The organism is Actinoalloteichus caeruleus DSM 43889 (assembly GCF_000429185.2).
GTDB lineage: Bacteria > Actinomycetota > Actinomycetes > Mycobacteriales > Pseudonocardiaceae > Actinoalloteichus_B > Actinoalloteichus_B caeruleus.
This window is the reverse complement of record NZ_AUBJ02000001.1, coordinates 229,844-287,514: the sequence shown is the minus strand read 5'-3', so window position 1 is coordinate 287,514 and position 57,671 is coordinate 229,844. Positions and strand designations below refer to the sequence as shown.

Genomic DNA, 57,671 nt, shown 5'->3' with positions numbered 1-57,671 from the left:
GACACCGGGCGCACGGCGGGAGGATCGAGCGGAGGCGGGGCCGCCGCCGTGGCGCTCGGGATGGCTCCGCTGACCGTGGGCACCGACGGCGGTGGCTCGGTCCGCATCCCCGCCAGTTTCTGCGGGGTCTTCGCCCACAAGCCCACCTACGGCTGGGTCCCGCACCACCCCCAGAGCCCGTTCGGGTCGCTGGCGCACGTCGGCCCGATGACCACCAGCGTCGCGGACTCCGCCCTGCTGCTCGACGTGATCGCCCGTCCCGACCCGAGGGACTGGTCGACGGTGCCCCCACCGGCCGCGTCCTTCCTGGGGAACCTCGACTCCGGTGTCTCCGGGCTCCGGATCGCCTTCAGCCCGACCCTCGGGTACGTGCGGGTGGACCCGGAGGTCGCCGCCGTGGTCGCGGAGGCCGCCCGCGTGTTCGAGGAGCTGGGAGCCGAGGTGGAGGAGGTGGACCCGGGTTTCACCGACCCCGTCGCCGAGTTCCACACCCTGTGGTTCGCCGGCGCCGCCAAGTCCGTCGAGCACCTCACCCCGGAGCAGCGCGCCGAACTCGACCCCGGGCTGCGGGAGATCACCGAACTGGGAGCGTCCTTCTCCGCCGGTGACTACCTCACCGCGAACGCGCGCCGCGCGGCCATGGGCGCGCTGATGGGCCGGTTCCACGAACGCTTCGACCTGTTGTTGACGCCCACCATGCCCATTCCGCCGTTCGAGGCGGGTCGGGAGGTCCCGCCCGGTTGGCCGGGTGACCGGTGGACGAGCTGGTGCCAGTTCACCTACCCGTTCAACATGACCCAGCAGCCGGCGGCCAGCATCCCGTGCGGTGTCACCTCCGGCGGGCTGCCGGTGGGTCTCCAGGTGGTGGGCGGCCGGTACACCGATCACCGGGTGCTCGCCGCGTGCCACGCCTTCGAACGGGCGCGCCCCTGGCGGGACCGCCGCCCACCGCTGCTCTGAGCCGCGCCGGGGCCGGCGGGCGGGGTGGCCCGAGCGCCCGCTCCGCCCGGCCCGCGCGGGGCCACCGACGTGGCGGCGTGACGGTGTCCGCGCGGCGCTCCCCTCGGGTCAGAGGAGGCTCATCACGTGCTTGAACCGGGTGTAGTCGTCCAGACCGTGACGGGAGATCCCGGTGCCGTGCCCGGAGTGGCGGAACCCGCTCTGCGGCATCTCGGCCACCACGCTGCCGTGGTTGTTGATCCAGACGCATCCGAAGGAGAGCAGGCCCGACAGGCGCACCGCCCTGGCGTGGTCGCGAGTCCACACGCTCGCCGCCCCGCCGTACCGGACGCCGTTGGCCCACCCCACCGCCTGGTCGACGTCGGTGAACCGCTGGAGGGTGACGACCGGACCGAAGATCTCGTTCTGCACGGTCTCGTCGTCCTGGTCGACGCCGGCGATGACCGTGGGCTCGAAGAAGTACCCCGGCTGGTCGGAACGAACTCCTCCCGTGAGGATCGTCGCGTGCTCGGGGAGGCGGTCGAGCACCCCTTCGACCTGCTCCACCTGGTTCTCGTTGTTCAGCGGCCCGTAGAAGGCGTCCCGGTCGCTGGGCGGACCAACCCGCAGGCCCCGCACCTCGTGGACGAACGCCGCGACCAGCTCGTCGTAGACCTCGTCGGCCACCAGGACGCGGGCGGCCGCCAGGCAGTCCTGCCCCGCGTTGGCGAAGGCCGCCCTCGCCAGCTCGCCCGCGACCAGGGGAACGTCCACATCGCCGAACACCAGGGCTGGTGCCTTCCCACCCAGCCGCAGGTGGACGCGCTTGAGGTCCGCGGCGGCCGAGCCCGCCACCTCCATGCCGGACCGCACGGCGCCGGTCAGCGACACCAGGCGGGGGACCTCGTGCGCCACCATGGCCCGTCCGGTGTCCCGATCCCCGCAGATCACGTTCAGAACCCCGGGCGGCAGTGCCTCGGCGGCGCGCTCGGCCAGCATCACACTGGTCAGCGGGGTCGTCTCCGCGGGTTTGAGGACCACCGCGTTGCCGGCGGCCAGCGCGGGGGCCACGCCCGCCGCGGCCAGGAACATCGGGTGGCTGTGCGGCATCATGTGCGCGCAGACGCCGAGGGGCTCGCTGCGCAGCAGGGAGGAGTGCCCCCGCTGGTACTCGCCGGCGGCGACGCCGTCGAGGACGCGGGACGCTCCGGCGAAGAACCTGATGTGCTCGACGGCGAGGGGGAGTTCTCGTTCGGCGACCTGCCGCGCCGGCTTGCCCGTGTTCGCGCACTCGGCCGCGACGAACTCGTCGGCCGCTCCCTCCACCAGGTCGGCCCAGCGCAGGAGAGCGCGCTGCCGTTCGTGGGGAGTGGTCGCGGCCCACCCGGTGTGGGCGTTCTCGGCACGGCGCATTGCCGTGTCCACGTCGTTCCACCGGCTGATGGGCGCCGACCCGAACTCGGTTCCGCTGCTCGGGTCCACCAGCGTGGTCCGCTCGGTTCCCTCGACACCGGTCGGCTGGCCGGCGACGAAGTTGGCCACACTCGCTGGGAGTTCCACCGCACACCCCTCCGCACGCGGGCCCACACCCGCCTCAGGCACGTGTCGCGTCGTCCGGGCCCGCGCCCCGTCCGTGCGGACGGGCCCTCCTACTCCGTTCCGCCGGCGGCCTTCCGCACCGCCTCCGCGAAGATCGCCAGGTCGTCCCCGGCATGGGCGAGGCGCTCGGCGACCGCGCTGGCGTGCCCGGAGAGGTCTCCACCGTATCCGGTGCTGCGCAGCCAGTGGGTGAGCCCGTCCAGGCCCACGGCGGCACCGGCGACGGCACCGGTCAGGCCTTCGACGATGCGCTCCACGTCCGCCAGGGTGTGCGGGGCGCTCGGGTCGCCGAGCTGGTCTCCCAGCTGGCGGGCGGCCTCCCCCACCTCCTGCGCGATCTCGGCGGGCGGCACCGCGTCGTGGCGGTCGCCTGTGGTGGCTCCCCGCCGTGCTCCAGCACGCGTGGGAACCTCACGAGAAGTGGACTTGTAGCGCCCGACCCTGCCCGTCGTCCGTTCGCTGTGCGTGGAGGAATCCATGGTGCCGACATTAGTCCCTTTCCTGATCGGCTTGTGCACACTCCCACCCACGCAGCGCAGCGAGTCGCTGACCGTAATCAATGGCCGCGAGGGGTCCCCCGGACGCTGAAGCGTCGCCGGGGGACCCTGCCACGCTGCGCAACTGTTTCCCGATTGTTCCGCGATGAGAACGGTGGTCGGTCCACAAGATCGGAGCTTTCCAACCCGAAAGACGGGTCGCCGAGCTAGACACTGACCGACGGATCACCCGCCGGCCGGTCGGCTCAGTCCCGCCGCTCCGGCTCGGTGGTCTTCTCCGACGCGGCCCCGGGAACGGGGGGCTGGGGCGCCGCCTGCCCGAGCGCCCGGCCGGCTGCCCCGGCGGACGGCGTGGCCGAGGGGGAGGGGCTGTCCCCCGGTCCCCGCAGTCCGGCGACGGGGCCGGGGACCTCCTTGCGGGCGACCTCCTCGGCGGCTCGGACCGCCTCGGCGACCTTGGGGTCGGTCGAGGTGTCGAACCAGGCGGCCACGGCCTCGTCCTCCGCCTCGGGGCGGGACTCGGGGACCTCCTCGGTGGGCGGCTCGTAGCGGAAGACCCCGTCCTCGCCCGGCGCGCCGAGCATCCGGGCGAAACCCTCCAACGACTTGTTGAAGTCGCTGGGGATCACCCACACCTTGTTGGCGTCGCCCTGCGCCATCTGCGGGAGGGTCTGCAGGTACTGGTAGGCGAGCAGCTCGGGAGTCGGCTTCCCCGCCTTCACCGCGGCGAACACCTTCTCGATCGCCTTGGCCTGCCCCTGCGCCTGGAGGTACCGGGCGGCGCGCTCACCCTGGGCGCGCAGGATCGCCGACTGCCGCTCGCCCTCGGCGCCGAGGATCGCCGCCTGCTTGGACCCCTCCGCCGCGAGGATCTGGGACTGCTTCTGCCCCTCGGCGGTCTTGATGGCCGACTCCCGCTCACCCTCGGCCGTGAGGATCATGGCGCGCTTCTCCCGGTCGGCGCGCATCTGCTTCTCCATCGAGTCCTGGATGGAGGGCGGCGGGTCGATCGCCTTCAGCTCCACCCGCGCCACCCGGATGCCCCACCTCCCGGTGGCTTCGTCGAGGACACCCCGCAGCTGGCTGTTGATCTGGTCGCGGGACGTCAGCGTCTGCTCCAGGCTCATCCCGCCCACGACGTTGCGCAGCGTCGTGGTCGTCAACTGCTCGACACCGACGATGTAGTTGGAGATCTCGTAGACGGCGGCCCGGGGCTCGGTGACCTGGAAGTAGACGACGGTGTCGATCGACACCGTCAGGTTGTCCTCGGTGATCACGGGTTGCGGCGGGAACGACACGACCTGTTCCCTCAGGTCGATCCGGGCCCGCACCCGGTCGAAGAAGGGTACGAGGAAGTTCAGCCCCGGAGCCGCGACCGTGCGGAACCGGCCCAGCCGCTCGATGACCGCCGCGGTCGCCTGCGGGATCACCAGGACGGCCTTGGCGACGATCGTGATGACCAACAACACCACGACCGCCAGCACGATCACTGACGTCATCAGTGTCCACCTTTCTTGTCAACGAGCGGCGGAGGTCCCCTGGTGGGACCCGGTCAGGAGGGCAGTTCCCACGGTTCCCGCCACACCACGGCGGTCGCTCCCCTGATGTCGAGCACGACGACCTCCTGCCCCTCCTCCAGGACCTGGGTCTCGTCGAAACTGCGGGCGGACCACACCTCCCCGGCGATCCGCACCCGCCCGTCCTGGGAGTCGGTCGTGGCCACCACCGTCGCCTTGCCTCCGATCAGGGCGTCGGTGTGCATCCTGACCTCGTCACCCACCCGCATCCGGCGCTTCAACGCGGGTCTGGCGAGGGTGACCAGCCCCAGCGAGACGACGGTGAAGACCACGACGTCGACCCACAGCGGCAGGCCCAGCCCCGCCGAGGCCGCCGCGGCGAGCGCGGCCAGGCCGAGCATGACGAGGACGAACTCCCCGGACAGCACCTCGGCGATGATGAGCACCGTTCCCGCGATGACCCACAGCAGCGCCGCCATGCCTCCATGGTGGCAGACAGCGCCCGGTTCCGGGTCAGGAAGCGGGGGCCGGTGCACGAGGGGCGACAGGGGTTGCGCCGTCCGGAGGCCTCAGCCGGCGCGCTCGGCGTCCGGTTCGGTGACGAAGTCGATGAGGCGTTCCACGGCGTTGATGAGCGGCGTCTCCAGGTCACGGAAGCTGTCGACCCCGGTCAGCACCCGGCGCCAGCCCGAGGCGGCGTCCGACCAACCGAGTGCGGCGCACACCCCCTCCTTCCACTCGCGCCCCCTGGGCACCTCCGGCCACGCGGTCACCCCCACCGACGTGGGGCGCACGGCCTGCCACACATCCACGTACGGGTGACCCGTCACCAGGACGTGGTCGCTGCCCGGGAGCGAGGAGATCTCGGCGACCAGCCGGGACTCCTTGCTGCCCTCGACGAGGTGGTCCACCAGCACGCCGACCCGGCGGCCGGGCCCCGGGGCGAACTCCACCAGGCGGTCGGCGAGGTGGTCGACGCCGCCGAGGGGCTCCACGACCACCCCCTCCACCCGCAGGTCGTGCCCCCACACCCGTTCCACCAGCTCGGCGTCGTGCGTTCCCTCGACCCAGAGCCGGCTCGCCCTCGCCACCCGGGCCCGCAACCCGTCGACCCTGGTCGAACCGGACGCGGAGCGGGACGCCGCCGGCGCGGGGGCAGCGGCCGGGCGCGGGCGCACCAGGGTCACGGGACGTCCCTCGTGCAGGAAGCCCGCCGCGCGCAGTGGGAACACACGGCGGCGGCCGTGCCGGTCCTCCAGCACCACGCCGCCGCCGTCCACCCTCACGACGGCGCCGCAGAACCCGCTCACCGGGTCCTCCACCACCAGGCCCTCCTCGACGGGCAGCTCCGGTACGGACCGACGTGGCCGATGGGGGTCGAGGCCGGGCAGGCCCGGGTTTCCGAACGGCATGGTCGACAACGGTAACCGGAGGTGGCGCCCCGGGTGTTCCGGGCGGGTCCCGGCGGCGGGAGCGGACTGGTGGTGGCCCTTCGACGTCTGGCCACCCGACCGAGTACTCTCGTGCGCCGTGCCATCCCCGAGTGCGACGATGGTCATCTGGACATCCGCCTGGCTGCGCGGTTCGGCCGCCGCCGATGATGTGCTTGATGCCCTGAACATCTGGGCCGAAGCCCACGAGGTACGAGCGGCTGACGACCAGACCGCCGCGACCCTGGACCTGCCCGGCCCCAACGACGGTCCGACCGGTCTCGCCATGCTGCTCGCCGCTCTGCGGCGCTGTCCCGAGACGAACGCGCGCCTCGTCCTCCCCGTCGCGGGTGACGTGCGCGGTCTCGGCGGTCCTGGCCCGTTCAGCGAGGCCGCGCTGCTCGCGGGGGAAGCCGTCGTGCTTCCGGAGGCGGGCATCGGTCTGGTCCCCCGGCCGGGGCCGGAGGGGCTGATGCGCTGGAGCGTCCACGAACTCCCCGAGATGCCACCGACACCCCTGCACCCCATCGGTGAGGCCGAGCACGGCCTGGCCGCGGCGATGCGGCAGGCGGCGACCGCGCTCACCGAGCTGGGCGTCGCCCGGAAACGCCCCGGCGTGCGCGAGGAGATCGCCGCGGCCCTGGCCAACACGCCCCGTCCTGAGTGGCCGGAGGCGATGCCGCAGCGCGCGCTGCGCGTGCTGGAACGGTCCGCCGAGGTGGCGGCGATCCTGGACGTCGCCAGCAGGGACGCTCCGGGGGGAGCGTTGTCGGCTTCGGCGGCCCGCGCCCGCGACGAGGCGTTGCGTCCCATCTTCAACGCGGTCCGCGCCGCCCGGATGACCGCCGTGGACGACGCGGCACGGGTCCTCGGCGACCGCGCGGCCCGACACTGACGACCGGACCGGGGGTGGTCGACGACCAGGGCCACCCGTACCCGGCGGTGCTGGCAGGCGGAGTCGCGGGACTTCGCCGACGTGCGAGAGGATGACCGCGTGCGACAAGGCGGCGGAGAGAAGGCGAAGCTCGCGGACTGGTCGGATCGAGCGATCGTGGCGATCAGATCCCGGGATCCCGAACAGCTCGACCGCGTCGTGCACGAGGTGCGCGCGGCGGGGAGCCTCGGGGCGCTCCTCCGCCAGTGGACGACGACGATCGTGCGGTTCGCTCCGCACGACGAGGCGGGTGGCATCCAGGTGCCGGCCCCGGCTCAGGACGATCCGAGCCGGGAACTGACCATGCAGGCCGTCGGCCAGCTCTTCCAGGCGACGGTGGCGGGTGACACCGACGCGGCCCACCGGATCTGTGAGGCCGTGGCGGCCTGGCCGGCCGAGGCGCAGTCGGCGATCAGCTCGACCGTGGCACGCATCGTCGACAGCACGATCTCCCCGCTCGCGGTCCCCTCCCACTACCTGGTGCTGCTCGACTGGCTCGCGGTGATCCCCCGGGGGGAGGAGGACCAGGCGGTTCTGGAGGACCTGCTCGTCGTGATCAGCAGGATGTGGCACGGCGACGGGTCGGAGGGCGCCCGGGCCGCGGGGGTCCTGCTGACGGGTCCCGACCGGCTACGACGGGCCATCACCCTGCTCGCGCGGGTCCTCGGTTCCCGGCTGCCCCCCGGCTCCCAGGTCACCGCGCGGGTGATCGAGACGAAGGAGGGCTCGGCGGGCACGATGACGGCCGAGCTGGACACCGCCACGACGAACCCGGAGCTGGTGGAGGACTCGCGCCGACGCGCGCTGCTGCTGGCCGGGCGGGCGATCCGGGACATGGCCAACGGTGAACCCGACCGGGTCCGGTCTGATCTGGACCGGGTCGCGGAGGACACCGAGACGTTGGGCACCATCGCCCTCGTCCTGTGCTACATGTTCCGCAGCCGGATCCTCGGCATGGAGCCCGTCGTCGAGAACTGACGCTCCCCTTCGGTGTCCCCCGAGTGCCCGCACCGGCGTACGGGGGTCCGCCGGTCCTCGCCGTCGCCCCCGTGGGCGGCCGCAACCGGAACACCCGGGGCGCTCAGCCTCCGCTCACCTCGGCCGCACCGCCCGCCGAGGCCCGCCGCGTCCGCCTCAGCGGTGGGCGCCCACCCGTTCGCAGCAGCCCACCGCGCAGGGTGCCCCGTTCACGGTGCACCCGCCGGAGACCAACTCGGACAGCTTGCGTCTCGGCGCGTCGGACACGTGCTCGCGCACCAACTCCACGACGAGTTCGGCGAAGCGGCGGTCAGCTCCCGCCGTCGCGGCGCGGGCGAACCCGATCCCGCGTTCCTCGGCGGCCTCCCTCGCCTCCTCGTCCAGGTCCCACAGGATCTCCAGGTGGTCGCTGACGAACCCGATCGGGGAGACCACCACGGCCGGCACCTCGGCCGGGTCGAGGGTCTCGATGTGGTCGACGACGTCGGGTTCCAGCCACGGGACCTGCGGCGGGCCGGACCTGGACTGCCAGACCACGTCGTACTCGGTGGCTCCGAGTTCGGCCGAGACCAGGCGGGCCGCCTCGGCCACCTGCCGCGAGTAGCGGTGCCCGCCCTCGGAGGCGGGGCCGGCCACGGCGTCGGCGGCCGTGGGCACCGAGTGGGCGGTGTAGATCACCCTGGCCGAGGCGCGTCGTTCCTCGGGGATCTCCTCCAGCGCCGCACGCACCGCGTCGGCGTTGGCGGCGACGAACAGCGGGTGGTCGAAGAACTGGCGTAGCTTGACCAGTTCCGGGGCCCGCTCGCCCACCGCGTTCCTGGCGCGCTCGATGTCCTCGTCGTACTGCCGGCAGGCCGAGTACCCGCCGTAGGCGCTGGTGGCGAAGACGAGGGCCCGTCGAACACCGTCGGCGGCCATCCGCGCGACGGTGTCCTCGACCATCGGTTCCCAGTTGCGGTTGCCGAAGTACACCGGGAGGTCGAGTCCCTGGCGGTCGAGCTCGATCCGAACGCGGTCGATGATGTCGCGGTTCAGCTGGTTCAGCGGCGAGACCCCGCCGAAGTGCAGGTAGTGCTCGGCGACGTCGTCGAGCCGTTCCGGCGGGACCCCGCGTCCTCGCGTCACGTTCTCCAGGAACGGGCGGACATCCTCAGGGCCTTCCGGCCCGCCGAAGGACAGCAGCAGCACGGCGTCGTAGCTCACGTGCCTTTTCTACTCCGCTGCCCGGTTCTCGGCGGCAGGGGGTGGCACCGGCTGTGGCGGCGGCCATAAGCCCCTCGGCGGGCCGTGGCTGGCGGTGCGTCAGACGCCGACCGCGTGGAAGCCGCCGTCAGCCATCACGATGGAACCGGTGGTGCTGGGCAGCCAGTCCGAGAGCATCGCGCACACCGTGCGGGCCACCGGCTCGGGGTCGGTGACGTCCCAGCCGAGGGGGGCGCGGCTCGTCCAGGCGTCGGCCAGGCCCTCGAAACCGGGGATGGACTTCGCGGCCATCGTCTTCAGCGGTCCGGCGGAGACGAGGTTGACCCGGACCCCCCTCCCGCCGAGGTCCCGCGCCAGGTAGCGGTTGGTGGACTCCAACGCCGCCTTGGCGACGCCCATCCAGTCGTAGACGGGCCAGGCCTGCCTGGCGTCGAAGTCCATCCCCACGACGGAGCTCCGCTCGGCGAGCAGCGGCATCAGCGCGGTCGTCAGGGACTTCAGCGAGTAGGCCGAGGTGTGCATGGCCGTGGCGACGTCCTCCCACGGCGCGTCGAGGAAGCCACCTCCCAGGCAGGACGGCGGGGCGTACCCGATGGAGTGGAGCACGCCGTCCAGCCCGTCCACGTGCTGTCCCACCCGCTCGGCGAGGGTGGCGAGGTGCTCCTGGTCCGTGACGTCGAGTTCGACCACGGGCGCCGGCGTGGGCAGTCGACCGGCGATGCGCTCGACGAGGCTGAGCCGGCCGTAACCGGTCAGCACCACCGTCGCGCCCTCCTCCTGCGCCTTCCTCGCGACGTGGAAACCGATCGAGGAGTCGGTGATCACACCCGTGATCAGGAGGCGCTTGCCCTCCAGCAGTCCGGTCACCTGTGTCGTCCTTCCTGGTTGCTGTGCTTGGAGTGGTGGTCGGGGAGGGTCAGTGCCCCATGCCGAGGCCGCCGTCGACGGGGATGACCGCGCCGGTGACGTAGGCGGCGGAGTCCGAGGCGAGCCAGGTCACCGCCGCGGCGACCTCCTCCGAGGTGGCGTACCGGCCCAGCGGGACCTGGCCGAGGATCTCCTCACGCCGCTTCTCCGGGAGCTGGTCGGTCATGTCGGTGGCCACGAATCCCGGCGCGACCACGTTCGCGGTGATGTTCCGGGAACCCAGTTCCCTGGCGATGGAGCGGGCCATCCCGACCAGACCGGCCTTGCTCGCCGCGTAGTTCACCTGGCCGGCGGAACCGGTCAGCCCCACCACCGACGAGATGAAGACCATCCGGCCCCACCGCTTCCTGAGCATGGCGCTCGCCGCGTGCTTGGCCACCCGGTAGCTGCCGGTCAGGTTCGCGTCGAGGACCCGGGCGAACTGGTCCTCACTCATGCGGAGCAGCAGGGTGTCGTCGGTGATCCCGGCGTTGGCGACCAGCACCTCCACCGGACCGTGCTGCTCCTTGATCTCGGCGAAGGCCGCCTCCACCTGGGCGGCATCGGTGACGTCGCACTTCACCCCGAGCAGTCCCTCGGGGACGTCGCTGCCCCGGTGGGTCACGGCGACCCTGTCGCCCTGCGCCGCGAAGGCCTGGGCGATCGCCAGGCCGATGCCGCGGTTTCCTCCGGTGACCAGAACCGACCGTGCCAAGACGTCCTCCTGCGAGCCGATGGAGCGAGACTGGACGCAACGCTATGGGACGCCTCCCGCCGGCCGACATGCGGCGTCCTACAAGGAATGCGCTGATTCCCCGTTCGTCGGCCACTTGTGCGGGGGTGGGGGCCGGCTCGGGTCAGATGCCACGCCTGGTGATCAGCAGGGATGAGGTCCCGGCGAGCACCGCGACGACGGTGCCCAGCACGAACCAGGGCTTGGAGGCGTCGACCTGCTGGAGTTCGTAACCGATCTGCTCACCGAGCGTGTCGTACACGCGGTGGAGCTCCTCGGCGCTGGCCGCCTTGTAGAACTCGCCGCCGGAGATCTCGGCGATCTGCTCCATCATGACGTCGTCGACCGGGACGTCGATCTCCTGCCCCTGGATCTCCACCCGACCGGAGTCGGTGCCGAAGGAGATGGTGGAGATCGGCACCTCGGCCTCGGCAGCCTCCTCGGCCGCGTCCAACTCCAGCTTGCCCACGGTCCGCTTCCCGTCGGTCATCAGCACGATGCGGGCGGGTGGTGGCCCCTCGGCACCGCTCACGATGGCCCCGAAGGACTCGATGGCCGCCAGGGAGGCGGTGATGGCCTCCCCGGTCGCGGTGGCCTCGGCCAGCCGCAGCCCCTGGATCGCCTGGACCACGGTGTCCCGGTTGACGGTGGGCGGCACCAGGACCGTGGCTGACCCGGCGAAGGACACCAGCCCGACGTTGACCCCGGGGGTCATGCCCTCGACGAACTCGGCGGCGGCGTCCTGGGCCGCCTCCAACCGGCTCGGCTCGATGTCGGTGGCCTGCATCGACAGCGACACGTCGATCGCGAGCATCACGGTGGCCCGGTTCCGGGGAACGCGGTCCTCGGTGGTCGGGCCGGCCAGACCGACCGTGAGGAGCACGAGGGCGACGCCGAGCAGGCCCGAGGGGGTGTGGCGCCGCCATCCCGGGGTGGGCGGGGCGACCCTGTCGAGCAGCTCCAGGTTGGCGAAGCGCAGGGCGTCCCGTCGTCGGCGGCGCATCGCCAGCAGGTAGCCAACCGCCAGCGCGGCCACCCCGAGCAGGAGCAGGAACCACCATGGCGTGGCGAAACCACCGAACGCCAGGCTCGGCATCAGCGCGTACCCCCTGACCACTGTCGTTTGCGCGTCACGACGAACCGCACGATGTCGGCGATCCAGTCGGAGTCGGTGCGGAGGGTGAGCTGCGCGCCGCCGGCGCGCCGCAGTTCCCGTCCGACCTCGGCCCGGTGGGCCGAGGCGGCGGCGGCGAAGTCCCGGCGGAGCCTCGGGGTGGTCTCCACCTCACGCTGCCGCCCCGTCTCCGGGTCGGCGAGGACGACCGTTCCCACGTCGGGGAGTTCGAGGTCACGGCGGTCCAGCACCTCGACCGACAGCAGCTGGTGCCGGGCTCCCAGCGCCCGCAGGGGACGGACCCAGTCCAGGGGGCCGAGGAAGTCCGAGATCACCACCACCAGGCCCCGCCTGCGCCTCGGCCTGCGAAGTTGTTCCAGTGCCGCCCCGAGGTCGCCCCGAACACCCTGCTCCGCCCGAGGGGTGTCGGCGATCTCCTTGATCAGGGACCTGAGGTGTGGCAGCCCGCTCCCCGGGGGGAGCCGACGCGTCCGGTCACCGGTGGAGATCACCGCCCCGACCCGGTTGGCCCCGTTCCTGGTGAGGTAGGCCAGGGCGGAGGCGGCGGCCACCGCGAGGTCCCGCTTCTCGCAGTTCACGGTGCCGAAGTCGAGGCTGGCCGAGAGGTCCATCACCAGCCAGGTCTCCAGCTCCCGGTCGGCGGCGGTGTCCCGGATGTGGGGTTCCGTCGTCCGCGCGGTGACCGCCCAGTCCATCAGCCGGACGTCGTCCCCCACCTGGTAGACCCGGGCGTCGCCGGGCTCGCTGCCCGGCCCGGGCAGCAGGCCGAGGTGGTTGCCCTGGAGCAGCCCGTCCAGCCTCCTCCGAACCACGAGTTCGAGTGACCGCAGTGCCGCCTCGGGCCGCCCCGGCCGCGTGGTCGGAGGCGCCCAGGCGGGTCGGGGCTGGTCGGGCGTGGTCCGAACTCCGGTCACGGCAGCGGGTGGGCGGGGTTGTGCACGACGGGTGCCGGCATGCTCGGCTGCTGCGGGCGGGCGGAGACCTGCGGCAGCGGAACGGTCTGGAGCACGCGGGAGACCACGTGGTCCACGGGCACGTTGTCGGCGAGAGCGTCGTAGGAGAGGACCAACCGGTGTCGGAGCACGTCGGGCGCGATGTCCACCACGTCCTGCGGGAGCACGTAGTCCCGGCCCCGCAACAACGCCAGCGCGCGCGCGGCCGCGACCAGTCCCAGGGTGGCTCGGGGGGACGCGCCGTAGGCGATCCAGTCTGCGACGTCGGCGAGACCGTGTTCGGCAGGGGTGCGCGTGGCCACCACCAGGCGCACGACGTAGTCGACCAACGAGTGGTGCACGAAGACCTGGCTCGCGACGTCCTGGAGCCTGCTGAGTTCGCGCGGGTCGACGACCTGCTGGGGTTCCGGGGTCCGGACGCCCATCCGGTAGACGATCTCGCGTTCCTCCTCCGGGCTGGGGTACTCGACCTGCACCTTGAACAGGAAGCGGTCCCGTTGGGCCTCGGGCAGGGGGTAGACCCCCTCGTTCTCGATCGGGTTCTGCGTCGCCAGCACGAGGAAGGGCTGGGGCATGTCGAAGGTCCGACCGCCGAGGGAGACGTGGTGCTCGGCCATCACCTCCAGCAGGGCCGACTGCACCTTCGCCGGGGCGCGGTTGATCTCGTCGGCCAGTACGAAGTTCGCGACGACGGGACCGAGTTCGACGTCGAAGGCTTCCTTCCCCTGCCGGTAGATCCGGGTGCCGAGGATGTCGGCGGGGACGAGGTCGGGGGTGAACTGGAGGCGGGAGTAGGAACCTCCGATGACGCGGGCGACGGTCTCCACTGCCAGCGTCTTGGCGACACCGGGCACACCCTCGAGCAGGATGTGGCCCCTGGCCAGCATCCCGACCAGTATCCGCTCGACCAGTCGATCCTGGCCAACGATCACCCGCTTGATCTCGAACACCATCCGTTCGAGGACCCCGGCGTCCTGTGCCGGAGTGCTGGCCGGGTGACTGTCCACGGTCTGGTAACCGGACGCCTGGCCCCCCTGGTCCGTGCCGGCCTGCCCGCCCTCGGTCACTCTGCCTACCTCCTGCGACAAAACGTCTCGTGGTGCCTCGGTGTCCGGCATCCGCGGGCTGGGGTGACCCCCGCCCCCGCCGAGGCGACCGGACCACCCCGGCGGACCGCCGGACGACGGGCACCACCGTATCGCCGAACCCCCGTGGACCGCTGCGGACTCGACACGTCGGCGAGTGCGGACAGCTAACCCGAACAGGGGTGTGGCCGCGGTCAACTGGTCACGGCGCCCTCGGACGTGGTCCCGGCGCGAGCCGGGGGGCGGGTCCTCGCGCCGGCCACGGCACGGCGCCGCGCCCCGGCCGCCAGCGAGACGCGCCCCTTCGCTCCTCCTCGTCAGCCACCGCCTGGCTCCGCGCACCCGACCCGAGCTGGCGATCCGCTCTCCACGGGCCACTCACGGCGCCCCGTCCGCCCCCACCCGCGATCCCGTGGGGCTCGCTGCCGGGTCCGGGCAGCTCGTACTCGGCGACGGGCACGGTCCGATCCACCCCGCCGCGCGGTCGGTCCTGGCTCCGTGACCAGGCAGCGCCTCGGCACCGGTGAGGATGGCAGGCGGGCTGGCGCATGGGGGTGGATGCCTCGGTCAGGGGCGGCCGCCAGGGGCCCGCCGTGCGTCCGCGACACCGGGGGGCGGGTGGCCGGTGGGCGGCGGTGCGGGCGGAGTGGAGGCTGTCGACCGGACCGGTTCCCGCCAGGACGGACGGCTGGCCGCTCACGCCAGAACGGATGGGTGGCCGCTCAGGCCAGTTCGTCGGCCCGCGCGGCCGCCTCCCTGTCGTCCACGTCGAACGCCTCGGCACCGACCGAGGGCACGTCGACGGCCGGCAGCGCGCCCAGGGTGGACCGCAGGGCGGCATGCGCGGGATCCTCGGGGACCGCCGAGCGCAGGGCGTCCAGCCGCCACAGGCTCACCAGCCACTGCCTGCGTCCCGCGTCATCGACGAGCACGGCGCCGCTGCCGGTGGTCCCCACCAGCGCCACCGCCAACCGGTGCAGGGTGCCCGGGGTGAGGAAGGGGTGGTCCGCGGCGAGGAGGGCCACGAGGGGGATCCCGGGGCGGGAGTCGGCGGGAGGCAGCAGGTGGAGGCCGGCGGCGATCCCGGCGACCGGCCCGCCGCCCGGGGGCCGTTCGCGGGTCCAGCGGACCACCGCGCCGGTGGGACGTTCCGGTCCGACCACGACCGTGTCGGTGCCGGTGGGTACGGCACCCAGGACGCGGTCCAGCAACGTCGCCCCGCCCACCCGCAGCGTGGTCTTGTCGCCTCCCCCGAACCGGCGGGAACCCCCGCCGGCGAGGACCAGTGCGTGCTGGACGGGAGCTGCGCTCGTCACGGTGCCCTCCTGGTTCGGGCCGTCCTCACCCGGTCGGCCGGTGCACTCCGCCGTCGGGTCCGGGCCCTCCGGCACCTCGCCTCCCTGGTGGGGAGGCGTCCCTGGCAGGTGTTCCCGATTGCTCGGGCGGGGCTTGCCGCCTCACGATCCCCCGCCCCTGCTCGGTTGTCGACCGCGAGGTGCCCGGGCGCCACCTCCCGTGGGGCCGGGACCGGGGACGCGGCGAGCGGGTGCACGACGGGCCGGGCACCGGCGCCGGGTCGGAACTCAGCCCCCGCCAGTGTCGGCACCCGGGCCGAACGGCCGATGGCCCGATGGGGCAGCGGTGCGCCGCGGGTGCGGAGGCGCGAGGGAGGAAAGGGGTGGCCGTGGTGCGGGGCGTCAGCCACCGGCCACGTCGGACTCCGGCGACGGCTCCCCGCCACCCGTGCGCTCAGTCGCGCAACCGGACGATGACCGTGACCCGCCCGCGCTCGTCCCGGCACGCCACGGCGTGCCCGGCGCGCGGGGCACCGTCGAGTTCCAGGCTCAGCGGCCCGCCGGTGCCCGTGAAGTTGCGCCACCAGTTCTTGGCGTCCGGCAGCTTGACCGGGATGCGCACGTACTCGCCTCGGCGTCGGTAGGCGACCGGGATCGTGAAGCTGCGGCCCGAACGGCGGCCGGTGTAGGTGACGGTGGTCAGGTAGCGGCGGACCCAATGGCCCCACCGGGGCGACTCGCGCTGGGCGACGGCACAGGTGTTGACCCGGTCGACGACCCGCCTGATCCGAACCCCTCCACGACGCATCCGCGTACCCCGATCCATCTTGTGCGGTCGTCCCCACCCTACCCAGATCGACGCGAACACCGGTCGAGCCCTCTGCCGGTCAGGCGCCCGCGTAGGCCGCCAGGTGTCGGCCGGTCAGCGTGGACCGCGCCGCGACGAGGCTGGCGGGGGTCCCTTCGAACACGACCCGGCCGCCGTCGTGCCCGGCACCCGGCCCGAGGTCGATGATCCAGTCGGCGTGCGCCATCACGGCCTGGTGGTGCTCCACGACGATGACCGACTTCCCGGAGTCGACGAGCCGGTCGAGCAGGCCGAGGAGTCGTTCCACGTCGGCGAGGTGCAGGCCGGCGGTGGGTTCGTCGAGGACGTAGGCACCGCCCTTCTCCGCCATGCGGGTGGCGAGCTTGAGGCGTTGGCGTTCACCACCGGACAGCGTGGTCAGTGGCTGTCCGAGCCGCAGGTACCCCAGGCCCACGTCCACGAGGCGTTCGAGGGTGGTGTGCGCCGCCGGCACCCGCGCTTCGCCGGCACCGAGGAACTCCTCCGCCTCGGAGACCGACATCCCGAGCACCTCGCTGATGTCGCGCCCTCCGAGTCGGTGCTCCAACACCGAGGCCTGGAAGCGCCTGCCCTCGCATTCCTCGCAGGTGGTGGCGACACCGGCCATCATCCCGAGGTCGGTGTAGACGACACCCGCGCCACCGCAGTTCGGGCAGGCCCCTTCGGAGTTGGCGCTGAACAGCCCCGGCCGCACCCCGTTGGCCTTCGCGAAGGCCTTGCGTACCGGGTCGAGCAGGCCGGTGTAGGTCGCCGGGTTGCTCCGGCGGGAGCCCCTGATGGGGGTCTGGTCGATGGACACCGCCTGGACGTCGGCGGGGAGCGACCCGTGCACCAGCGAGCTCTTCCCCGAACCGGCGACGCCGGTGACGACGACCAGCACGCCGAGTGGGATGTCGACGTCGACGTCCCGGAGGTTGTGCCTGGTGGCCCCCCGCACCTCCAACCTCCCGGTGGGCGTGCGCACCACCTCCTTGACGGAGACCCGGTCGTCCAGGTGCCGTCCCGTCGTGGTGCCGCTGGACCGGAGGCCCTCGACCGTGCCCTCGAAGCAGACCGTGCCGCCCGCGCCGCCGGCTCCGGGACCGAGGTCGACCACGTGGTCGGCGATCGCGATGGTCTCCGGCTCGTGCTCCACGACCAGCACCGTGTTGCCCTTGTCCCGGAGTCGCCGCAGCAGGTCGTTCATGCGTTGGATGTCGTGGGGGTGCAGGCCGGTGGTGGGTTCGTCGAAGACGTAGGTGACGTCGGTGAGCGAGGAGCCGAGGTGCCGGATCATCTTGACCCGTTGCGCCTCACCACCCGACAGGGTTCCCGAGGGCCTGTCCAGGGAGAGGTAGCCCAGGCCGATCTCCACGAACGAGTCGAGGGTGCGCCCCATCGCGTCCAGCAGCGGCGCCACGGAGGGTTCGTCGAGGCCGCGGACCCACTCGGCGAGGTCGCTGATCTGGAGCGCGCAGACGTCGGCGATGTTCCTCCCCTGGATCCTGGACGACCGGGCCGCCTCGGCCAGCCTGGTGCCGTCGCAGTCGGGGCAGGTGGCGAAGGTGACCGCCCGGTCCACGAAGGCCCGGATGTGCGGCTGCATGGCCTCCCGGTCCTTCGCGAGGAAGGACTTGCGCACTTTGGGGATGAGTCCCTCGTAGGTCAGGTTGACACCCTCGACCCTGACCTTGGTCGGTTCGTGGTGGAGGAAGGCGTCCATCTCCCCGCGCGTGTACTCCCGGATCGGCTTGTTCGGGTCGAGGAGGCCGGACTCGGCGTAGACGCGGACGGTCCACAGGCTGTCCGACTTCCAGCCCGGGATGGTGAGCGCGCCCTCGGCGAGGGATTTGGAGTCGTCGAAGAGCTGGGTGAGATCGAGGTCCGAGACCGTTCCCCTGCCCTCGCAGCGCGGGCACATGCCCCCGGTGCGGGAGAAGGTCTGCCTGACGGTCCGGCTCGCTCCGCGCTCGACAGTGATCGCGCCGTGGGCGCGGACCGAGGGCACGTTGAAGGAGAAGGCGTTCGGCGAGCCGACGTGGGGTTGGCCGAGCCGGCTGAAGAGGACGCGCAGCATCGCGTGGACGTCGGTGACGGTGCCGACGGTGGAGCGCGGGTCCGACCCGAGCCGTTGCTGGTCGACGATGATGGCCGTCGTCAACCCTTCCAGGACGTCGACCTCGGGTCTCGCGAGGGCCGGTATGAACCCCTGGACGAAGGCGCTGTAGGTCTCGTTGATCAACCGCTGGGACTCCGCCGCGATCGTGCCGAACACGAGCGAGCTCTTGCCCGATCCGGAGACGCCGGTGAACACCGTCAGCCGGCGTTTCGGGATCTCCACGCTGATGTCCCGGAGGTTGTTCTCCCGGGCACCGTGCACGCGCAACACGTCGTGGCTGTCGGCGGCCAGTCCGGCGGACGAGGGGGAACCCGTCCTCGCGGCCCTGCTCATCGTGGTCTCCCTCCCCTGGTGGGGTGCGGTCGTCGGGGTCCGCCGTTCGCGGTCGGGCGCCGCCCGCGCCGGGGACGTCGGAGGACGACGGCCACGTGCCGTTCGCGGTCGGTGCGGTTCGCGGGGAACGGGGAACGGGGACGCCCCGGGCGGAGTCCCCGGCATCCGGTCCGCGCCCCGGGGTCGGAGCGCCCGTGCCGGCGCCCCGCGCACCCGAAACCTGACCGGCGCCCCGGTGCCGGGTGGTCGGGCCTGCTGACAGCGGCCGAGCCCGGAACGGCGACGGCGGCGGTCGGCGCCCGAGGAGGCCCGGTCGTCCCACGTGGCGCGGCGGCCCCGGGCGCTGGGCGGATCAGCGCAGTTCCTGGATGCGGAGCAGGTTGCCCGAGGGATCGCGGACGGCACCATCCCGAATCCCGTACGGCTGTTCCACCGGGTCCTGGACGATGTCGGCGTCCGCCTCGCGCAGCCGGTGGAAGGTGCCGTCCAGGTCCTGGGTGGCCAGGAGGATGCCGGCGTAGGTCCCCTTGGCCATCATCTCGGTGATCGCGCGCCGCTCCGAGTCCGTGACACCGGGGTCGGCGGCCGGGGGTTGGAGGACGATGGACGTGCCGGGCTGGCCGGTGGGGCCGACCGTGATCCACCGCATCCCCCCGTACCCGACGTCGTTCCGGACCTCGAAGCCGAGGACGTCACGGTAGAAGACGAGGGAGGCGTCGGGATCGGTGTGCGGGAGGAAGCTGGCGTGGATGGTGACGTCCATGTCGGCCAGGCTAGATGCGGCTCGGCACCCCCGCTTCTCGGTTCCTGACCGGACCGGTGCCGCTGCTGGTGACGTCCGCGCCCGGGGTCGGGGAAGCGGTGGGCGGTGCCGTGCGGGTGGCTGGCCGGCACTGCTCGCGCCTGACGACGCGGCACCGGGTTGGTGACGCGGCCGGTGGCAGGGTTCCCCACCGGCCTGGGTCCTGGTGCCTCCTGGCCTCGGCGCGGAGGGCTGGGAGGGGGACGTCCGGCCCGAGGATCACCGCTCGTCCCACCGCCGAAGGGCCGGGACCAGTACCGCTCGGTGCCGTTCCTCGCCTCGCCGGAGGGACCGCCCCCGCTCCCCCGTTACCTTTTCCGTAGCTCCTGATCAAGGAGTCGTGGTCGTCAGGCCCGGCATGACTGACGCCCCCGGTCGAACCCATCGTCCGGGGGTGGTGTCACCGGACCTGGTGGCGTCGAAGGACCGCTGGACAGGGACACGGCCACCAGCATGGTAGGTCCCGTCGTCACGTGGGTGCCCGGCGATCGAGGCTCGACCGGCGACCACCCGCGACGAACGAACGGCATGGTGGATGAACAGCGGTTTCGGGGTGTTCCTCGGCCTGGACGTCGGCAAGGGCGAACGCCACGCCGTCGGGCACGGCGGGACACCTCCCCGGGCCGCGCACCCCGGGTTCCCGCCCGTGGTCCGGGGTAGCCGACGGCGCGCGTGGGCCGAGGACGTCAGCGCGGGCGCGCCCGCTCAGACGAGGCGAACGGCGTGTGGCACGACGCCCCCGTAGCGCATCGGGGTGACCCTGACGTGGCCGCCGGAGTAGGGCGCCTCGACGATCAGGCCGTCGCCGAGGTACAGGGCGACGTGGTAGATCCTGCCGCCGGTCGCCCAGAACACGAGGTCACCGCGTCGCTTCTCGGCGAGGGGTACCTGCCGGCCGGCCTCGTACTGGTAGCCGCTGTACTTGGGGATGGCGATCCCGATACCGGCGTAGGCGTAGAGCATGAGCCCCGAACAGTCGAAGCCGACCTTCCGGTAGTCCCCGTGGGTGTCGGCGACCCCGCCGTCGCGGACCCCGAGCGTGGGCCCGTTCGCGTTGCCCCCTCCCCAGGAGTAGGGCACTCCCACCTGGGCCAGCGCGCGGCGCACCACCGTCTCGATCGCGGCGTCGGCGTCGGCGGGTGGAGTGGGAAGGCTCGGCGCGGGGTGGGTTTCGCCAGGGGCGAGGGCGCCCGGGTCGACCTGCTGGGGGTTGACCTGGAGCGCGGCCAGCCGGTCGTCCTCCTCCTGACGCCACCGCTCGTACTGGCGCCGCTGCCGTTCCAGTCCGTCGACCCGGTCGCGAGCCGCGTCCAGTTCCTCCTGGACCTCCTCGCGTTCTCGTTCGATCTCGGCGGCGAGCGACCGTTGTTCGTCCTCGGCCTCACGGGCGGCCCGGTAGGCGGTGTCCGCGGCCCGTTCCGCCTCGAGGGCGGCGTCGGCGCTGGCCCGCGCCTCGCGCAGCGTGTCGCGGGCCGCGGCGTCCTTGTTGGCCTTGTCGGTGCTGACGTGCTGCAGCTCCTCCATCGCGGCCTGGTGGCTCTCGCCGACGGCGTCCAGGTACTGCGCGCGGTCCAGCAGGTCCTTGGGGCTGCTGGCGCCGAGGTAGGCGCCGAGGGAGTTGACGGCCCCGCCGCCCTGGTAGCTCTCGGAGGCGAAGGAGTCCATGGCGGTCCGCAGCGCGGCCAGCCGGTCTCCCACGTCACGCGCGGCCTCGGCGGCCTCGGCGGCCCTGTCCTCCGCCTCCTGGTGGCGCCACCGCGCCCTGTCGAGGTCCACCTGTGCTCGGCTCGCGTCCTCGCGGCGCAGCGCCACCTCGGTGAGCACGGCATCCAGTCGCGCCTCGACCTCGGCCAGCCGGCCGGTGAGGCGCCCGACTCTGGCCGCGTTCGCGTCGACTTCCGCCCGTTGGCCGTCGATGTCGGAGTCCGAGGGGTTGGGCGGCGGTGCGGCCAGGGACGATCCGGCGAGGCCGACCGTGAGCAGCGCGCCCAGGCCACCGACGAGCAGTCCTCGTACCGGTTCACGTGCCCGCACCGTGCTCACCCCCGCCGACCAGCCCGGGCACTCACCACCGTCGTGCGCGTCGCGGTGGGTCGCCCCGGACACCTCGCCATCGCGTGAGCAACTGTGCACCAGGGCATCAGGAGTGGCCATTCGTCGCAGCTGTCCCACCAGTCACGTACATCACGCCGGGCGCAGGAGAACCGCTGCTCATCTCGGGGTGGTTCCGGCTCCGGCCGCCGGAGTCGTTTCGCCCGTCCGGGTGAGCTGCGAGACTGCGTCCGTGCGTGCGAAGGCCGGGAGGACCGCCTCGGTGGTGAGTGGTGCCGGACTGGTCGTGGCGGTGGTGGGCACGTTCCTGCCGTGGTTGAGGTCCGGCTCGACGTACCGGGACAGCCACCAGACCGTGGGAGTGCTGCGCCGGTTCGGCCTGGTGGAGGGCACTCCGGTGGAGTACCTGCTCCCCGGGTGGCCGATGCTGGTCCCCCTTGCGGCGGCGATCCTGCTGCTGCACCTGGCGGGGTGGTCGAGGACGGGTGCGGCGCTCGGCGTGGTTTTCTCGCTCCTCGCGGGAACCGTGGGGGTCATCGCGAGCGTCCAAGGGATCACCAGCGCCGGCCTGATCACGGTCATGGCCCTCGGCCCCGTCACGACCGCACTGGGGGCGGTCGTGGTCCTCATCGGCAGCCTCGGCGCGCTCGTCGTCCACCGGACGACGTTCCATCGGCAACAGGAGAAGTGACGTGACCTACCCACCGGGACCCGGAAACCCGTGGCAGCCTGAGCAGCCCGGCCCGGACCAGCATGCCCCGTACGCCCCTGGGCCGGCTGGGCCGCCCCCGGGAACCCCGCCACACGGTGGCGGCCACCCGCAGCCGCCGCAGGGTTACCAGTACCCGCAGCAGGGTCAGCCCTACCCGGGGCAGTTACCGCCCGGCGGCCCCGGTGGTTTTCCCGGCGGCCCCGGTCAGCCACCGCCGGCGAAGAACCGGCGCACCGGCCTGCTCGTCGGTTCGCTGGTCGGTGTGGTCGCGGTGGGCGCGGCGGCCGTGGGCAGCTACTTCGCCTTCGGCAACGGTTCCGCCGCGGCGTCCGGTGAGGCTGATCCGGCCAGCGCGGCGAGTCGGCTGCTCACGGCCGTCGAGCAGGAGGACGCCGTCGGCCTCCTCGAGTCGCTCGCACCGGCGGAGGCCAGGCTGAGCGCCGACTACTTCGAGATCATGACCGGGGAGTTGACCCGGATCGGGATCTTCGACGAGTCCGCCGACCCCGCCGCGCTGAGCTTCAATGGCTCACTCGAGGGTCTGGCGTTCGACGAGGCGGCCGAGGAACGGGTGAACGAGCACCTCGTCATCAACTCGGTGTCCTCCGGGACGCTCACCCTGGAGAGCGCGTCGCCCGAGGACATGCCCTTCTCGGACAAGGTCCTGGACGTCATGCCCGAGCTCCCGGACACCACGGCCGAAAGCGAGACCATCGACCTGGCCAGCCTGCCGGAGACCGGCCAGCCGCTGCGGATCGCGACCATCCAGGTCGACGGCGAGTGGTACCCGAGCATGTTCTACACCGTGGCGGACTTCGCGCTGCGGGAGTCGGGCATGGGGTGGCCGAGGGACTCCGTCCCGGCCGTCGGGGCTGACTCCCCCGAGGCGGCCGTCGAGCAGCTGGTGACGGCGGCGTTGGACGTGGATGTTCGCCGGTTGGTGGAACTGCTGCCGCCCGACGAGATGGCCGTGGTCCACGACCTCGGCCCGCTCCTGCTGGAGGCGGTGGGGCAGACCGAGCCGACGGGGGCGCGCCTGGTGGAGCTGAACACGTCGACCACCGACGTGACGGGTGGGACGCGGGTCTCCCTCGACCACGTGTCCCTGGAGGTGAACGGCGAGCAGGTGTCGATCCAGCGGGATGGCGACTGCCTCCAGGCCACCGGACCGCAGGGCTCGGAACGGCTGTGCCCGGTGGAACAGGCCCGGATGAGCCTGTCGCAGGACCCCGCGTTCCCGCAGGAGGCGTTGCCGTTCATCGAGCGTCTCGCCGAGAACGTGCTGGGGGCGGGGATCGTGACGGTCGAGGTGGACGGCGAGTGGTACGTCAGCCCGTTCCGCACCGGGATCGACCTGATGGCGGTCGTGTTGAGCAGCGTGGAGCCCGAGGACATCGACGCGCTGCTGGCGACGGCCCCGCGCTGATCCGGTCGCCCGCGAACCGCTCCGTGACGTGGTGGTACCTCGACCCGGAAACCGCACCCCGCCTTGAAAACCAAAAAAGGACAAGCGTACTGTTTGTGCTGCGGCGAGGTCGATCGGCACGGCAGAACCGGCTGGGCCAGACTTGACCCGTCTCCCGAACTGACCTTGCACCGTCGCGAGATGGAGTGTTTGACGTGACCGCACCTGCGAGCCAGGACAGCTTCGGCGCGCGCGGCACGCTCACCGTCGGCGACGCCTCCCACGAGGTGTTCCGACTGAGCGCGCTGCCCGGAGCCGACCGACTCCCGTTCAGCCTGAAGATCCTGTTGGAGAACCTGCTCCGCACCGAGGACGGCCAGAACATCACGGCCGACCACGTGCGGGCGCTGGTGAACTGGGACCCCAAGGCCGACCCGTCGACCGAGATCCAGTTCACCCCGGCCCGGGTGATCATGCAGGACTTCACCGGCGTCCCCTGCGTGGTGGACCTGGCCACCATGCGGGAGGCCGTCGCCCAGCTCGGCGGTGACCCCAGCAAGGTGAACCCGCTGGCCCCGGCCGAGCTGGTCATCGACCACTCGGTGATCGCGGACATCTTCGGCAGCCCGGACGCCTTCGAGCGCAACGTGGACCTGGAGTACCAGCGCAACCGCGAGCGCTACCAGTTCCTGCGCTGGGGCCAGAGCGCGTTCGACGAGTTCAAGGTGGTCCCGCCGGGAACCGGCATCGTGCACCAGGTGAACATCGAGCACCTGGCCCGGGTCGTGATGACCCGTGGCGGGCAGGCCTACCCGGACACGCTGGTGGGCACCGACAGCCACACGACGATGGTGAACGGCATCGGCGTGCTGGGCTGGGGCGTCGGCGGGATCGAGGCCGAGGCCGCGATGCTCGGCCAGCCGGTCTCGATGCTGATCCCCCGGGTGGTGGGGTTCAAGCTGCACGGCGAACTGCCCTCGGGCACGACCGCGACGGACCTGGTGCTGACGATCACCGAGATGCTGCGGGAACACGGTGTCGTCGGCAAGTTCGTCGAGTTCTACGGGTCGGGCGTGGGCGCGGTGCCGCTCGCGAACCGCGCGACCATCGGGAACATGAGCCCCGAGTTCGGGTCGACGTGCGCCATCTTCCCCGTCGACGGGGAGACCATCGACTACCTCAAGCTGACCGGTCGGTCCGCCGAGCAGGTCGCGCTCGTCGAGGCCTACGCCAAGGAGCAGGGGCTCTGGCACGACCCCGACGCCGAGCCGCTGTACTCCGAGACCCTGGAGCTGGACCTGGGCACCGTCGTGCCCTCCATCGCCGGCCCGAAGCGCCCCCAGGACAGGATCGAGCTGGCCGCGGCCAAGCAGGCGTTCCGCAACACCATCGGCGAGTACGTCAGCCCCGGTGAGTCCGTCGTGGACGAGGCCGTGGAGGAGTCCTTCCCAGCCAGCGACTCGCCCACCTACGCCCACGCGGATGACGAGGGCGGCAAGCCCCGGACCGTGCTGTCCGCGGCGAACGGCGCCGCCGGGCGTCCCAGCCGTCCGACCAGGGTCACCACCGAGGCCGGCACCTTCGAGCTCGACCACGGCGCGGTGGCGATCGCCGCGATCACCTCGTGCACCAACACCTCGAACCCCTCGGTGATGATCGGGGCGGCGCTGCTGGCCAGGAAGGCCGTCGAGCGGGGCCTGTCCTCCAAGCCGTGGGTGAAGACGACCCTCGCCCCCGGCTCCAAGGTCGTCATGGACTACTACGAGCGGGCGGGGCTCCTGCCCTACCTGGAGAAGCTCGGCTTCAACCTGGTCGGTTACGGCTGCACCACCTGCATCGGCAACTCCGGGCCGCTCCAGGAGGAGATCTCGACGGCGGTGAACGACGCCGACCTCGCCGTGGTCTCCGTCCTCTCCGGCAACCGCAACTTCGAGGGCCGGATCAACCCGGACGTCAAGATGAACTACCTGGCCAGCCCGCCGCTGGTGGTGGCCTACGCGCTGGCCGGCTCGATGGACCTCGACCTGAGCACCGAACCGCTGGGCACCGACCAGAACGGCGAGTCGGTGTACCTGTCGGACATCTGGCCCTCCCCGCAGGAGGTCCAGGAGGTCATCGGCTCGGCGATCTCGGCGGAGGGCTTCAGCGAGGGCTACTCCGACGTGTTCGCCGGTGACGACCGCTGGCGTTCGCTGCCCACCCCCGAGGGCAAGACCTTCGAGTGGGACGCCGACTCCACCTACGTCCGCCGCCCCCCGTACTTCGAGGGCATGGGCATGGAGCCCGAGGCCGTCACCGACATCGCCGGTGCCCGCGTGCTGGCCCGGCTCGGCGACTCGGTCACCACCGACCACATCTCGCCGGCCGGTGCCATCAAGGCCGACTCCCCCGCCGGTCGCTACCTGCGGGAGCACGGTGTCGAGCGCAAGGACTTCAACTCCTACGGTTCCCGTCGTGGCAACCACGAGGTGATGATCCGGGGGACCTTCGCCAACATCCGGCTGCGGAACCTGCTCCTCGACGACGTCCAGGGCGGCTTCACGAGGAACTTCCTGGCCGGCGGTGAGCAGACCACGATCTACGACGCCTCCGTGGCCTACGCCGAGGCGGGCGTGCCGCTGGTCATCCTGGCGGGCAAGGAGTACGGATCCGGGTCCTCCCGCGACTGGGCGGCCAAGGGCACGTCGCTGCTGGGCGTCCGCGCGGTCATCGCGGAGTCCTTCGAGCGCATCCACCGGTCGAACCTGATCGGGATGGGGGTGCTCCCGCTCCAGTTCCCGGAGGGCGAGAGCGTGGAGTCGCTCGGGTTGTCCGGTGTCGAGACCTTCGACATCAGCGGGGTGACGGAGCTGAACGACGGTTCCACCCCCAGGACCGTCCGGGTGACCGCCACCGGGGAGGACGGGCAGCGGGTCGAGTTCGACGCCGTGGTCCGGATCGACACCCCGGGCGAGGCGGACTACTACCGCAACGGCGGCATCATGCAGTACGTGCTGCGGAAGATGGTGCGCGGCTGATCCAGGCGTGCCGAGCGCGGCGGCGCGGTGACCCCCGAACCCGGGCGGTCACCGCGCCGTTCTCGTATCGCCGGGCCCGTGCCGACGGCCCCGACGGCGGTCCGGTGCTGGTGCGTGGCGCACCCGCTGGGTGTCAGCAGCCAGCCGGTACCCAGGAGCACTCGAGGACGGACTCGTCGACGCCGGTCGCGGGGTCGTCCGAGGGCGACACCGGAGCGCCGGTGGCACGCGACATGGGCAGTGGCCGGTCCTCCGCGCCCCGGTACTCCGCCAGCCGGACCGCGACGGCGTCCTCGACGTCGCGCGGGCTGGGCGAGAGGTAGTTGTTGGACAGGATCGAGAACACCAACGGTTGGCCGTCGGTGGCGGTGACGTACCCCGACAGCCCCGTCACGCCGGTCAGGGAACCGGTCTTGGCCAGCACGTTGCCCTCCGCCTCCGTGCCGGCCATCCGCGACCGCAGCGTGCCCCCGACCAGGCGGTCGGGATCGCCGGCCACCGGTAGCGACGCCAGGAACACCTCGAACCAGGGCTCCTCGCGCGCCTGGACGAGGAGGTCGGCGAGCTGGCCGGCGGTCACCATGTCCATCCGGGACAGGCCCGATCCGTCGACCATCCGGTAGCCGCCAGCGGGCAGGCCCAGCTCGGCCAGCTCCTCGGAGAGGACCTCGGTGCCGGCCGCCCAGGTCCCGGAACCCCGGAGCTCGGCCCCCAGGGTCTTCACGAGGATCTCGGCGTGGCCGTTGTTGCTCAGCTTCATGAAGGGCACCAGCAGTTCCCGCAGCGGCATCGACTCGCGGACCGCGAGCTGAACGGCGTCCTCCGGCGTCGCGCCACGGCGGATCCCGCCGTTCACCCTGATCCCCGCCTCGTCGAGAGCGCTCCGGAGCACGTCCGCCGCGTACCCGGTGGGGTCGTCGACGGTGCTGTACCGCTCCACCGGGCCGGAACCCGCCGCCAGCGAGCCCCGCACGACGATGTCGTTGCCGCCCCGTCGCCGTTCCACCGCGAAGCCGGCCGCGTCCTCCGCCATCGCGGTGGTGGACTGGTTGACGACCCGGACGTGGTCGGTCGGGGGTACCACCTCCACGGTCGTCGGGTCGCCGGGCTGGTCGCCCGGCACGACGCGCACGACGACGGTCCCGGAGTCGTAGTCGGTGTCCGGCGCGACGGTGAGCGCGGAGATCTGCGCCGAGTAGTAGTACGGCTCGTCGTCCCAGGACCAGCCAACCCCCAACGGGACCTCGTCGAACCAGGTGTCGTCGGCCACCAGGTCGCCGCGCACGACCCGCACCCCTGCCTCGACCAGCCGTTCGGCGAGTTCCGCGTAGTCCTCGGCCAACATGGTCGGGTCGCCGGTCCCCCGGAGGTGGAGGTCGCCAGGGAGGGCGCCTCCCCTGGGCGGGGAGGCGGCGTGCAGGCTGGTCGTGAACCGGTGGTCGGGGCCCAGCGCGGACAGCGCGGCCGCCGCGGTGAGCAGCTTGCCGTTGGAGGCGGGGAGCAGCAGGTCGGAGCCGCCCCGGTCGTACAGGGTCTCACCGGTCTCCGCGGACCGCACCACCACCGCGGTCCGCGCTCCCGCGAGCCGGGGATCGTCGAGGATGCGGTCGAGGTCGGCGGTGAGGGCGGCGCGGCCGGTGGGGTCGGACGAGGCGGTCGCGGTGACGGCAGCCCCGGCGAGCAGCACGAGGCTGATCCCGAGCGCCAGGAGTGAGGTCGGTCGTCTGGCCATCGCTGCCTCCACGAGTGTGCGTGAGCCCCCGACGAGCCGAAAAAGCGTAGCCAGCCGGAAGAACCAAGGTCAACGTCCAGGTGGGCGGCTCCGTGACGCGCCAGGGTGACCCGTCGCCCGCCGGTGGCCGTGGGCGGTGTTCGCTGGCGATATCGGGCGACGGGACGGCGCGGTGTCCTCCGCCACACCCACCACGGGGTCGGGGTCGGCCCGCGAGCCCGTCGTCCCCGCCGATCTCGGTGCCCGCCCAGCGGACAGGCCGGGGCCCACCACCCCAGCTGGCCACCTCCGCGCTGGTCACCGAGGGGTTCGCTCCCGGTCCTGGCCGGGGCTGCCAGTGTCGTCACCCGGTGCTCGGGTCAGCCGGCGGAGGAGGTGGTACCGCGCGGCGGGTGGGCGCGGTCCCGAGTCCGCCCCCGGTCCGCCTCAACGGGCTGTTCCCACCGGGCACCACACGTTAGGGTTGCGCCGGCCCGCAGGCGGTCATGTGACGGAAGCACCCTTCCACGAGCCGGAACATCGTGTGGCGTGGGCACGCCACACCTGGCTGCCGGGAAGGGGCTTCACCTGAGTTCGGGAGGAACGATGTCGCTGGCCGCCCTGTTCGTGGCAGGTGTGATCGTCATGGTCGGGGCGACCATCCAGGGAGCGGTCGGTCTCGGCATGAACCTGTTGGCCGCGCCGTTCCTGATCATGATCGCTCCCGAGTTGGTACCGGTCCCCCTCCTCGTGGTGGGGACGCTGCACGCCGCCATGACCCTCGTCCGCGAACACCGCTCCACCGACTGGGGCGGCGTGGGTTGGGCGATGATCGGTCGGGCGGCGGGCACGGCTGTCGGGGTCTGGGCGGTCGTCTGGTTGCCGCAGCGCGAGTTCTCCGTGGTGGTGGGCGTGTCAGTGCTGGTGTGCGTCGTCCTCTCCGTCCTCTCCTGGCGTCCCAGCCCGACTCGTGGGGCGCTGCTGGTGGCCGGCACCGCAGGTGGCGTCTTCGGTACCGCCTCCTCGATCGGGGGTCCTCCGGTGGCCTTGCTGTACCAACGGGAGAAAGGGCCGAAGGTGCGCGCCACGATGGGCGCGTACTTCTGCCTCGGCTCGACCTTGTCCGTCCTGGCACTCGCCGTCGGCGGTCAGGTCGGCACGACGGAGTTGGTCGCCGCCGCCGCGTTGCTGCCCTTCCTCCTGGCGGGCTTCGCCCTGTCGGGTCCGCTGCGGCGGGTGGTCGACGCCGGTCTCCTCCGCCGCGCTCTCCTGGGTGTCACCGCCTTCAGCGCCGTGCTGTTGATCGCCCGCAGCCTGTTCTGGTGACCGCCAGGGGCCCGTCCTGGTCAGGGGCACGCCCACCGATCGGGCCGTGGTGAGCGCTGGCCGCCCCGGTCGGCCGGAGGCCGACGTCGGCGGTCCGGCACCGCCCCCGCACCGGCCTCCACACCGGACGTCGGTTCCCGGTGCCACCGCCGGAACACGGGAACGCGCCCTCCGGTGCCGGCGGGACCGGTGACCGCGCCCGGCCGCTCGCCCGTCACCAGAAATCACCTCATCAGGCAAGTGATCGGTCCCCTGAGCCCCCGATAGGCTGATCTCCGGCAGGCAGTGCACATTCGGGCTCGGCACCACGGCCCGCTCTGGGTGAGGCGAGGATGACAGGACAGTCCCGTTCCGGCGGCAAGCAGCAGAACACCACGGTGCGGTCCGTGCTCATCACCCTGGTGGCGGTGGCCCTCGTGGTGGTGGGGTACGTCGCCCGCGACCACCTGCCGTTCCTCGACGACCAGGAACAGGAGATCGGGTCGGGCCAGGGTGCTCCCACCCCGGGAGACGCCGACGGCGCGGCCGCCCTGCTCGACGAGCTGGAGATCGCCGCCGAACGCCCGATGCGCGGGTACTCGCGGGACCGCTTCCGGCACTGGATCAGCCAGGGCGACAACTGCAACACCAGGGAGACCGTGCTGGTCCGCGACGGGGTCGACGTCGTCACCGACGAGGAGTGCCGCTCGCAGTCCGGCACCTGGCACAGCGTGTACGACGACGAGGAGTTCGACGACGCCTCGGACCTGGACATCGACCACGTGGTACCACTCGCCGCCGGGTGGCGCAGCGGCGCGGACGAGTGGGACGACGAGCGGCGCGAGCGGTTCGCCAACGACCTCGACACCCCGCAGCTGATCGCCGTGTCGGCCTCCTCGAACCGGGCGAAGGGCGACCAGACCCCGGACCAGTGGAAGCCGCCGGCCACCGGGTACTGGTGCACCTACGCCCAGGACTGGATCGCGGTCAAGCACCACTGGGAGCTGACCGTGACCGAGCCGGAACGAGCGGCGCTGCTGGAGATGCTGGACCACTGCTGACCGAACGGTCCGCGACGTTCCCCGCCCCGGACCGCGCGTGTCGCCGGCACGGCGTCGACGACGTGCGACCGGAACCGCGCCCAGCGCCGCTCAGGTCGCGGCGGCCAGGAACACCGTGAAACCGTGCTCCGGATCCGTCCACTCGGCGTTCACCGCGAACCCGACGTCCGCCAGCTCGGACCGCACCCGCTCCGGTCGGAACTTCGCCGAGATCTCCGTCCGGATCTCCTCTCCCCCGGCCAGGTCGAGGGTCAGGTCCAGGGCGCCCAACCGGACGCGGAGCGGACGTCGGGCGCGCAGCCGCATCTCGATCCACTCCTCCTGGGGGTCCCACCGGGCCACGTGCTCGAAGGCGTCGACGTCGAAGTCGCCGTCGAGTTCCCGGTTGAGGACGCGGAGCACGTTGCGGTCGAACTCGGCCGTGACTCCCGCCGGGTCGTCGTAGGCCCGCAGCAGCGTCGCCGGGTCCTTCACCAGGTCCGCGCCGACCAGCAGCCACTCGCCGGTCCGTAGGTGGGACCGCACCGTGCGGTAGAAGAGCCGGCGCTGGTCCGGGTCGAGGTTGCCCACCGTCCCCCCGAGGAACGCCACGAGGCGGGACCCCTCGGCCGGCAGCGGGCCGAGTTCGCGGGTGAAGTCGCCGAGCACCCCGTGCACGTCCAGCTCCGGGTAGTCGGCGGCGATCTCGGTGCTGGACTGGCGGAGTGCCGACATCGAGATGTCGACGGGCACGTACCTGCGCAGGTCGCCGAGGGCGGTCATCGCGTCCAACAGGAGGCGGGTCTTGTCCGCGGAACCCGATCCCAGCTCCACGAGGGTGTTCGCCCTGGCCGACACCGCGATCTCGGGTGCCGCCCGCCGCAGGACCGCGCGCTCGGCCCTGGTCGGGTAGTACTCCGGCAACTGGGTGATCTCGTCGAACAGCTCGCTGCCCCGGCTGTCGTACAACCACGTCGGTGAGATCCACCGGGGGACGTCGGTGAGCCCCACCCGCACGTCGGCGCGCAACGCCTCGGCTGCCGCCCGCTCGTCGAGGCGGACGTCGAAGACGGGGCTCCTCACGAGATCACCGCCCCTGCCGGTGCCAACGGTTCGACCCGCAGGTGGTGCAGGTTGCCCTGGATGAGCGAGCCGTCCGGGACCTGCTGCCAGGTGGGCTCCTCACAGGTCGGTTCGGAGGCGATCGTCAGCTGGTGGCCGAGGTCGTGCCTGACCCACAACGAATGGGTCCAGGTGGTGGCGACGACGCTGGTGCCGTCGATGAGGAGCAGGTTGAGCCGGGATTCGGGGGCGAGGTCGAGGACGGTGGTCACGAGGTCGGCGACGGCCTCCGGTGGTCGTTCGCCCGCGTGGAGCCGTCGCGCCAGCAACGCGCACAGCAGGGCCGTGTCGGTGGCGGCGGGCAGGGCGGCCAGCGTGGCCGGGGGAAGGGTGGCGGCGAGGGCGTTGACCGAGTCCGGCCAGCCGGCGATGCGGCCGTTCAGGCTGAACAGCCACCGGTCGATGCGGAAGGGGGCGCACGCCGCCTCTCCCGGTGCCATCCCGGTGGTCGCCGAGCGGATCGCCGCGAGCACCGCCCCGGCGGACAGCCCGCCGGCCAGCTCGGCGAACCCGGGGTCGGCCCAGATCGCCCCGGCGCGCCGGTACCGGACGGGCGGCCCCGGCACGCTCGGGTACCAGCCGACACCGAAACCGTCGGCGTTGACGGTGCCGCCACCGCGCATGTCGCGGGGCGCCCACGACTGCCGGTACAGGGAGTGCTTCGCCGCGACCACCACGTCGTGCAGCGGGATGGCCGGCCCCAGGTAGGCCAGGTGTCGGCACACGGTCAGTCCACCTCCTCGGGGCTGGCGTCCCGCGCGCAGCGGAACCCGGCGAAGATCTGCCGCCGCCCCGGGTAGTCCCAGTTGCGGAAGGTGGCCCTGGCGACGGCGTGGTCGGTGCCGAAGCTGCCGCCCCGCAGCACGCGGTACTCCTCGCCGAAGAACACCTCGGAGTACTCGCGGTACGGGAAGGCCGCGAACCCCGGGTAACCCCGGAACGGGGTGCTGGTCCACTCCCACACGTCGCCGAGCAGTTGGTGGACGCCCAGTGGCGACGTCCCGGCCGGGAACGCCCCGGCGGGGGCCGGGCGCAGGTGCCGTTGGCCGAGGTTGGCGTGCCGGTCGGTGGGTGCCTCGTCGCCCCAGGGGTAGCGGCGGGTCTCCCCGCTCCTCGGGTCGAACCGCGCGGCCCTCTCCCATTCGGCCTCGGTGGGCAACCTCCTGCCGCACCAGGTCGCGAACGCCTCGGCCTCGTGGAACGACACGTGCACCACCGGCTCCTCGGGGGACACCGGTTCCCAACGGCCGAACACCCGCCGCCACCACCGCCCGTCGCCGTCCCGCCGCCAGAACAGGGGCGCGCGCAGTGCGGACGCGAGGCACGCCGCCCACCCCTCCTCGCTCCACAACTCGGGCCGCTCGTAGCCGCCGTCCTCGATGAACTCGACGAAACGGGCGTTGGTGACGGCCTTCGTGTCCAGGTGGAAGGCGGGCACGCGCACCGGGTGCCCCGGCCGTTCGTTGTCCAGCGCCCACGGCTCCACCGACGTGCCCATCGTGAACGTCCCCGCCGGGACCAGCACCTCGTCCGGACCAGGCGGCACGGAGGGACCGGGCACCGGCGGTGCGGTCAGCACCGGCTCGCCGCTCCGGAGTTGGTGGGTGGCCAGCATCGTCTCGTCGTGCTGCTGCTCGTGCTGCACGATCATGCCGAACGCGAAGCCGTCGGCGACCAGGCGACGCCCCCGCAGCGGAACGCCGGCCAGGACGTCCAACACCTTGGCCCGCACCGAAGCCACGTAGCCCCTGGCCTCCACCGGGGAGAGGAGCGGCAGGGCCGGTCGGTCCGCCCTCGCGTGGCGGAACGCGTCGTAGAGGTCGTCGATGTCGGGTCGGAGCGGGACGCGACCCCCGACGTCGCGGACCAGCCACAGCTCCTCCTGGCTGCCCACGTGGGCGAGGTCCCACACCAGGGGGGACATCAGGGGCGAGTGCTGCCGACGGAGGTCGCCGTCGTCAACGGCCTCGGTCAGGTGACGGGTGCGCCGGCGTGCCCGATCGAGCTCCCGCGCGACCCGGTCGCGCAGGGCGTCCTCGTCTCGGCGGTCAGGTCCCACGCTGGTGCCGGGTGGGGAGAAGGACATGGGTCGTCACCTCCGGTCAGGCGCCGAGCACCCGGGGTACCCGGGTGTGGACGAGCTGGTCGGTGCGCCGCACGACGTGGTCGAGGACCGGTGGCGGCAGACCGAGGTCACGCAGGCCCTGGAGGGCCAGGGTGAGGACGGACGTGGCGGTCCTGGCCAGCACCGGGTCGTGCAGGCCCTGGCAGGCCGCGGTCAACCAGCGGCCGCGAGCGGGTTCGGTGAGTTCCAGCAGCCGGTCGACGGTGCGATCCCGCGCGAACAGGGCGAGGACCAGGGCGGCCGGTACCACCCAGTCCTCGTCCGGCTGGATGTCGAGGTAGCGGATCTCCAGGTAGCCGCGCGGTCGGACCGGGGTGAAGAGCATCGTCAGGTGGTAGTCGAGGTCCTCGAACGTGGGCCTCCGGTGGAGCGCGCCGTCGATCCAGTCGCCGAAGGTGACGCCGATCGGCGTCGGCCACGGCTCCTCCCGCTCCCGGACGCACAACACCGGGGTCTCCAAGGCCCTCCGCGCCCAGGCTGCGCCCGGGTCGGCGGACGGGCCGCCGGGGCGGGTGCGGGGTGGGTCGGTGTTGTACAGGGTCAGCATCCTGGTGGAGGCCCACCCGCTGCGGATCCCGCTCAGGGTCGGCGAGTTGGCGAACGCGGCGAGGAAGACGGGACCCAGCGCGTGGACCGCCGCCCACCTGGCGGCCACCTGCCCGCCCTCCCCGGCGTCCAGGCACACCTGGAGGCCGGCCGTGCTGCACATCATGGTGAGCCCCGCCGGTCCCCGGCGGTTGAAGTTCGTCTCCATGGCCGCGTAGCGCGGGGTGCGCAGGAGGCGCCGCACCGGACGGTGCGGGTCGGTCCCCTGGCTCCCGAGTTCGAGGCCGACCGCCGCCAGCAGGCGGCGGAGCTGGTCGATGTCGGCGGAGGTGGCCGCGATCAGGTCGGAGGCGGCCGTCCTCGGCGCCGTGGAGATCTCCACCTGCCCGCCGGGCTCGACGGTGACGACCGACCGAGCGGCGAGGGGGACGTGGGGGCTGTCCGGTACCAGTGAGGGTGGGGCGTGCGGACCCAGGGCCAGCGCGAGGTGCTCCGCGCGTACGGGCCGGGTGGGATCGTCGTGGTGGTGGACCGTCCATTCGAGCTCGACTCCCGCCAGCCGCGGTGGGCCGTGCTTGAAGCAGACGGAGGCGACATAGGCCTCGGCCTCCACGCGGCTGCGAATCCTGGCGGACTCGACGTTTCCGGCCGGACGTGCGCTGCTGACCACATCCCGCGGGTTCCGCGTGGACGCCATCGACATCACCCCAGGTAGTCGGACGACTACCGAAACTACACCTCATCCGCGGAGCGCGCATCCCCGTCAGCGAGCCGGGGCGGTGTGACCGAGGACGCGCCGGCGGAGGTACCGGCTGGTTGGACCTCGATGTCGTCGACTGCGACGATCTCCCCATGCCACGGGTCAGCCAGGACCACCTCGACGCGCGCCGCCGCCAGATCCTGTACGGGTCGCGGGCGTGCTTCGCCCGTCACGGATACGAGGGGGCCACGGTCCGCAGGTTGGAGGAGGCGACCGGGCTGTCCCGAGGCGCGATCTTCCACCACTTCAAGGACAAGGAGTCGTTGTTCCTCGCCCTCGCCGAGGACGACGCGCACCGGATGGCCGAGGTGGTGGCGGAGCAGGGCCTGGTGCAGGTGATGCGCAACCTGATCGCGGCCCCGCCGGACGTCGAGGGCGACGCGCACCCCTCCTACCTGCTGGGTACGCGGCTGGAGGTCTCCCGCCGCCTCCGCACCGACCCGGACTTCCGGGCGCGGTGGGCCGAGCGGTCGAAGGAGTTGACCGTCGCCACCCGCGAGCGGCTGGCCCGGCAGCGCGCGGCGGGCAAGCTGCGCGACGACGTCGACATCGACGTGCTCACCAGCTACCTGGAGCTGGTCCTGGAGGGGCTGGTCTCGCACCTGGCGATGGGTCTGCCCGCCGACGACCTCGAGCCGGTGCTCGACCTGGTCGAGGAGTCGGTGCGGCGGCACAGCGCCAGGGCGTGACGACCGGGTCGGTGGTGGTCGGCCCCGACGACGTGCCCGGCTTCAGCGCACGCCGTGCATCCGGCGCCGGATCAGCGGGGCGGCCAGGACCAGGGACACGCCGAGCAGCACCGCCACCAGCCCGAGCACGCCGAAGTAGAGCAACTCGGACTCCGGGGAGTACAGCCGGACCAGCTGGGCACCGACACCCGAACCGGCGGCCACCGACAGCATGAAGAGCCCCACCATCTGCGCGGCGAAGGCCCGGGGTGCCAGCGAGGTGCTGACGGACAGCCCCACCGGGGAGAGCAGCAACTCCCCGCAGGTCATGACGACCAGGGCTCCGGCCAGCCAGAGCGGGTTGGCGCCCTCCTCGGGCAGGGTCGCGCTGGCCAGCATCATGACCAGGAACGACACCCCGACCAGGACGAGACCGCCGGAGAACTTGGTGGGCGTCCCGGGCTGCCGTGCGCCCAGCCTGGTCCACAGCAGGGCGAACAGCGGCGCCAGCAGGAGGATGGCGACGGGGTTGACGGACTGGAACCAGCTGGGCGGGATCTCGAAACCGAGGAGGTCGCGGTCGACCCTGCTGTCGGCGAAGGCCGCGATCACGGTGGACTGCTGCTCGAAGAGCGTCCAGAACATGACGCTGGCCACGAACAGGGGCACGAAGGCGAGGACCCGGTCGCGCTCGACCCGGTCCAGGCGCCGGCTGCGCAGCATGACCCAGAAGTAGCCGACGGGCAGCAGCACCGACAGCAGGCTCAACAGGTTGACGACGCGGCCGGAGGTCAGCCAGCCGCCGAGGGCGAGCACCGCGAGCACCCCCGCCGCGGCCAGCGCCGCGAGGCCGAGCCGGGGCAGCAGCCACCGCCGCTCCGCGGGTTCGAGCGGGTTGGTGGGCTCCTGGCTGGCCTGCCCGAGGTGCTTCCGGCCGAGCACGTACTGGACGAGGCCCAGGGCCATGCCGATCGCGGCAAGCCCGAAACCGAGGTGGAAGTCCGCCCTGCTCGCCGCCAGCCCGGTGAGCAGCGGCGCGACGAAGCTCCCCAGGTTGATGCCCATGTAGAACAGCGAGAAACCGGCGTCCTTGCGCTGGTCACCCACCTGGTAGAGCGTGCCGACGATGGCGGTGACGTTGGACTTCAGCAGTCCGGTCCCGACGATGATCAGGCCGAGCCCACCCGCCACCCCCGCCATCCCGGGAACGATCGCGAGCGTGATGTGCCCGCACATGATGAGCACCCCGCCGTAGAGCACCGCTCGTTGCGTGCCGAGCAGCCGGTCGGCCACCCAGGCACCGGCGACGCTGGCCATGTAGACCGCGGACCCGTAGGCGGCGACCAGCGCCAACGCCGACGAACGCGGCATGCCCAGGCCGCCGTCGACGGCCGAGTAGTAGAGGTAGTAGGCGAGGATCGCCCGCATGCCGTAGAAGGAGAAGCGCTCCCACATCTCGGTGAAGAAGAGGGTGGCCAGGCCCCGTGGTTGCCCGAAGAAGCCGCCGTCCGACTTCCCGCCGTCGCTCCCGGTCACCGCGCACCTCCCCCGCCGGTCCACCCGGACGGACGCCGCTCCGGCCTCCCCACCGTGCGGTGACGCGCGGTCGGGCACAACTCGGAACGAGGGCGACACGGGCGGTGACGGACAGTGGGCGAAATCACGGAACGTGCGGCCCGCAACCTCCTGAGGAGGGGAAATGCGCCACGATCCGGCGGGCAGGGCGTCCAGTTTCCGCCCGTTCACCCTTACACTGGCTGCGTTTAACACCAACTCGAATACTGAGGAGTGATGACTTCCGTGCCGGAAGCCGACTCACCCGGTAGCAGTAGCAAGCCGGGTCACCAACCCGGCTGTCCCAGCCCGGCCGCCCCCTTCCGGGGTGTCCGATGAACGACGTACTGATCAGCGTTCTCCTTCTCCTCGGCGTTGTCGTGATCACCGCGGGCACCTTCGTCTGCGTCGCCGCCGAGTTCTCCCTGACCACGCTGGAGCGGAGCACGGTCGACACGCACGTGCGGCAGGTCGGCGACCGCCGGGCGCGCAACGTGCAGCAGGCCCACCGCACGCTGTCCTTCCAGCTCTCCGGTGCCCAGCTGGGCATCACCATCACGACCCTGGTCACCGGGTACATGGCCGAGCCGGCCATCGCCCAGCTGATCAGCCCCGGCCTGAGCGCGCTCGGGATGCCAGAAGGCCTCGTGGGCGGCCTGTCACTGGCCATCGCGCTCTTCCTGGCCACCTCCCTGTCCATGATCTTCGGGGAAATGGTCCCGAAGAACCTGGCCATCTCCCGTCCGCTGGCCACCGCCCGCGCGGTCGTCGGCGTCTACTCGGCGTTCACCCGGATCTTCCGTTGGGTGATCGACGGCAGCAACAACGCGGCGAACTGGCTGGTCCGCAAGCTGGGGGTCGAACCCATCGAGGAGCTGCGCTCGGCGCGTTCCCCGGAGGAGATCAGCTCCATCGTGCGGGCCAGCGCCGCCCAGGGCACCCTCGACGCCGGTACGGCGGCGTTGCTGGGCAGGTCACTGCGGTTCGGCGAGCGCACCGCCGGTGACCTGATGACCCCCCGCGTCCGCATCGCCTCCCTCGGGCCGGACGCCACGGTGGACGAGCTCGTCGAGCTGGGCCGGCGGACCGGGTACTCCCGCTTCCCCGTGCACGGTGTCGACCTCGACGACGTGCGCGGCGTGGTGCACGTCAAGCAGGCCTTCGGGATCCCGGCGGCCGAGCGAGGCAGGATCCGGGTGTCGTCCCTGGCCAGGCCGGTTCCCACCGTTCCGGACTCGCTGGACGGTGACACCCTCCTGAACCGGCTGCGTGGTTCGGGGCTCCAGCTGGCGATGGTCGTCGACGAGTACGGCGGCAGCGCCGGCCTGGTGACCGTGGAGGACGTCATCGAGGAGATCGTCGGTGACGTGCGGGACGAGCACGACCGGCGCGAGGTCCCGGCCGTTCGCCCGCTGGGCGAGGAGAGCTGGCTGATCTCGGGCCTGCTCCGGGACGACGAGCTCGCCGAGGCCACCGGCCTGGTGTTGCCCGAGGGCGACTACGAGACCCTGGCCGGGTTCGTCCTCGACAGGCTCGGCCGGATCCCCTCCGTGGACGACGACATCGCCGTCGAGGGCTGGCAGCTGACGGTCACCCGGATGGACCGCCACCGCATCGCCGAGGTGCGGGTGGTGCGGACGGAGGCGGCGCGAACCCCGGCGCTGGAGGGGGCCGTTTCGGCCCGTGAGGAGGTCGCACGGTGAGCGGTTGGGTCGCGATCACGCTGATCGTCGTGTTGCTGGCGCTGAACGCCTTCTTCGTCGGCGCCGAGTTCTCCCTGCTGTCCTCCCGCCGGGACCGCCTGGAGGCCATGCTCGAACAGGGCACCACCCGAGCGCGGGTGGTGCTGGACGCGGGGAAGAACGCGTCGCTGATGCTGGCCGGTGCTCAGCTGGGCATCACCATCTGTTCACTGGCGCTGGGCCGGCTCGGCGAGCCGGCGGTCGCGGTGATGATCGAACGGGCGCTGGGCCCACTCGCGATCCCGGCGTTCCTGCTCCACACCATCGCGTTCATCATCGCGTTGTCCCTGGTGGGCCTGGCGCACCTGCTGATAGGTGAGATGGTCCCGAAGAACCTGGCCATCGCCACGCCGGAGCGCCTGGCGCTGTGGCTGGTGCCGCCGCACGTCCTCTTCGTCCGGCTGACCAAGCCGCTGATCTCCCTGTTCAACGTCGCGGCGAACGGGGTGCTGCGGCTGGCGAAGGTCGAACCGAAGGACGAGCTGGGCTCGGCCTACACCTCGGACGAGTTGGCGCTGCTGATCACCGAGTCGCGCAAGGAGGGCCTCCTGGACGACTCGGAGCACCGTCGGCTGGCCAAGACCCTGTCGTCCGCCGAGCGCACGGTGGCGGAGGTGCTCGTACCGACCGGTGAGCTGACGACGCTTCCCCGGAACCCGACCGTGGGGGACGTGGAGCGGGTGGTGTCCACCACGGGCTTCTCCCGCTTCCCCATCCTCGACGACGAGGGGGGTCTCGCCGGTTACCTGCACGTGAAGGACGTGTTGGACCAGGCCGGCGCCGACCCGTCGACCCCGGTCGCGGCCAGCCGCGTCCGGGGCCTGCCGGTCGTGTCCGCCGAGGACCGTCTCGACGACGCCCTGACCACGCTCCGCCGGGCGCAGAGCCACCTGGCGAGGGCGGTCGACAAGGACGGTCGCCTGTTGGGTGTGGTGGCACTGGAGGATCTGTTGGAGGAGTACGTCGGCACCGTGCGCGACGCGATGCACGTGGGTGCTCACTGACAGTGCGCGACCGGGAGGGGGGTGGCTCTCGCCACCCCCCTCCCGCCTGTCCGGGTCGTCATGACCCCCGGTGCCACGCGCGAGGCTCACCGCTGCCCCCCGGGAGTGAGCCGACGCGGCGGGCGCGGCGCCCGCCGGGTAACCATTACCCGACTGCCGCCCGCCGGGGTTAACGTTGCGCAACCGGATTAACACGTCCCTTGCCTCTCATGGGCTAAGGTCTTCGGGAACCAGTGCGGCTTCGTGGAATCAGCCACGCAATTTTCGTTACCTTTTGAAGCCATCTGACACGAACAGGTGGCTAGAGAGGACACTTAATGGCGCGACATCGCGGAACTGGACTCGGCTTCCGACGGAAGATCGCCGGTTGGCCGTTGTTCGTCCTCGGTCTCGTGGTGGTCTCCGTCCTGGGCGTCATCGGCTACGGCGCGCTCAGCGACATGGTCGACCGGCGTGCCGACGCCGAGGCGGAGAACTGTTCGGCGGGTGAGCTGGTCCTGCCCGTCACCGTCACGGCGAGCATGACCGAACCGGTCACCGCAGCGGCCGAGCAGTGGAACGCCTCCTCGCCGCGCGTGCAGAACCACTGCGTGCGGGCCGAGGTGCACACCGCGTCATCCGCCGCCGTCGTCGACGGGCTCACCGGCGAGGAGTGGGACGAGGAGCTGGCGGGGCCTCGGCCCGCCGCCTGGATCCCCGACTCCACGGTCTGGACGGACCGCCTGGCCAGCGAGAACAACGCCGTCCTCGGATCGCAGCCGCAGATCGTCGCGAGCAGCCCGGTCCTGCTCGCCGTGCCGGCCGCCGGCGCGGCCGCCCTCCAGGAGGGCGAGGCGACCTGGGAGACCGTCGCGGGGATGGCCCTCGCCACCGGTTGGGGCGGTGTGCAGCGCGCGGAGTGGGGCACCTTCTCCCTGGCCGTGCCCGACCCGGCGATGAACCGCGCCAGCCAGCTCGCGCTCCAGGCCGTGCTGGCGACGAGCAGCGGGTCCGAGTCCGGCCCGGTCACCGAGGACGTCCTCGACGGGGCGAGCGCCCAGCAGCACCTGGCGGCGGTGGCCGGAGGGCAACCCGCCGACGTGCCCAGCACGGGCCGGGAGGCCCTCCAGATGATGGACGGCGCGGACACGCCCCTCACCGGCTCGCTCGCCGCGGTCCCGGTCGCCGAGGTCGACCTCTACCGGCGCAACGTGGGCAAGGACGGGGCGGACGCGCCGCCCGAGGCCATCGTGGGCCTGCCGCTGGCTCCCACCCCGTCCGTGCAGTTCCCGTTGGTGTCGGTGAAGGACGCCAGCGGCGACACCGCGACCCTGCGCGCGGCCCAACGGTTCGGGGACTTCCTCACCGAACGAACGTCACAACGCTTCCTCGCCCAGGCCGGGTTCCGGGTGGCCTCGGTGACCGCCTACCCGGACCCCTCCCCCGGGTTGTCCTGGACCACGCCCATGGACACGCTCGAACCCGCCGAGCGCGCGGTGACGGGCGCGGTGACAGCGCGGTGGCGGGAACTGCTGGGTACCTGACCCCTCGGCCGTGGGCCGGGCACTCCCCACCGGAGACGCCCGCCGGGCGTCCAGACCTGGCCGTTCGACCCCGTCAGACGACCGCGAGCAGCCGACGCCCCACCAGCCCGCCCACGAGCGCGGCCGGCACCCGCACGAGACCGTCGGTCCGCCCGTGCTGCTCGAGGAGGGCCGTCACGGTCGGCCCCACGGGGAGTGCCGCCCCGTGCACGATGCCGGCGTACTGGCGGCCGCCCTCGCGCGGCCTGACCCTGGTGTTCGTCCGCCGGGCCAGGAAGGTGCCGCAGTCGGAGATGGTGGTCAGGTCGTGGTAGCGGCGACGGCGCGGCGACCAGACCTGGATGCGGACCGCCCGCCGCGCGGCGAAACCGAGATCACCGGCGGGCACCAGCAGGACCCGGTGGGACAGCTCCAGGTGTCGGAGGCACTCCTCGGCATGGGCGACCAGCCGGCGGAACTCCACGTCGAGGCGCTCCGGTAGGCAGACGCGGAGCAGGTCGACGGTCGTGGTCTGCCCCACGCCGGGCTGGCTCGCTCCTCCGCCCCCGGGGGAGCGGAGGTCGTCCACCCCCAGCTGGGGGCTCAGCGCGACGTGGGCGAGGGGCAGCCGCTCGACCGGCAGGCTCCGCCCGGCGTGGACCAGCGTCATCCCGATGTCCCCGCCCGGTGCGACGTACCGCGTCCCCTGTGCGGAGGTCAGGCCCACCAGCGAGGCCGGCGCGGCGGGTCCCCGGGGCCCCCGGTGGCTCATCTCGGGCTCCACGAGGAGCGGCAGGGACACCTCGTCGTAGCCGTGGCGAGTGCCGTGCAGGTCGAGCAGGAACCCGCCGACCACCCGTTCGAGGCGAGCCCTGGTCACGCTCGTGCGGCCCGGATCGGCTGGTGTTCGGCCGCCGGGCCGCTCGGCCGTGGTCGTCTCTGCCCGAAGACCCGCACCGGGCGCGCTCCAGCGGCGGAGCTCGACCGCGCACTCCTCGGTGGCGCCGTCGGGCACCCGGTCGTCAGGAGTCGCGGGCACGTCGAGCAGGAACGCGGCGAGGCGCTCCGACGCCGCCAGCGCCGCACTTCGCGCCGCCCGTTCCCCTTCCTTCAGCCCGCGCGCCTCGGAGCGGAGGGCGGCGAGGTCGGCCCCGGCCCGAGCGGCGGCGCGGACCCGGGCCGACACCCGGGTCCGGCGGTCCGCCGACACCGCCGCCCGCCGGACCGCCTCGTCCCGCTTCACGACCAGGGCGCGCAGCGCCGCTCGGTCCACCAACCAGCCGCGGCGCGCCAGCCGCCACGACGCGCCAGCGGCCGGATCCAACAGTTCACCGGGGTCGTACACCCGTTTGTCCCGACGACCGGTCCGCTCAGTCCTGGTAGGCGGACAGCGGCGGGCAGGAGCAGACGAGGTTGCGGTCGCCACGGGCACCGTCGATCCGCCGCACCGGGGGCCACACCTTGTCCCGGTGGCGGCCGGTGGGGAACGCGGCGAGCTCCCGCTCGTAGGGGTGCCGCCAGTCCCCGGCCAGGGAGGCCGCGGTGTGGGGCGCGTTGCGCAACGGGTTGTCCTCGGCCGGCCACTCCCCGGAACCGACCCGGTCGATCTCCCCCCTGATGGCGATCATCGCGTCGCAGAAGCGGTCGAGCTCCGCCAGGTCCTCGCTCTCGGTCGGCTCGACCATGAGGGTCCCGGCGACCGGGAAGGACATCGTGGGGGCGTGCAGGCCGTAGTCGGCGAGGCGCTTGGCGACGTCGTCGACCGTCACCCCGGTCGTCCTGGTCAGCTCACGCAGGTCGAGGATGCACTCGTGGGCCACGTGGCCACCCGCGCCCGTGTAGAGCACCGGGTAGTGGGGCGACAGCCGAGCAGCGACGTAGTTCGCGGCGGCGACGGCGGTGAGGGTGGCCCGTCGCAACCCCTCGGCGCCCATCATCCGCACGTAGGCCCAGGAGATCGGCAGGATGGAGGCGCTCCCCCAGGGCGCCGCGCTGATCGGCCCGACCCCGGTCGCCGGTCCGGCCGCCGGTTGGAGGGGGTGGTTGGGCAGGAAGGGCGCCAGGTGCGCCCGGACGCCGACCGGCCCCACTCCCGGTCCACCTCCGCCGTGCGGGATGCAGAACGTCTTGTGCAGGTTCAGGTGGGAGACATCGGCACCGAACCGGCCCGGGCGGGCCAGGCCGATCAACGCGTTCAGGTTGGCCCCGTCGACGTAGACCTGTCCGCCGGCGTCGTGCACCTCGGCGCACACCTCGCGGACGGTGTCCTCGTAGACGCCGTGGGTCGAGGGGTAGGTGATCATGATGGCGGCCAGGTCGTGGCGGTGTTCCCCGACGAGCCGGCGCAGGTCCGGGAGGTCGACGTTCCCGGACTCGTCGCAGCGGACCACCACGACGCGCATGCCCGCCATCACCGCGCTCGCGGCGTTGGTCCCGTGGGCGCTCGCGGGGATCAGGCAGACGTCGCGGTGCGGCTCGCCCCGGTCGCGGTGGTAGGCGCGGATCGCCAGCAGTCCGGCGAACTCGCCTTGGCTCCCGGCGTTGGGCTGGAGGCTCACCGCGTCGTACCCGGTGATCTCGGCCAGCCACCGTTCCAGGTCCTCGACCACGGACAGCAGCCCGGCGGCGTCGGATGCGGGGGCGAAGGGGTGCAGCCCGGCGAACTCGGGCCACGTGATGGGTTCCATCTCGGCGGTCGCGTTCAGCTTCATGGTGCAGGAACCGAGCGGGATCATCGTGCGGTCGAGGGCCAGGTCCGAGTCCGCGAGTCGGCGCAGGTAGCGCAGCAGCGCGGTCTCCGACCGGTGCGCCTCGAAGACCGGGTGGGTGAGGTAGCCGCTGGTACGGCGCAGCCCGTCCGGGACCGCGTCCGGTGTCCGCCGGTCCAGGTCGTCGACGTCGGGCCGCGGGTCGGACGGCACGGAGGCGTCCGACCCGAACGCTCGCCAGACGAGGTCGAGGTGGCCGCGGGTGGTGTCCTCCCCGCAGGACACGCCGACGTGGTCGGCGTCGACGAGCCGAAGGTTGACGCCGAGGTCGCGTGCGGCGGCCACCACCCGCTCCGCGCGACCCGGCACCTCCACGACGACGGTGTCGAAGAAGTGGTCGTGGACCACGCGGAGCCCGGCCCGCCGCAGCCCCTCGGCCAGCACCACGGCCATCCGGTGCGTGCGCAGCGCGATGGTGCGCAGGCCCTCCGCTCCGTGGTGGACGGCGTACATCGCGGCCACCACGGCCAGCAGCACCTGGGCGGTGCAGATGTTGCTGGTGGCCTTCTCGCGGCGGATGTGCTGTTCCCTGGTCTGGAGGGCCAAGCGGTACGCCGTGGCGCCGTCCGCGTCGACGCTGACCCCCACCAGCCTCCCGGGCAGCTGCCGTTGGAGCCCTTCCCGGACGGAGAGGAACGCCGCGTGCGGCCCGCCGAAACCGAGGGGCACCCCGAAACGCTGGGTCGAGCCCACCACCGCGTCCACCCCGAACTCACCCGGCGGGCGGAGCAGGGTCAACGCCAGCAGGTCGGTGGCGGCCGCGACCAGGGCGCCGCGCTCGTGGGCGGCCTCGACGACGGCCTCGAGGTCGACGACCTGGCCGGAGGCGCCGGGGTAGGCGAGCAGGAGACCGAAGAAGTCCCCCTCGGGCAGGGCCGCGTCGCCGCCCAGCTCCACGAGTTCCAGCTCGATCCCGAGGGGTTCGGCCCGGGTCCGCAGCACCTCCACGGTCTGGGGGAGGGTGTCCGCGTCCACCAGGAACCGGTCGGACCGGGACCGGCCGGCCCGGCGCAGCAGGGTCATGGCCTCGGCGGCGGAGGTGGACTCGTCGAGCATCGAGGCGTTGGCGACGGGCAGGGCGGTGAGGTCGGCCACCACGGTCTGGAAGTTGAGCAGGGCCTCCAGCCGCCCCTGCGAGATCTCGGGCTGGTAGGGGGTGTAGGCGGTGTACCAGGCCGGGTTCTCCAGCACGTTCCGCCGGATCACCGGCGGGGTGATCGTGGAGTGGTATCCGAGACCGATCATCTGGACCATCGGCCGGTTCCTGGCCGCCAGGCCGCGCAGCTCCGCGAGGACCTCGTGCTCGGACAGCGGCCGTTCGAGCCCCACGGCCGGGCTGTCGTCGCGGATGTCCGCCGGCACCGCGCGGTCGGCGAGCTCCTCGAGCGAGCCGACCCCGACGACCGACAGCATCCGGGCCAGTCCCGCGTCGTCCGGGCCGATGTGGCGGTCGGCGAACGGCGTGGCTCGCTCCAACTCGGAGAGGGCTGGTGTGGGGCGGAGGGCGTGCTCTGACGTCGTCATGACCGGACCTCGGTAGTCGTCGGGCTTCCCGCCTCCGGGCAGGATGGCGAGGGCTCCCCCTCTGTCGCTACCCGGCGCGCGGGTGCCTGAGAGCTTCGCCCGGTCCACCAGCACCGGACTTGCACCGTCGGCGGGGCTGGTCAACGCCGGGTCGGAACCCGCCCGCTCACCCACCCTCTTTCCAGAGGTGTCTCGTCCACGCGGTCCTGGCTGCCTGAGAGGTTCCGGGGAAAGTTGCTCCTTCGGCGCCGCACCGGCATGCGGTGCGGACTCTCCCGCGTGGAGTCCTACGACTACACGCGTCAGCCTACCCGGCCGTGGCGCGCCCGCCCCTGCCCGTGCGGATCGTCCCGCGCACTGGACCTCGGCCGCCCCTCCGACGCGGCGCCGGGGTCACCCGGCGTGGTCACCTCGGGCCGCTCCGGGGATACCGAGCCGTCATCCGGCCCGCCGGGCGCCCTGCCGCGACGCGCGGCTCAACCAGTGCGCTGGGCTCGCCGTCGGGAGAGCTCGTCGACGTGGTCCTCCTGGATCTCCATACCGTCGGCGCGTTCGGCGGGGAACTCGTGGATCGTTCCGCTGATCTCCCGCATCGCTCCGCTCACGGCGATGCCGAACACGCCCTGCCCACCCTGCAGGAGGTCGACGACCTCCTCGGGCGACGTGCACTCGTACACGGTGGTGCCATCGCTGAACAACGTGATCCTCGCGAGGTCCCGGACACCTCGTTTTCGGAGGTGTTCCACCGCCACCCGGATGTTCTGCAGGGACACCCCGGTGTCGAGCAGCCGCTTGACGACCTTGAGGACCAGGAGGTCCTTGAAGGAGTACAACCGCTGGCTGCCGGAACCGTGGGCGCTGCGGATGGAGGGCCCCACCAGACCGGTCCGCGCCCAGTAGTCGAGCTGGCGGTAGGTGATGCCCGCGATCTGGCAGGCGGCGGCGCCCCGGTAGCCGACCAGTTCGTCCGGCAGCAGCGAGTCCGGGAACAAGGCGCCCTGCTCACCCGGAGTTGTCTGGATGGGCGAATCCTCGACCACGCCTGCCTCCTCCTCGTGCGGTCCCGAGACCGACGAACGTCGCCCTGGTGGTCGATCCGGACCACCGGACATCTGAGTATGCACCTGAGGTGGCACCACGGGTGCGCCTCGTCCTGGATGACGGTAGGACTGGCGTGCGAACAGGTCAACGCGACGCGCGGAGAACTCCACACGCTGAATTTACGTTCGACCTTGGTGGGGGTGCTCGGGGGCCGCAACTCGAGGGGCACCATGATCACCCGATTGACTGAACAAGCATCCTTCAGCGGAATCGACCCCGCCGTCGCGGCGCTCGCCGTCCGTGGCGGGTGACGCGGGCGCGAGGGCTAGGTGTCGGCGCCCCGGAAGTCCTCCGGCGAGACGGAGTCGAGGAACTCGCGGAACTTCTCGACCTCGTCCTCCTGCTCGTCCGGGATCATCAGGCCGGCCTCGGAGAGGACCTCCTCGTCGGCGTGGATGGGAACCCCGACCCGGAGGGCCAGTGCGACCGAGTCGCTCGGACGGGCCGACACCCGGACGTCGCCGTCGAAGACGAGCTCCGCGTAGAAGGTGCCCTCGCGCATGTCGGTGATCCGCACCTGCTCGAGCTCCCGGCCCAGCGCGCCGATCACGTCCTTGAGGAGGTCGTGCGTCAGGGGACGTGGAGGCCGAACACCCTGCTGTTCGAGGGCGATCGCGGTGGCCTCCACCGAGCCGATCCAGATCGGCAGGTAGCGCTCACCCTCGACCTCGCGCAGCAGGAGGATCGGTGTGTTGGCGGGTAGTTCCACCCGTACGCCGACCACACGCATCTCGCTGCTCATCGGGCCTCCCCTCCTCCCGCGAACCACGTCGAGCGGACATCACACAATCGAGGATGGCGCACTGACAGCATCGACGCTACCCGCCTCGGGCTCACTACGCTCGTGATTCTTCGTGTCAACTCGGCAACCATCCTTATGGCCGCCGTCCGCTCACCAACCACCGGTACTCCGGACGCTCGACCGCAGGAGCAGCTCGTAGAGGGTCGCCGAGAGGGCGGACAGCTCCCGCAGCCTCTCCTCCGCCCGGAGGCCGGCGTGGGGATCGCGGTCGGACGGCCTCTGCGGTGGGGCGACGGCCTGCGCCATCAACGCTACCTGCCGGTCGGCGGACGTCCGCAGGGCTCGGAGGTGCCTCGGCTCCAGACCGTAGTCGGCGGCGTGCCGCACCAGGCGCGCGATCCGCACGGCGTCCCGGTCGAAGAAGCCGACAGCTCCCGACCGGACCAGTCCGTAGTGTTCGAGCTCGACCAGCATGACCTCGTCGATGCCGGCGGCGGCGAGCATCTCCTCCCGGGTCAGCCGGGCCGCGCGACCAGCGTCCTCCGCCGCATCGCCCGGGCACGGGTCCGGGCGCTCCTCGCTCCGACCGCTCCAGCGCGGGTCGGCCTCGAGTCGATCGCGGATCCAGCTCAGGGGCAACCCCTGGTCCCGCTGAGCGGCGAGCACCAGGCGGAGGCGCGCGATGTCGTCCGACGTGAAGACGGGTGACCCGGACCGGGACTCGGAGGGCGATACCAAGCCCTCCGACACCAGGAAGAGAACCCTGGCCAGCGACAGGTCGGGGAAGTCGGGACGGAGCTCGGTGAGCACCGCCCCGACGCTGATCGCCTCGTGTCCGGGCCGCCCGGCCGGGGTCACCGCTCCTCCTGGCCCCCGATCGGACCGGTCAGGAAGACGAGCCGGAACTTGCCGATCTGGACCTCGTCGCCGTTGGCGAGCACCGCGGTGTCCACGGGCTCCCGGTTGACGTAGGTCCCGTTCAGGCTGCCGACGTCGACGACGACGAACTCGTCGCCCTCACGGCGGAACTCGGCGTGACGGCGGGACACCGTCACGTCGTCGAGGAAGATGTCGCTGTCCGGGTGACGCCCCGCACTGGTGGTCTCCCTGTCGAGCAGGAAGCGGGACCCGGCGTTCGGGCCCCTCTTGACCACCAGCAACGCGGAACCCGTCGGAAGAGCGTCGACTCCCGAGACCGCGGGCTCCGCCGCGGGGGAGTCGGAAGGCTCCACCTCGTTGAGGAAGTCCGCGCGGAAGACCGAGGTCTGTTCCGGGGACCGCTCCGGCGGAGTGCCGGGCCCGTCGTTGGTGCTCACCTGAGCTCTCCTCCTGCTGGTTAGGCGATCCAAAGCCGATCTCAAACTACCCTGCCGCCACCAACGCACGTGGCCCGACTCCCGTGGTCATGAACATTGGCGACCGGGGGCCGGCGCCAATCCCTCTCGTACAGTTCCCGCGCCCGCTCAGCCGTTGTCGGCCAGCTTGGCGTACTCACCCGCGTCCAGCAGACCCTCGAGCTCGCTCGGGTCGTCCGGCCGCACCTCGATCATCCACCCGTCCCCGTACGGGTCCTCGTTCAGGGACTCCGGTTGATCTTCCAACCCAGTGTTCCGAGTCAGGACCTCGCCGGCAAGGGGCATGTAGATCTCGGAGACGGACTTGGTCGACTCGACCTCCCCGATCGTATCGCCGGTCGCGAAGCGCTGGCCCGGCTCCGGCAGCTGGGTGAACACCACGTCCCCGAGCTGGCGCTGCGCGTAGTCCGTGATGCCGATCCGCACCGTGCCGGACTCCTGGATCGCCACCCACTCGTGCTCCTGGGTATAGCGCAACTCTTCCGGAACCGCCGACATCTCTCCTCCGATCACTGGTTCGCTGGGCTCATCCTGCCAAGGAGCCGGTGCCGGCGGAACTCCCCCCTACTCGGAGCTGACCCCGCTGGTCTCGGGGCGGGTCCCCGCCGCGGCCCCGCTCCCGAGGACGGCCCGCGCGCCCTGCCAGAGGTACAGCAGCCCGGACCACAGGTACAGCGCGCAGCCCCAGACCGTGAACGCGTACGCCACCGGCTGCGCGATGAGGCTGACGGTGGAGGTCCCCTGCGCCAACAGGAGGAGCGGGAACGCGTAGAGCAGGCAGAACGTCGCCGCCTTGCCGAGGTAGTGGACCTCGTAGGGCCCGAACCCGTGGTGTCGGAGGACGAGCAGGGCGAGACCGAGGACGATCTCCCTGGCGAAGAGGACCAGGACCAGCCAGAGCGGCACGATGTCCCGGATCGCGAAGGCCACCAGGGTGGCCGCGATGTACAACCGGTCGACCGCCGGGTCGAGCATGGCGCCCAACCGGCTCGACTGGTCCAGCCATCTGGCCAGCTTCCCGTCGAGCCAGTCGGTGATACCGCTGAGCACCAGGATCAGGAGCGCGGCGACGTCCGCGCGCGGGACGAGGAGCAGCCAGAGGAAGACCGGCACCCCGGCGAGCCGCAGGAAGCTCAACAGGTTCGGGACCGTGAGGATCCGGTCCTGTTTGATCGCCGTCCAGCTGGTGTCTCCCAGCTGCGCGCTGAGGAAGCCGTCCGGTGCCCCCTGCTCGTTCGGCCTGCCCTCGGGCCCCATCGCCACCCCATTCACGTCCTGGTCCCAGGGCCGCTTGCCCCCTCGCGCCCCAGGTCAAGCCTTACACACCGGCCTGACTGGGGCGCCGAGTGCTCCCGTCAGGAGCTCGTGCGGCTCCAACCGCGCCGCTGGAGCTGCGCGTTGGTGAGGGTCAGGGCACGCCCCCTGTCGTCCACGCCGACCCAACGGGCCCGGCCCGGGGCGTCCTCGAGGACGTACGCGTGGCCCCTACTCCACACGACGGTGAAGGGGGTGGTCGGCGGGGTGTCGGACGTCGTCTCGGTTCCCACGGCCATGTCAACGCTCATGCGCGGTCGCACCTCCATCAGGACTGTCGGCACCACGGCGTGCCGCGTTAGCTCCCTGATCCAGATTCTCGGACAGAGGCAAGCGCTTCTCACGTTCTTCTGCCTCGCGGCGAGCCGACCGGCCGGAGCAGCTCGCCGAGCAGCGCGGACCGGTGGTGCCGGGCTGACCGGCCGCGCGTCCCGATGGCACCGTTCGTCGTCCGGGCCGACCGACGAACGGTCGCGTGGCCCAGCCCCTCCGCCTGCTCGCCCGATCTTCCGGCGGTAGCTTTACGAGAGCCGGGTGGCGACACCGTCGGTGCCGACGCCCGGGTTTCCGTGTTGACCGTTGCCCGACATGAGGTGGGACCTGTGACCACGCCATACACGCTGCCCGATCTGCCCTACGACTTCGGGGCGCTGGAACCGCACATCTCCGGCGAGATCATGGAGCTGCACCACGACAAGCACCACGCGACCTACGTCAAGGGCGCCAACGACGCGTTGGAGCGCATGGCGGAGGCCCGGGACAAGAACGACCTGGGCTCGGCCAACCTGCTCCAGAAGAACCTCGCGTTCAACCTCGCCGGTCACGTGAACCACTCCGTCTTCTGGCCGAACCTGTCCCCCGACGGTGGTGACAAGCCGGACGGCGAGCTGGGCGCGGCCATCGACGAGTTCTTCGGTTCCTTCGACGGGTTCCGGGCGCACTTCACGGCGAACGCGCTGGGCATCCAGGGCTCCGGCTGGTCGATCCTGGCCTGGGACTCGCTGGGGCAGCGGCTGATCCTCGAGCAGCTCTACGACCACCAGGGCAACCTGGCCGCCGGCTCGTACCCGCTGCTCATGCTCGACATGTGGGAGCACGCCTTCTACCTGCAGTACCGCAACGTCAAGGCGGACTACGTCAAGGCGTTCTGGAACATCGTCAACTGGGCCGACGTGACGCAGCGGTTCACCGCCGCCCGGGGCGTCAAGATCGGTTGATCCGACCAGCGGGGTGGGGCGGGCCGCCACTAAGCCGGTCCGCCCCGCCACGTGGGCGCGTTGCCCGAGGACGCGGCGGTGGTACCGAGCCGGTCAGGGTGCCGTGCCCGCCTCGGCCCGGGTCAACACGAACAGGCTCTCCGGGCCCCGCATGAGCCTGCTCCGGCGCCACCCGACCTCCTCGGGGGGCCCGGCCAGCCGGAGCCCGGGAAACCGCCTCAGCAGCACCCCCAGACCGATCTCGGCCTCGGCCCGCGCCAGCGGCGCTCCGAGGCAGTAGTGGATGCCGTGCCCGAAGGCCAGGTGGCCCGCGCTCCGTCGGCGGAGGTCCAGCCGGTCGGGCTCGGGGAAACGGGACGGGTCCCGGTCGGCGGCACCGAGCGAGACCATCACGACGGCGTCGGCCGGCAGGTCGACCCCCGCGAGCCGCACCGGTTCGGTGGTGAACCGGAAGGTGGCGACGTTCACCGGACCGTCGTGCCGCAGGAGCTCCTCGACCGCGGCCGGCAGCCGAGCGAGGTCCGCGCGCAGCCAGGCGAGCTGCTCGGGATGGGTGAGCAGGGAGAGCACGGCGGTACCCAGCAGGTTCGTGGTGGTCTCGTGGCCGGCGATCAGCAGCAGGGCCGCCAGCGAGACGAGTTCGCCCTCGCTGAGCCGGTCGCCCGCGTCCCGGGCGGCGATCAGCTCGGAGAGCAGGTCGTCGCCGGGTTGGCGGCGACGCCGTTCGACCAGTTCGGACAGGTAGTCCGCGAGTTGGTGGGACGCCTCGTCGATCACCTCGGGCTGCCCGGCGAGGAAAAGCCGCGAGGACCACGCGCCGAGCGCCGCGCGGTCGGCCTCGGGGACGGCGAGCAGTTCGCAGATGACGGTCACCGGCAGGGGCAGCGCGAAACGCTCGACGAGGTCCACCGGGCCGGCCTCGGCCGCCATCGACTCGGCCAGTCCCTCGGCGATGGCCCGGATCCTCGGGCGCAGGCGGTGGACCGCCGCCGGTGTGAAGGCCGCCCTGGCCAGGCCCCGCAGCCGTGTGTGGTCCGGTGGGTCGGTGGCCAGCATGGTCTGGCTGACGGCCGGGGCGAGGTCCCTGCGCCGGCCGCTCCTCGCGAAGATGTGGCCCGCGGCGCGCACGTCCTTGCTGATCCTGCCGTCGGCCAGGGCCTCCCGGGCCTCGGCGTACCCGAGGACGATCCAGGCCTCGTGGCCCCCGGGGGACCTGACCTGGCGCACCGGGCACTCGGCCCGCAGGCGGGCGTAGGTGGGGTGGGGGTCGCGGAACCACTCGTCCTGGAAGAGGTCGGGCCCGTCCTCGTCCCCGGTGGGCGGCTGGTCTGGTGCCCGCCGTGCCGCCGCCGAGGGACAACCCGCCCCGATCGGGCGCTCGGCCGGGCCGTCCGCCCCCTGGCCGGGCTTCGGGACTTCCGGGTGGTGCTCCCTTGCTGCCGCCATGCCGATCAGGCCCCCGAGGGCACGTCGTCGGAGGCGCGCTCGCCCCGGTGGGGCCGCACCAGCGCCGAGGAGACGAAGGCGACCGAGACCCGACGCAGGAAGGCGGTCTCGCTGGCCAGGTCAGGCGGTAGGGCGGTCTCCGGCCCGGGGTCGGGGGAGGCCGAGTCGCCACCACCGGGGTCGACCGGCCGGCCGGACCGTGCGCCGGCGATGGCCGCGCTGATCACCGCCGCCTCGACGGTGGCGGCGAGGTCCTCTCCCGTGAGACCGGCCGCGCGGCCCGCGCCGCCCACCTGTTCGGCGACGGAGGGGTCCCGATAGGGCCGGAGCGCGAGCACACCGTCCCGGATCTCGATGACGCGGCGGTAGAGGCGCATGCCCACGTCGCGCCGGCCGTAGTCGCCCTTGACGGCGTCGGGGGAGGTCAGCGCGATCTCCGGCACGGCCTCGTACAGCGCCGCCCACAGCGGGCGCAGCTCACGGTAGGCGCGCCACTCCCCCGGAGCCCTGACGAGCCGGTTGATGATCGGGGCGACGGCGGGCAGCAGCAGCCCGACGGTCATGACCAGCACGGACGCCGCCGGCATCCCGACCGACATCGCGCAGCCGAAGTTGTCGAACGGCGTGACGCAGTAGGACTCCGACCCGGTTTCGGGCCCCTCCAACGCGGCGCGCGTCGTGCTGTACAGCTTCTCCGCGACGTACGAGAGTCCCAGGACGCAGCCGACGGCGAGGACCCGGAGTCCGATGCGCAGGCTCCCGCCCGTGGCGTTCGAGTACCTCAACCCCAGCCAGGCGAGGTCGACCAGGACGGCGCCCAGGTAGGCGGAGTAGACGAGGACGTAGCCGGCGAGTGTCGGGTGGGTCGAGTAGTACTCGCCGAACAGCCCCCGGGACTCGGGGATGTCGGCGGCGAGGAACAGGACGAGGAGCGCGAGTTCGGCGACCGCGAACACCAGGAACCGGCGGGGGGCCCGTCGGCGTGCCTCCTCGGGCGGGTGAGCGAGGTACAGCAGCAGCATCACCGCGGAGAAGGCGGCGGCGAGGGTCCCGAGGTTGGACAGCAACCGGCCGATGTTGGGGTAGATGCCGGCGAGCACGGCCTGCGTCGCGGGGGCGAGGACGAGGAAGGCGAACCCCAGTGAACCCAGCACGCCGACGAGCGCCCACCTGCCCGGGTTCCCGCCAGGGCCCCGTCTCAGGTTGCGCACCGCCCGGAAGGCCGCGGCGAGGGAGACGAGCAGCGAGACGGTCAGGAACAGTGCGGTGACCATTCACACCCCAAAGATGTCTTCGGCTCGGTCCGCGGCCTGGGCGATGTCCGGCGAGGTGTCCGATCGGTGGGAGCGCCTGGGTGGTGCGCCCGCCCGCCCCAGGATGAGCGAGGCGATCATCTCGGCCTCCTGTTCCTCCACCGCGGAGTAGGAGGAACGCCCCAAGGTCCTCACGACCACGTCCGGATCGAGGTCCGGGGCCAGCGCGCGGAGGAAGTCGCGGTCCAGCAGGTGCGCCCCGGCGTGGTCGGAGATCATGTGCCCCACCTCGTGCAGCACGATGTGCCACACGTGGAGGGGGGTCGTCCGGGCGTGGGCGATCACGTCCATGTCGCCGAGATCGAGCCACATCCCGCACGCCCGGCCCGCGACGTGGTCGCTGGGGTGCAGCGTGATGGGGCGCCCTCGGTGGTGGGCGAGCCGGTCGAGGAACACGGTGAGGTCGAACGGGCGGGGGATCCCCGCGCTCCGGTCGAGCTGACGCACCCGTTCCTCACAGCGCCGGCGCAGGTCGTGGTAGTGCACCGAGGTGGCCACCTCCCTCGTCAACGGCGGCGCGTGCGGGCGTGCCATCCGTAGGCACGCCAGGGGTTGCCGCGTCGTCCGCGTCCGCTGGTCACCGACCACGTTCCCTTCCCTCCCGGTGCTCCTCGAGGGCGGGCGGCACGGCTCGTGACCGTGTCCGGGCCGGACCCGTGGTTCCCCTGGCCGCCACACCACGGGTGGCCGCTGGCCCGGCGGACGGCGGGGCACCCCGGGTGTAGGACCACCAGCGGCGGGTCACCCGCGGTGCGCACCGCGCGGGGTGACCGACGTGGCGGGCTGGCGGGGGACCCGCCGATCATTATGCCGTCCGGAGCGAGCCCGACATCCCCCCAACCCGGGGCACCACCGTTCGGCCGAACGACGGATCTCCGCCTGGAGCAGCGAAGCGCGGCGCGGCGCGCGGACGAGTCCCGACCTGCCCGCCCCGGTGGACGCCGGGAAGTGGGACGGCTGGCAGGAGGGAGCGGGGAGTGGGACCGCGCCCCTGCCCCGGTCCCGGGCTCAGCGACGTGGGTCGTCGGCGTCGGACGCCGTGGCGGGTGGGGGCGTCCGCCCAGCGGCCCGCATCTGGCTGATCTCCTCCACGATCCGGGCCACCGAGCGTCGTGCGTCGTCGTCGAGCTGCATGGTGCGGAGGGCGACGTCCCGGACGTTGGCGTCGCGCAGGGCGTTGACGAGGTCGAGTTGGGCGTCGACACGGTGCGCGAGCGCGTCGTCGAAGAAGTAGCCGACGTGGACTCCGAAGAACTCGGCGAGCGCCTCCAGGTGCCGCTTGGTGGGGTTGTCCGACCGTCCCTTCCGGAGCGCCCAGATGTAGCTCTGGGAGATGTTCACCCCACGTTCGCGGATCGCGGCGGCGACGTGCTCGTTGCTGTACTCCCCCTGTCCCGGCGGGTGCACGCGGGCGAAGAGGTGGTTCAGCTTGCCGGCCAGTGTGCGCGTCTCGGGCTTCTCCGCCTCGGCCATCGCCACCCTCTCAGTCCCCCCGACTTAGACTCACAACGACCCCAACGGAGCAATCTCTTCACGTGGGTTGAAACGGACTCCGCTCTCACCTTAGACTCGCGGCAAGGAACGACTCAACTGTCCTGAAAGCATCCTCCGATCCACTTTCAGTGGAGTGGAAATGCCGAGGGGCACCGGTCTTCCTTGTCTGGGGGCTGGGGGGCAGTCCACCACTTGGGCGCAGGGGAGGCACCCAGGTGGTGGGCAAATCCCTCGTCCACACCCCGTTCTCGCCGATCCCGGCACTGGGTGTTGACACCGCGAGCCCGAACGACCACAGCCTACCGCCAGCCGGCCCACGGGCGGCGAGGATCGCGATGGCACGGCTCCGCTTCCCCGCTCTCTCCGTATCCCGTCGCCGCCACGTCCGGCGTCCCCACACACCGGGGAGCCGGCGCACCGCTGGCAGGGACGGTCCCGCCAGGGGCCAGGAGCCGTGAACCCGCCATGCCGGCTCCCGACGTCGCGGGCGGGGACCCGAGGGAACTCGGGGGCGCCGGAGCCGGACCGGATGAGTGGGCGGGCTCCCGTCGGAGGCGCGGAGCTCCCCTGGCGGTGACGGGGCCACGTTGGCGGGAGGGGGATCGGGCTGACGGGCGGTTCCGACCGACCACCCCTCGCCGAGGGCGCGCTGGCCGGTCGGACCGCCCGTTCGTCACCCCGAGGGCCACCCGGGTGACGGGCCGGAGGTCAGTGCCCCCGGTCAATCCACTCCTGGAGGTGCGGGGCCTCCGCTCCGATCGTCGTGGTGTCCCCGTGCCCGGTGTGGACGACGGTCTCCGCCGGCAACGTCAGCAGGCGGTCCCGGATCGAGGCGATGATCGTCGGGAAATCGGAGAAGGACCGTCCGGTGGCACCGGGGCCGCCCTGGAACAGGGTGTCACCGGTCAGGACCGCGGTCAGCTCGGGCACGTGCAGGCTGACCGAACCCCAGCTGTGACCGGGCGTGGCCAACACCCGCAGGGTCAGACCGGCCACGGTGAGCTCGGCACCGTCCACCAGCTCACCATCGGGTGCCCGGCCGGGGTGCGCGACATCCCAGAGGTGGCGGTCCTCCGGGTTGATCAGCACAGGAGCGCCGGTCGCCGAGGCGACCTCGACCGCGGCGTTGACGTGGTCGTTGTGCCCGTGGGTGCAGGCGACGGCCACGACCGAGCGGTCGCCCACCGCGGCCAGCACCGCCCGCGCGTCGTGCGCCGGGTCGACGACCAGCACCTCGCGGTCGTCGCCCACGAGCCAGACGTTGTTGTCCACGTCGAAGTCCTGACCGTCCAGGCTGAAGGTGCCCGAGGTCACCACACGTTCGATCGAGGCGGCCATCAGAGCATCACCACCGAGCGCAGCACGTCGCCGTGGTGCATCCTCTCGAACGCCTCCTCCACGTCGTCGAGCGAGATCCGCTCGGTGACGAAGTCGGCGAGGTTCAGCCGTCCCTGGAGGTACAGGTCGATGAGCATGGGGAAGTCCCGGTCGGGCAGGCAGTCGCCGTACCAGGAGGACTTCACCGCCCCGCCCCGGGAGAAGACGTCCAGCAGCGGCAGTTCGATGGTCATCTCCGGAGTGGGCACCCCCACCAGGACGACGGTTCCGGCCAGGTCACGGGCGTAGAAGGCCTGGCGGAAGGTCTCGGGCCGCCCGACGGCGTCGATGACGACGTCCGCGCCGAAGCCGTTGGTCAGCTCGCGGACGCGCTCCACGACGTCGACCTCACGCGCGGCCACGGTGTGGGTGGCGCCGAACCGGCGCGCCGTCTCCAACTTCCGCTCGTCGATGTCGACGGCGATGATCGTCGACGCCCCGGCGAGCCTGCTCCCGGCGATCGCGGCGTCG

Annotated in this window: 50 protein-coding genes and 1 riboswitch (2 of these 51 running past the window's edge); of the genes, 13 read left to right on the top strand and 37 right to left on the bottom strand. The window is 72.2% G+C overall.

The features are described 5' to 3' along the window. Positions 1-960 carry the 3' portion of an amidase gene (locus G443_RS01205; RefSeq protein ID WP_103057148.1) on the top strand. 441 nt of this gene lie to the left of the window's left edge, so 960 of the gene's 1,401 nt are visible here — the last part of the coding sequence; its start codon lies off the left edge, out of view; it ends in the stop codon at positions 958-960. A gap of 108 nt (positions 961-1,068) precedes the next feature. Here the strand turns inward: G443_RS01205 and G443_RS01200 are convergent, their stop codons facing one another. From G443_RS01200 to G443_RS01180, 5 genes are all read right to left on the bottom strand, one after another. Then, entirely contained in the window at positions 1,069-2,499 is a 1,431-nt protein-coding gene (locus tag G443_RS01200) for an aldehyde dehydrogenase family protein (protein WP_245588786.1), read from the bottom strand. Positions 2,500-2,588: 89 nt separating this feature from the next. Then, entirely contained in the window at positions 2,589-3,017 is a 429-nt protein-coding gene (locus G443_RS01195) for a hypothetical protein (RefSeq protein WP_026418785.1), read from the bottom strand. 263 nt (positions 3,018-3,280) lie between these two features. Continuing rightward, entirely contained in the window at positions 3,281-4,534 is a 1,254-nt protein-coding gene (locus tag G443_RS01190) for an SPFH domain-containing protein (RefSeq protein ID WP_026418784.1), read from the bottom strand. 53 nt (positions 4,535-4,587) lie between these two features. Beyond that, positions 4,588-5,031: an NfeD family protein gene (locus tag G443_RS01185; protein WP_026418783.1), complete on the bottom strand. Its 444-nt coding sequence runs from the start codon at positions 5,029-5,031 to the stop codon at positions 4,588-4,590. 90 nt (positions 5,032-5,121) lie between these two features. Further along, positions 5,122-5,964 (bottom strand): DUF3097 family protein, encoded by an 843-nt coding sequence (locus G443_RS01180; protein ID WP_026418782.1) that lies wholly within the window; start codon positions 5,962-5,964, stop codon positions 5,122-5,124. Positions 5,965-6,082: 118 nt separating this feature from the next. Here G443_RS01180 and G443_RS01175 point away from each other — a divergent pair, with 118 nt between their 5' ends. Both G443_RS01175 and G443_RS01170 read left to right on the top strand, forming a co-directional pair. Continuing rightward, positions 6,083-6,877: an Rv1486c family protein gene (locus G443_RS01175; protein WP_103056540.1), complete on the top strand. Its 795-nt coding sequence runs from the start codon at positions 6,083-6,085 to the stop codon at positions 6,875-6,877. 156 nt (positions 6,878-7,033) lie between these two features. Beyond that, entirely contained in the window at positions 7,034-7,894 is an 861-nt protein-coding gene (locus G443_RS01170; protein ID WP_155886125.1) for a hypothetical protein, read from the top strand. A 156-nt stretch (positions 7,895-8,050) separates the two neighbouring features. Here G443_RS01170 and G443_RS01165 read toward each other — a convergent pair whose 3' ends face one another. From G443_RS01165 to G443_RS25270, 11 genes are all read right to left on the bottom strand, one after another. Beyond that, positions 8,051-9,097: a ferrochelatase gene (locus G443_RS01165; protein WP_026418779.1), complete on the bottom strand. Its 1,047-nt coding sequence runs from the start codon at positions 9,095-9,097 to the stop codon at positions 8,051-8,053. Between the two features lie 99 nt (positions 9,098-9,196). Beyond that, entirely contained in the window at positions 9,197-9,964 is a 768-nt protein-coding gene (fabI, locus tag G443_RS01160) for an enoyl-ACP reductase FabI (RefSeq protein ID WP_026418778.1), read from the bottom strand. Between the two features lie 49 nt (positions 9,965-10,013). Continuing rightward, positions 10,014-10,718: a 3-oxoacyl-[acyl-carrier-protein] reductase gene (gene fabG / locus G443_RS01155; protein WP_026418777.1), complete on the bottom strand. Its 705-nt coding sequence runs from the start codon at positions 10,716-10,718 to the stop codon at positions 10,014-10,016. 142 nt (positions 10,719-10,860) lie between these two features. After that, positions 10,861-11,823 carry a VWA domain-containing protein gene (locus tag G443_RS01150; protein ID WP_026418776.1) on the bottom strand — a complete coding sequence of 321 codons (963 nt, stop codon included), beginning with the start codon at positions 11,821-11,823 and terminating at the stop codon, positions 10,861-10,863. Between the two features lie 8 nt (positions 11,824-11,831). Then, positions 11,832-12,785 carry a DUF58 domain-containing protein gene (locus G443_RS01145; RefSeq protein ID WP_026418775.1) on the bottom strand — a complete coding sequence of 318 codons (954 nt, stop codon included), beginning with the start codon at positions 12,783-12,785 and terminating at the stop codon, positions 11,832-11,834. Beyond that, positions 12,782-13,777: an AAA family ATPase gene (locus G443_RS01140; protein ID WP_245588797.1), complete on the bottom strand. Its 996-nt coding sequence runs from the start codon at positions 13,775-13,777 to the stop codon at positions 12,782-12,784. Before G443_RS01140 ends, G443_RS01145 begins: the two co-directional genes overlap by 4 nt. Before the next feature lie 854 nt (positions 13,778-14,631). Then, on the bottom strand, positions 14,632-15,225 hold the full coding sequence (gene mobA / locus G443_RS01135) for a molybdenum cofactor guanylyltransferase (protein ID WP_030226842.1): 594 nt from the start codon (positions 15,223-15,225) through the stop codon (positions 14,632-14,634). 433 nt (positions 15,226-15,658) lie between these two features. Continuing rightward, a complete protein-coding gene (locus tag G443_RS01130) occupies positions 15,659-16,012 on the bottom strand; it encodes a hypothetical protein (RefSeq protein WP_026418773.1) in 354 nt (117 codons plus the stop codon). Positions 16,013-16,091: 79 nt separating this feature from the next. Continuing rightward, entirely contained in the window at positions 16,092-18,482 is a 2,391-nt protein-coding gene (locus G443_RS01125) for an ATP-binding cassette domain-containing protein (protein WP_026418772.1), read from the bottom strand. A gap of 352 nt (positions 18,483-18,834) precedes the next feature. After that, positions 18,835-19,245, bottom strand: a complete 411-nt coding sequence (locus tag G443_RS01120; RefSeq protein ID WP_026418771.1) for a VOC family protein — start codon at positions 19,243-19,245, stop codon at positions 18,835-18,837. Between the two features lie 744 nt (positions 19,246-19,989). Next, positions 19,990-21,390 (bottom strand): NlpC/P60 family protein, encoded by a 1,401-nt coding sequence (locus G443_RS25270; protein WP_211237526.1) that lies wholly within the window; start codon positions 21,388-21,390, stop codon positions 19,990-19,992. Positions 21,391-21,601: 211 nt separating this feature from the next. On the opposite strand from G443_RS25270, the gene G443_RS01110 reads away from it, so the two are divergent. The 3 genes from G443_RS01110 (at position 21,602) to G443_RS01100 (ending at position 26,470) form a co-directional block, all read left to right on the top strand. Then, positions 21,602-22,027 (top strand): hypothetical protein, encoded by a 426-nt coding sequence (locus G443_RS01110; protein WP_155886124.1) that lies wholly within the window; start codon positions 21,602-21,604, stop codon positions 22,025-22,027. A gap of 1 nt (position 22,028) precedes the next feature. Then, positions 22,029-23,474 carry a hypothetical protein gene (locus tag G443_RS01105; RefSeq protein WP_035292037.1) on the top strand — a complete coding sequence of 482 codons (1,446 nt, stop codon included), beginning with the start codon at positions 22,029-22,031 and terminating at the stop codon, positions 23,472-23,474. 194 nt (positions 23,475-23,668) lie between these two features. Then, complete coding sequence (locus G443_RS01100; protein ID WP_026418768.1) at positions 23,669-26,470, top strand: aconitate hydratase; 2,802 nt, start codon at positions 23,669-23,671, stop codon at positions 26,468-26,470. A gap of 133 nt (positions 26,471-26,603) precedes the next feature. Here G443_RS01100 and dacB read toward each other — a convergent pair whose 3' ends face one another. Continuing rightward, the gene (gene dacB / locus G443_RS01095; protein WP_026418767.1) at positions 26,604-28,202 is read right to left on the bottom strand and encodes a D-alanyl-D-alanine carboxypeptidase/D-alanyl-D-alanine endopeptidase; all 1,599 of its coding nucleotides are present in this window, start codon (positions 28,200-28,202) and stop codon (positions 26,604-26,606) included. A 585-nt stretch (positions 28,203-28,787) separates the two neighbouring features. Here dacB and G443_RS01090 point away from each other — a divergent pair. Further along, entirely contained in the window at positions 28,788-29,507 is a 720-nt protein-coding gene (locus G443_RS01090) for a sulfite exporter TauE/SafE family protein (RefSeq protein ID WP_026418766.1), read from the top strand. Between the two features lie 332 nt (positions 29,508-29,839). Beyond that, positions 29,840-30,547, top strand: coding sequence for an HNH endonuclease family protein (locus G443_RS01085; protein WP_026418764.1), 708 nt, complete (start codon positions 29,840-29,842; stop codon positions 30,545-30,547). Positions 30,548-30,637: 90 nt separating this feature from the next. On the opposite strand, the gene egtD is transcribed toward G443_RS01085, so the two are convergent. The 4 genes from egtD to G443_RS01065 are packed head-to-tail and all read right to left on the bottom strand — an operon-like array spanning position 30,638 to position 35,016. Further along, positions 30,638-31,609 carry an L-histidine N(alpha)-methyltransferase gene (gene egtD / locus G443_RS01080; RefSeq protein WP_026418763.1) on the bottom strand — a complete coding sequence of 324 codons (972 nt, stop codon included), beginning with the start codon at positions 31,607-31,609 and terminating at the stop codon, positions 30,638-30,640. Further along, on the bottom strand, positions 31,606-32,373 hold the full coding sequence (gene egtC / locus G443_RS01075) for an ergothioneine biosynthesis protein EgtC (protein ID WP_026418762.1): 768 nt from the start codon (positions 32,371-32,373) through the stop codon (positions 31,606-31,608). Before egtC ends, egtD begins: the two co-directional genes overlap by 4 nt. Before the next feature lie 2 nt (positions 32,374-32,375). Next, the gene (gene egtB, locus G443_RS01070; RefSeq protein ID WP_051313937.1) at positions 32,376-33,734 is read right to left on the bottom strand and encodes an ergothioneine biosynthesis protein EgtB; all 1,359 of its coding nucleotides are present in this window, start codon (positions 33,732-33,734) and stop codon (positions 32,376-32,378) included. Between the two features lie 16 nt (positions 33,735-33,750). Next, complete coding sequence (locus G443_RS01065; RefSeq protein WP_030105998.1) at positions 33,751-35,016, bottom strand: glutamate-cysteine ligase family protein; 1,266 nt, start codon at positions 35,014-35,016, stop codon at positions 33,751-33,753. Positions 35,017-35,171: 155 nt separating this feature from the next. Between G443_RS01065 and G443_RS01060 the strand changes: the two genes are divergently transcribed. Beyond that, positions 35,172-35,768 (top strand): TetR/AcrR family transcriptional regulator, encoded by a 597-nt coding sequence (locus G443_RS01060; protein WP_026418759.1) that lies wholly within the window; start codon positions 35,172-35,174, stop codon positions 35,766-35,768. Between the two features lie 42 nt (positions 35,769-35,810). Here the strand turns inward: G443_RS01060 and G443_RS01055 are convergent, their stop codons facing one another. Beyond that, entirely contained in the window at positions 35,811-37,283 is a 1,473-nt protein-coding gene (locus tag G443_RS01055) for a peptide MFS transporter (RefSeq protein WP_026418758.1), read from the bottom strand. A 353-nt stretch (positions 37,284-37,636) separates the two neighbouring features. Here G443_RS01055 and G443_RS01050 point away from each other — a divergent pair, with 353 nt between their 5' ends. The 3 genes from G443_RS01050 to G443_RS01040 all read left to right on the top strand — a co-directional run bounded on the left by G443_RS01050 (position 37,637) and on the right by G443_RS01040 (position 41,570). Continuing rightward, positions 37,637-39,004 carry a hemolysin family protein gene (locus tag G443_RS01050; RefSeq protein WP_026418757.1) on the top strand — a complete coding sequence of 456 codons (1,368 nt, stop codon included), beginning with the start codon at positions 37,637-37,639 and terminating at the stop codon, positions 39,002-39,004. Continuing rightward, positions 39,001-40,047, top strand: a complete 1,047-nt coding sequence (locus tag G443_RS01045) for a hemolysin family protein (protein WP_026418756.1) — start codon at positions 39,001-39,003, stop codon at positions 40,045-40,047. Before G443_RS01050 ends, G443_RS01045 begins: the two co-directional genes overlap by 4 nt. Positions 40,048-40,364: 317 nt before the next feature. After that, positions 40,365-41,570: a substrate-binding domain-containing protein gene (locus G443_RS01040; RefSeq protein WP_051313935.1), complete on the top strand. Its 1,206-nt coding sequence runs from the start codon at positions 40,365-40,367 to the stop codon at positions 41,568-41,570. Between the two features lie 73 nt (positions 41,571-41,643). Here G443_RS01040 and G443_RS01035 read toward each other — a convergent pair whose 3' ends face one another. The 9 genes from G443_RS01035 to G443_RS00995 all read right to left on the bottom strand — a co-directional run bounded on the left by G443_RS01035 (position 41,644) and on the right by G443_RS00995 (position 50,604). Beyond that, the gene (locus tag G443_RS01035; RefSeq protein ID WP_026418755.1) at positions 41,644-42,894 is read right to left on the bottom strand and encodes an aminoacyl--tRNA ligase-related protein; all 1,251 of its coding nucleotides are present in this window, start codon (positions 42,892-42,894) and stop codon (positions 41,644-41,646) included. Between the two features lie 25 nt (positions 42,895-42,919). Beyond that, the gene (gcvP, locus tag G443_RS01030) at positions 42,920-45,841 is read right to left on the bottom strand and encodes an aminomethyl-transferring glycine dehydrogenase (protein WP_026418754.1); all 2,922 of its coding nucleotides are present in this window, start codon (positions 45,839-45,841) and stop codon (positions 42,920-42,922) included. A 191-nt stretch (positions 45,842-46,032) separates the two neighbouring features. Beyond that, positions 46,033-46,129, bottom strand: a riboswitch (glycine riboswitch). Between the two features lie 188 nt (positions 46,130-46,317). Continuing rightward, complete coding sequence (locus G443_RS01025) at positions 46,318-46,881, bottom strand: MerR family transcriptional regulator (RefSeq protein ID WP_026418753.1); 564 nt, start codon at positions 46,879-46,881, stop codon at positions 46,318-46,320. 326 nt (positions 46,882-47,207) lie between these two features. After that, positions 47,208-47,684 (bottom strand): bifunctional nuclease family protein, encoded by a 477-nt coding sequence (locus tag G443_RS01020; RefSeq protein WP_016698100.1) that lies wholly within the window; start codon positions 47,682-47,684, stop codon positions 47,208-47,210. A gap of 150 nt (positions 47,685-47,834) precedes the next feature. Next, positions 47,835-48,542 carry a transcriptional regulator FtsR gene (ftsR, locus tag G443_RS01015; protein ID WP_026418752.1) on the bottom strand — a complete coding sequence of 236 codons (708 nt, stop codon included), beginning with the start codon at positions 48,540-48,542 and terminating at the stop codon, positions 47,835-47,837. Next, positions 48,539-49,000, bottom strand: a complete 462-nt coding sequence (garA, locus tag G443_RS01010) for a glycogen accumulation regulator GarA (protein WP_026418751.1) — start codon at positions 48,998-49,000, stop codon at positions 48,539-48,541. The genes ftsR and garA overlap by 4 nt, the downstream gene beginning before the upstream one ends. A gap of 147 nt (positions 49,001-49,147) precedes the next feature. Beyond that, complete coding sequence (gene gcvH / locus G443_RS01005) at positions 49,148-49,537, bottom strand: glycine cleavage system protein GcvH (protein WP_026418750.1); 390 nt, start codon at positions 49,535-49,537, stop codon at positions 49,148-49,150. A 66-nt stretch (positions 49,538-49,603) separates the two neighbouring features. After that, positions 49,604-50,302 (bottom strand): cardiolipin synthase ClsA, encoded by a 699-nt coding sequence (gene clsA / locus G443_RS01000; protein WP_245588795.1) that lies wholly within the window; start codon positions 50,300-50,302, stop codon positions 49,604-49,606. A gap of 92 nt (positions 50,303-50,394) precedes the next feature. Further along, positions 50,395-50,604: a hypothetical protein gene (locus G443_RS00995; RefSeq protein ID WP_026418748.1), complete on the bottom strand. Its 210-nt coding sequence runs from the start codon at positions 50,602-50,604 to the stop codon at positions 50,395-50,397. A gap of 351 nt (positions 50,605-50,955) precedes the next feature. Here G443_RS00995 and G443_RS00990 point away from each other — a divergent pair, with 351 nt between their 5' ends. Further along, on the top strand, positions 50,956-51,570 hold the full coding sequence (locus G443_RS00990; RefSeq protein ID WP_026418747.1) for a superoxide dismutase: 615 nt from the start codon (positions 50,956-50,958) through the stop codon (positions 51,568-51,570). A 93-nt stretch (positions 51,571-51,663) separates the two neighbouring features. Here the strand turns inward: G443_RS00990 and G443_RS00985 are convergent, their stop codons facing one another. The 6 genes from G443_RS00985 to G443_RS00960 form a co-directional block, all read right to left on the bottom strand. Beyond that, a complete protein-coding gene (locus G443_RS00985) occupies positions 51,664-53,016 on the bottom strand; it encodes a cytochrome P450 family protein (protein WP_245588784.1) in 1,353 nt (450 codons plus the stop codon). Positions 53,017-53,021: 5 nt separating this feature from the next. After that, the gene (locus G443_RS00980; RefSeq protein ID WP_026418746.1) at positions 53,022-54,290 is read right to left on the bottom strand and encodes an MAB_1171c family putative transporter; all 1,269 of its coding nucleotides are present in this window, start codon (positions 54,288-54,290) and stop codon (positions 53,022-53,024) included. Beyond that, positions 54,291-54,863: a hypothetical protein gene (locus G443_RS00975; RefSeq protein ID WP_211237525.1), complete on the bottom strand. Its 573-nt coding sequence runs from the start codon at positions 54,861-54,863 to the stop codon at positions 54,291-54,293. Between the two features lie 474 nt (positions 54,864-55,337). Further along, on the bottom strand, positions 55,338-55,802 hold the full coding sequence (locus tag G443_RS00970; protein WP_035292091.1) for a helix-turn-helix domain-containing protein: 465 nt from the start codon (positions 55,800-55,802) through the stop codon (positions 55,338-55,340). A gap of 729 nt (positions 55,803-56,531) precedes the next feature. Continuing rightward, on the bottom strand, positions 56,532-57,161 hold the full coding sequence (locus G443_RS00965; protein WP_026418744.1) for an MBL fold metallo-hydrolase: 630 nt from the start codon (positions 57,159-57,161) through the stop codon (positions 56,532-56,534). Next, positions 57,161-57,671, bottom strand: the 3' end of a protein-coding gene (locus G443_RS00960; RefSeq protein WP_035292035.1) for an S-(hydroxymethyl)mycothiol dehydrogenase. 575 nt of this gene lie beyond the right edge of the window; the window shows 511 of its 1,086 coding nt (coding positions 576-1,086); the start codon falls outside the window, past its right edge — the gene reads right to left on this strand; its stop codon occupies positions 57,161-57,163. Before G443_RS00960 ends, G443_RS00965 begins: the two co-directional genes overlap by 1 nt.

Coding starts and splice junctions, on each gene's coding strand:
- G443_RS01020 (WP_016698100.1), bottom strand. CDS start 47,684: ATGAGCAGCGAGATGCGTGTGGTCGGCGTACGGGTGGAACTACCCGCC.
- G443_RS00975 (WP_211237525.1), bottom strand. CDS start 54,863: ATGGCACGCCCGCACGCGCCGCCGTTGACGAGGGAGGTGGCCACCTCG.
- G443_RS00995 (WP_026418748.1), bottom strand. CDS start 50,604: ATGAGCGTTGACATGGCCGTGGGAACCGAGACGACGTCCGACACCCCG.
- G443_RS01060 (WP_026418759.1), top strand. CDS start 35,172: ATGCCACGGGTCAGCCAGGACCACCTCGACGCGCGCCGCCGCCAGATC.
- G443_RS01195 (WP_026418785.1), bottom strand. CDS start 3,017: ATGGATTCCTCCACGCACAGCGAACGGACGACGGGCAGGGTCGGGCGC.
- egtB (WP_051313937.1), bottom strand. CDS start 33,734: ATGTCCTTCTCCCCACCCGGCACCAGCGTGGGACCTGACCGCCGAGAC.
- G443_RS00970 (WP_035292091.1), bottom strand. CDS start 55,802: ATGGCCGAGGCGGAGAAGCCCGAGACGCGCACACTGGCCGGCAAGCTG.
- G443_RS01185 (WP_026418783.1), bottom strand. CDS start 5,031: ATGGCGGCGCTGCTGTGGGTCATCGCGGGAACGGTGCTCATCATCGCC.
- gcvH (WP_026418750.1), bottom strand. CDS start 49,537: ATGTCGGCGGTTCCGGAAGAGTTGCGCTATACCCAGGAGCACGAGTGG.
- gcvP (WP_026418754.1), bottom strand. CDS start 45,841: ATGACGACGTCAGAGCACGCCCTCCGCCCCACACCAGCCCTCTCCGAG.
- G443_RS00965 (WP_026418744.1), bottom strand. CDS start 57,161: ATGGCCGCCTCGATCGAACGTGTGGTGACCTCGGGCACCTTCAGCCTG.
- G443_RS01180 (WP_026418782.1), bottom strand. CDS start 5,964: ATGCCGTTCGGAAACCCGGGCCTGCCCGGCCTCGACCCCCATCGGCCA.
- G443_RS01120 (WP_026418771.1), bottom strand. CDS start 19,245: ATGGACGTCACCATCCACGCCAGCTTCCTCCCGCACACCGATCCCGAC.
- G443_RS00985 (WP_245588784.1), bottom strand. CDS start 53,016: ATGGCGGCAGCAAGGGAGCACCACCCGGAAGTCCCGAAGCCCGGCCAG.
- G443_RS01065 (WP_030105998.1), bottom strand. CDS start 35,016: ATGGCGTCCACGCGGAACCCGCGGGATGTGGTCAGCAGCGCACGTCCG.
- G443_RS01040 (WP_051313935.1), top strand. CDS start 40,365: ATGGCGCGACATCGCGGAACTGGACTCGGCTTCCGACGGAAGATCGCC.
- G443_RS00980 (WP_026418746.1), bottom strand. CDS start 54,290: ATGGTCACCGCACTGTTCCTGACCGTCTCGCTGCTCGTCTCCCTCGCC.
- G443_RS01140 (WP_245588797.1), bottom strand. CDS start 13,777: ATGGTGTTCGAGATCAAGCGGGTGATCGTTGGCCAGGATCGACTGGTC.
- G443_RS01050 (WP_026418757.1), top strand. CDS start 37,637: ATGAACGACGTACTGATCAGCGTTCTCCTTCTCCTCGGCGTTGTCGTG.
- G443_RS01125 (WP_026418772.1), bottom strand. CDS start 18,482: ATGAGCAGGGCCGCGAGGACGGGTTCCCCCTCGTCCGCCGGACTGGCC.
- G443_RS01190 (WP_026418784.1), bottom strand. CDS start 4,534: ATGACGTCAGTGATCGTGCTGGCGGTCGTGGTGTTGTTGGTCATCACG.
- G443_RS01090 (WP_026418766.1), top strand. CDS start 28,788: ATGTCGCTGGCCGCCCTGTTCGTGGCAGGTGTGATCGTCATGGTCGGG.
- dacB (WP_026418767.1), bottom strand. CDS start 28,202: ATGGCCAGACGACCGACCTCACTCCTGGCGCTCGGGATCAGCCTCGTG.
- G443_RS01130 (WP_026418773.1), bottom strand. CDS start 16,012: ATGCGTCGTGGAGGGGTTCGGATCAGGCGGGTCGTCGACCGGGTCAAC.
- G443_RS01085 (WP_026418764.1), top strand. CDS start 29,840: ATGACAGGACAGTCCCGTTCCGGCGGCAAGCAGCAGAACACCACGGTG.